General features: G+C 46.7%; 47 protein-coding genes, 2 tRNA genes and 1 pseudogene. 16 read left to right on the top strand and 34 right to left on the bottom strand.

Annotated features, from left to right (window positions below; all coding sequences use genetic code 11):
* Positions 1-85: 85 nt before the first annotated feature.
* Together AC3OH0_RS02560 and rtcA are read left to right on the top strand one after the other, a co-directional pair.
* Positions 86-607 (top strand): nicotinamide-nucleotide adenylyltransferase, encoded by a 522-nt coding sequence (locus AC3OH0_RS02560; RefSeq protein WP_498344659.1) that lies wholly within the window; start codon positions 86-88, stop codon positions 605-607.
* Positions 594-1,667: an RNA 3'-terminal phosphate cyclase gene (rtcA, locus tag AC3OH0_RS02555; protein ID WP_498344658.1), complete on the top strand. Its 1,074-nt coding sequence runs from the start codon at positions 594-596 to the stop codon at positions 1,665-1,667. The genes AC3OH0_RS02560 and rtcA overlap by 14 nt, the downstream gene beginning before the upstream one ends.
* On the opposite strand, the gene AC3OH0_RS02550 is transcribed toward rtcA, so the two are convergent.
* Entirely contained in the window at positions 1,642-2,649 is a 1,008-nt protein-coding gene (locus AC3OH0_RS02550) for an NOG1 family protein (protein ID WP_498344657.1), read from the bottom strand. The two genes, rtcA and AC3OH0_RS02550, sit on opposite strands and share 26 nt — an antisense overlap.
* 40 nt (positions 2,650-2,689) lie before the next feature.
* Positions 2,690-3,298 (bottom strand): TFIIB-type zinc ribbon-containing protein, encoded by a 609-nt coding sequence (locus tag AC3OH0_RS02545; protein WP_498344656.1) that lies wholly within the window; start codon positions 3,296-3,298, stop codon positions 2,690-2,692.
* 251 nt (positions 3,299-3,549) lie between these two features.
* Between AC3OH0_RS02545 and AC3OH0_RS02540 the strand changes: the two genes are divergently transcribed.
* Positions 3,550-3,924, top strand: coding sequence for a hypothetical protein (locus tag AC3OH0_RS02540; RefSeq protein ID WP_498344655.1), 375 nt, complete (start codon positions 3,550-3,552; stop codon positions 3,922-3,924).
* A gap of 125 nt (positions 3,925-4,049) precedes the next feature.
* Here AC3OH0_RS02540 and AC3OH0_RS02535 read toward each other — a convergent pair whose 3' ends face one another.
* Positions 4,050-4,907, bottom strand: a complete 858-nt coding sequence (locus AC3OH0_RS02535; RefSeq protein ID WP_498344654.1) for an SDH family Clp fold serine proteinase — start codon at positions 4,905-4,907, stop codon at positions 4,050-4,052.
* A 74-nt stretch (positions 4,908-4,981) separates the two neighbouring features.
* Between AC3OH0_RS02535 and AC3OH0_RS02530 the strand changes: the two genes are divergently transcribed.
* On the top strand, positions 4,982-6,322 hold the full coding sequence (locus AC3OH0_RS02530) for an OFA family MFS transporter (RefSeq protein WP_498344653.1): 1,341 nt from the start codon (positions 4,982-4,984) through the stop codon (positions 6,320-6,322).
* Between the two features lie 217 nt (positions 6,323-6,539).
* On the opposite strand, the gene AC3OH0_RS02525 is transcribed toward AC3OH0_RS02530, so the two are convergent.
* A tRNA-Arg gene (locus tag AC3OH0_RS02525) sits at positions 6,540-6,614 on the bottom strand.
* A 54-nt stretch (positions 6,615-6,668) separates the two neighbouring features.
* Positions 6,669-7,277: an archaeal proteasome endopeptidase complex subunit beta gene (gene psmB / locus AC3OH0_RS02520; protein ID WP_498344652.1), complete on the bottom strand. Its 609-nt coding sequence runs from the start codon at positions 7,275-7,277 to the stop codon at positions 6,669-6,671.
* A 136-nt stretch (positions 7,278-7,413) separates the two neighbouring features.
* Here psmB and AC3OH0_RS02515 point away from each other — a divergent pair, with 136 nt between their 5' ends.
* Entirely contained in the window at positions 7,414-8,019 is a 606-nt protein-coding gene (locus AC3OH0_RS02515; RefSeq protein WP_498344651.1) for a nitroreductase family protein, read from the top strand.
* Between the two features lie 103 nt (positions 8,020-8,122).
* A complete protein-coding gene (locus AC3OH0_RS02510) occupies positions 8,123-8,683 on the top strand; it encodes a rubrerythrin family protein (protein WP_498344650.1) in 561 nt (186 codons plus the stop codon).
* Positions 8,684-8,713: 30 nt separating this feature from the next.
* On the opposite strand, the gene gapN is transcribed toward AC3OH0_RS02510, so the two are convergent.
* Complete coding sequence (gapN, locus tag AC3OH0_RS02505; RefSeq protein ID WP_193436385.1) at positions 8,714-10,255, bottom strand: NADP-dependent glyceraldehyde-3-phosphate dehydrogenase; 1,542 nt, start codon at positions 10,253-10,255, stop codon at positions 8,714-8,716.
* Between the two features lie 211 nt (positions 10,256-10,466).
* Between gapN and AC3OH0_RS02500 the strand changes: the two genes are divergently transcribed.
* From AC3OH0_RS02500 to AC3OH0_RS02485, 4 genes are read left to right on the top strand one after another with little or no spacing between them, the layout of a single operon-like run.
* Positions 10,467-10,769, top strand: a complete 303-nt coding sequence (locus AC3OH0_RS02500; RefSeq protein WP_193436384.1) for a hypothetical protein — start codon at positions 10,467-10,469, stop codon at positions 10,767-10,769.
* Between the two features lie 17 nt (positions 10,770-10,786).
* The gene (locus AC3OH0_RS02495) at positions 10,787-12,697 is read left to right on the top strand and encodes a 2-oxoacid:ferredoxin oxidoreductase subunit alpha (RefSeq protein WP_498344649.1); all 1,911 of its coding nucleotides are present in this window, start codon (positions 10,787-10,789) and stop codon (positions 12,695-12,697) included.
* Positions 12,687-13,640 carry a 2-oxoacid:ferredoxin oxidoreductase subunit beta gene (locus tag AC3OH0_RS02490; protein WP_498344648.1) on the top strand — a complete coding sequence of 318 codons (954 nt, stop codon included), beginning with the start codon at positions 12,687-12,689 and terminating at the stop codon, positions 13,638-13,640. The genes AC3OH0_RS02495 and AC3OH0_RS02490 overlap by 11 nt, the downstream gene beginning before the upstream one ends.
* A gap of 18 nt (positions 13,641-13,658) precedes the next feature.
* A complete protein-coding gene (locus AC3OH0_RS02485; RefSeq protein WP_498344647.1) occupies positions 13,659-14,300 on the top strand; it encodes a DUF1122 family protein in 642 nt (213 codons plus the stop codon).
* 104 nt (positions 14,301-14,404) lie between these two features.
* Here the strand turns inward: AC3OH0_RS02485 and AC3OH0_RS02480 are convergent, their stop codons facing one another.
* The gene (locus tag AC3OH0_RS02480) at positions 14,405-15,511 is read right to left on the bottom strand and encodes a hypothetical protein (RefSeq protein ID WP_498344646.1); all 1,107 of its coding nucleotides are present in this window, start codon (positions 15,509-15,511) and stop codon (positions 14,405-14,407) included.
* A gap of 99 nt (positions 15,512-15,610) precedes the next feature.
* On the opposite strand from AC3OH0_RS02480, the gene AC3OH0_RS02475 reads away from it, so the two are divergent.
* The gene (locus AC3OH0_RS02475; RefSeq protein WP_498344645.1) at positions 15,611-16,243 is read left to right on the top strand and encodes an IS607 family transposase; all 633 of its coding nucleotides are present in this window, start codon (positions 15,611-15,613) and stop codon (positions 16,241-16,243) included.
* Entirely contained in the window at positions 16,218-17,510 is a 1,293-nt protein-coding gene (locus AC3OH0_RS02470) for an RNA-guided endonuclease InsQ/TnpB family protein (protein WP_498344644.1), read from the top strand. The genes AC3OH0_RS02475 and AC3OH0_RS02470 overlap by 26 nt, the downstream gene beginning before the upstream one ends.
* On the opposite strand, the gene AC3OH0_RS02465 is transcribed toward AC3OH0_RS02470, so the two are convergent.
* From AC3OH0_RS02465 to AC3OH0_RS02455, 3 genes and pseudogenes are all read right to left on the bottom strand, one after another.
* Positions 17,507-17,737: a hypothetical protein gene (locus AC3OH0_RS02465; protein WP_498344643.1), complete on the bottom strand. Its 231-nt coding sequence runs from the start codon at positions 17,735-17,737 to the stop codon at positions 17,507-17,509. The genes AC3OH0_RS02470 and AC3OH0_RS02465 overlap by 4 nt on opposite strands.
* 96 nt (positions 17,738-17,833) lie before the next feature.
* Positions 17,834-18,085 (bottom strand): annotated as a pseudogene (locus tag AC3OH0_RS02460) (dihydrodipicolinate synthase family protein); the annotation flags it as partial.
* A gap of 354 nt (positions 18,086-18,439) precedes the next feature.
* Positions 18,440-20,128 carry a tetratricopeptide repeat protein gene (locus AC3OH0_RS02455; RefSeq protein WP_498344642.1) on the bottom strand — a complete coding sequence of 563 codons (1,689 nt, stop codon included), beginning with the start codon at positions 20,126-20,128 and terminating at the stop codon, positions 18,440-18,442.
* A gap of 498 nt (positions 20,129-20,626) precedes the next feature.
* Between AC3OH0_RS02455 and AC3OH0_RS02450 the strand changes: the two genes are divergently transcribed.
* Positions 20,627-21,331 carry a DUF973 family protein gene (locus tag AC3OH0_RS02450; protein WP_498344641.1) on the top strand — a complete coding sequence of 235 codons (705 nt, stop codon included), beginning with the start codon at positions 20,627-20,629 and terminating at the stop codon, positions 21,329-21,331.
* Between the two features lie 214 nt (positions 21,332-21,545).
* Complete coding sequence (locus AC3OH0_RS02445; protein ID WP_498344640.1) at positions 21,546-21,803, top strand: hypothetical protein; 258 nt, start codon at positions 21,546-21,548, stop codon at positions 21,801-21,803.
* 329 nt (positions 21,804-22,132) lie between these two features.
* Here AC3OH0_RS02445 and wecB read toward each other — a convergent pair whose 3' ends face one another.
* From wecB to AC3OH0_RS02345, 20 genes are all read right to left on the bottom strand, one after another.
* Positions 22,133-23,227: a non-hydrolyzing UDP-N-acetylglucosamine 2-epimerase gene (gene wecB, locus AC3OH0_RS02440; RefSeq protein ID WP_498344639.1), complete on the bottom strand. Its 1,095-nt coding sequence runs from the start codon at positions 23,225-23,227 to the stop codon at positions 22,133-22,135.
* The gene (locus tag AC3OH0_RS02435; RefSeq protein WP_498344638.1) at positions 23,224-23,547 is read right to left on the bottom strand and encodes a TIGR04076 family protein; all 324 of its coding nucleotides are present in this window, start codon (positions 23,545-23,547) and stop codon (positions 23,224-23,226) included. The genes wecB and AC3OH0_RS02435 overlap by 4 nt, the downstream gene beginning before the upstream one ends.
* Positions 23,537-24,841, bottom strand: coding sequence for a nucleotide sugar dehydrogenase (locus AC3OH0_RS02430; protein WP_498344637.1), 1,305 nt, complete (start codon positions 24,839-24,841; stop codon positions 23,537-23,539). The genes AC3OH0_RS02435 and AC3OH0_RS02430 overlap by 11 nt, the downstream gene beginning before the upstream one ends.
* A 562-nt stretch (positions 24,842-25,403) precedes the next feature.
* Positions 25,404-26,978: a Gfo/Idh/MocA family oxidoreductase gene (locus tag AC3OH0_RS02425; protein WP_498344636.1), complete on the bottom strand. Its 1,575-nt coding sequence runs from the start codon at positions 26,976-26,978 to the stop codon at positions 25,404-25,406.
* 32 nt (positions 26,979-27,010) lie between these two features.
* Entirely contained in the window at positions 27,011-27,610 is a 600-nt protein-coding gene (locus tag AC3OH0_RS02420) for an alcohol dehydrogenase catalytic domain-containing protein (RefSeq protein WP_498344635.1), read from the bottom strand.
* A 34-nt stretch (positions 27,611-27,644) separates the two neighbouring features.
* Positions 27,645-28,859, bottom strand: coding sequence for a mandelate racemase/muconate lactonizing enzyme family protein (locus tag AC3OH0_RS02415; RefSeq protein ID WP_498344634.1), 1,215 nt, complete (start codon positions 28,857-28,859; stop codon positions 27,645-27,647).
* Positions 28,860-29,019: 160 nt separating this feature from the next.
* Positions 29,020-30,765: an asparagine synthase-related protein gene (locus tag AC3OH0_RS02410; protein ID WP_498344633.1), complete on the bottom strand. Its 1,746-nt coding sequence runs from the start codon at positions 30,763-30,765 to the stop codon at positions 29,020-29,022.
* Between the two features lie 126 nt (positions 30,766-30,891).
* The gene (locus AC3OH0_RS02405; RefSeq protein WP_498344632.1) at positions 30,892-32,175 is read right to left on the bottom strand and encodes a glycosyltransferase family 4 protein; all 1,284 of its coding nucleotides are present in this window, start codon (positions 32,173-32,175) and stop codon (positions 30,892-30,894) included.
* Between the two features lies 1 nt (position 32,176).
* The gene (locus tag AC3OH0_RS02400; protein ID WP_498344631.1) at positions 32,177-33,346 is read right to left on the bottom strand and encodes a glycosyltransferase family 4 protein; all 1,170 of its coding nucleotides are present in this window, start codon (positions 33,344-33,346) and stop codon (positions 32,177-32,179) included.
* Positions 33,343-34,029 carry a hypothetical protein gene (locus AC3OH0_RS02395; protein WP_498344630.1) on the bottom strand — a complete coding sequence of 229 codons (687 nt, stop codon included), beginning with the start codon at positions 34,027-34,029 and terminating at the stop codon, positions 33,343-33,345. Before AC3OH0_RS02395 ends, AC3OH0_RS02400 begins: the two co-directional genes overlap by 4 nt.
* Positions 34,030-34,038: 9 nt before the next feature.
* Positions 34,039-35,742 (bottom strand): hypothetical protein, encoded by a 1,704-nt coding sequence (locus AC3OH0_RS02390; RefSeq protein WP_498344629.1) that lies wholly within the window; start codon positions 35,740-35,742, stop codon positions 34,039-34,041.
* 353 nt (positions 35,743-36,095) lie between these two features.
* Positions 36,096-37,214: a glycosyltransferase gene (locus tag AC3OH0_RS02385; protein ID WP_498344660.1), complete on the bottom strand. Its 1,119-nt coding sequence runs from the start codon at positions 37,212-37,214 to the stop codon at positions 36,096-36,098.
* Positions 37,215-37,268: 54 nt separating this feature from the next.
* On the bottom strand, positions 37,269-38,474 hold the full coding sequence (locus AC3OH0_RS02380; protein ID WP_498344628.1) for a glycosyltransferase family 4 protein: 1,206 nt from the start codon (positions 38,472-38,474) through the stop codon (positions 37,269-37,271).
* An 11-nt stretch (positions 38,475-38,485) separates the two neighbouring features.
* Positions 38,486-39,160 (bottom strand): nucleoside/nucleotide kinase family protein, encoded by a 675-nt coding sequence (locus tag AC3OH0_RS02375; protein WP_498344627.1) that lies wholly within the window; start codon positions 39,158-39,160, stop codon positions 38,486-38,488.
* Positions 39,157-40,233: a hypothetical protein gene (locus tag AC3OH0_RS02370; protein ID WP_498344626.1), complete on the bottom strand. Its 1,077-nt coding sequence runs from the start codon at positions 40,231-40,233 to the stop codon at positions 39,157-39,159. Before AC3OH0_RS02370 ends, AC3OH0_RS02375 begins: the two co-directional genes overlap by 4 nt.
* Before the next feature lie 72 nt (positions 40,234-40,305).
* Positions 40,306-41,373, bottom strand: coding sequence for a glycosyltransferase (locus tag AC3OH0_RS02365; RefSeq protein ID WP_498344625.1), 1,068 nt, complete (start codon positions 41,371-41,373; stop codon positions 40,306-40,308).
* Positions 41,374-41,698: 325 nt separating this feature from the next.
* Entirely contained in the window at positions 41,699-42,811 is a 1,113-nt protein-coding gene (locus AC3OH0_RS02360; protein WP_498344624.1) for a glycosyltransferase, read from the bottom strand.
* Positions 42,812-42,978: 167 nt separating this feature from the next.
* Entirely contained in the window at positions 42,979-43,407 is a 429-nt protein-coding gene (locus AC3OH0_RS02355) for a hypothetical protein (RefSeq protein ID WP_498344623.1), read from the bottom strand.
* Between the two features lie 222 nt (positions 43,408-43,629).
* A tRNA-Arg gene (locus tag AC3OH0_RS02350) sits at positions 43,630-43,704 on the bottom strand.
* Between the two features lie 57 nt (positions 43,705-43,761).
* Entirely contained in the window at positions 43,762-44,814 is a 1,053-nt protein-coding gene (locus AC3OH0_RS02345; protein WP_193436364.1) for a pyridoxal-phosphate dependent enzyme, read from the bottom strand.
* Positions 44,815-44,957: 143 nt separating this feature from the next.
* On the opposite strand from AC3OH0_RS02345, the gene AC3OH0_RS02340 reads away from it, so the two are divergent.
* The gene (locus AC3OH0_RS02340) at positions 44,958-48,206 is read left to right on the top strand and encodes a hypothetical protein (protein ID WP_498344622.1); all 3,249 of its coding nucleotides are present in this window, start codon (positions 44,958-44,960) and stop codon (positions 48,204-48,206) included.
* Between the two features lie 23 nt (positions 48,207-48,229).
* Here the strand turns inward: AC3OH0_RS02340 and AC3OH0_RS02335 are convergent, their stop codons facing one another.
* A complete protein-coding gene (locus tag AC3OH0_RS02335) occupies positions 48,230-49,222 on the bottom strand; it encodes a hypothetical protein (protein ID WP_498344621.1) in 993 nt (330 codons plus the stop codon).
* A gap of 89 nt (positions 49,223-49,311) precedes the next feature.
* On the opposite strand from AC3OH0_RS02335, the gene AC3OH0_RS02330 reads away from it, so the two are divergent.
* Entirely contained in the window at positions 49,312-50,511 is a 1,200-nt protein-coding gene (locus AC3OH0_RS02330; protein ID WP_498344620.1) for a hypothetical protein, read from the top strand.
* On the opposite strand, the gene AC3OH0_RS02325 is transcribed toward AC3OH0_RS02330, so the two are convergent.
* The 3 genes from AC3OH0_RS02325 to AC3OH0_RS02315 all read right to left on the bottom strand — a co-directional run.
* The gene (locus AC3OH0_RS02325) at positions 50,485-51,051 is read right to left on the bottom strand and encodes a tRNA (cytidine(56)-2'-O)-methyltransferase (RefSeq protein WP_193436360.1); all 567 of its coding nucleotides are present in this window, start codon (positions 51,049-51,051) and stop codon (positions 50,485-50,487) included. The two genes, AC3OH0_RS02330 and AC3OH0_RS02325, sit on opposite strands and share 27 nt — an antisense overlap.
* Positions 51,048-52,115, bottom strand: coding sequence for a GTPase HflX (gene hflX, locus AC3OH0_RS02320; protein ID WP_498344619.1), 1,068 nt, complete (start codon positions 52,113-52,115; stop codon positions 51,048-51,050). The genes AC3OH0_RS02325 and hflX overlap by 4 nt, the downstream gene beginning before the upstream one ends.
* 3 nt (positions 52,116-52,118) lie before the next feature.
* A partial coding sequence (locus AC3OH0_RS02315) for a helix-turn-helix domain-containing protein (RefSeq protein ID WP_498344618.1) occupies positions 52,119-52,344 on the bottom strand: 226 nt, incomplete at its 5' end.

The following is a 52,344-nucleotide window of genomic DNA, read 5'->3' as shown; positions in this document are numbered from 1 at the left end:
GGACAGGCTACACGTCTCTCCCAGAAATCTACACCCCCTCCAACCTTGACACCATCCACCTCACATCTTAGTGGGGTGTTCCGCCGTGGTTAGAAGGGTTTTAATGCCCGGCAGGTTCCAGCCATTCCACAACGGGCACTACAGTGCTCTCAGAAGCCTTCTCGAAGAATATGATGAAGCAGTGTTAGCGGTTGGGAGCGCGCAGGAGGGTTTCACATGCCAGAACCCTTTCACAGCTGGCGAGAGGCTTGAAATGATAGACGCGCTCCTCAGGCGCGACGGGCTCAGGAACAGGGTTTGGCTCATACCGGTCCCGGATATAAGGATGCCCTTGGCGTGGACCACCCATGTCTTGGCGATGGCTCCAAGGGTTGAGGCGGTTGCCTCAGGCAACCCTCACGTCCTGTATATTTACAAGTGGGCTGGTTTGAAAACAATAGAGCTCAAGCTCCAGGAGCCATACAGGTATAACGGGTCGAGGATTAGGAGCATAATGCTCGAGGGCGGTGAGTGGAGGAGCCTTGTCCCAGACATCATAGCCGAGTATATCGACTCCGTCAACGGCGTGGAAAGGGTTCGAAAGGTGTGCTCCAGTGGAGTATATTGAGGTCGACGGCAGCCTGGGCGAGGGCGGGGGGCAGGTTTTAAGGTATTCACTAGCGCTGTCAGCGCTCACGTTGAAGCCTGTTAGAGTGTTCAACATAAGGGCTAAGAGGGATAATCCAGGGCTCAGGCCCCAGCATCTTGCAGCAGTGAAAGCTCTTGCAGAGGTTTCAGGAGCGGAGGTTAAGGGTGCCTCCCCAGGTAGCATGGAGGTCTGGTTCAAGCCGAGGAGGAGGGTTCACGGCTCCCTGAGCATTGACGTTGGGACAGCGGGGAGCGTGTCGCTCGTTATACAGGCAATACTCCCAGTCCTCCTTTACTCGCCCGGGGAGTCAGCGGTTACTGTTAAAGGAGGCACAGACGTGCCCTGGAGCCCCCCGGTTGACTACATGTCCCTGGTTTTCACTCACAACCTGAAGCCCATGGGGGTTGAAGCATCGGTGAGGCTTCTGAAGCGCGGCCACTACCCGAGGGGAGGGGGAGCCGTGGAGCTCCGTGTCAAGCCGGTTGCGAAGCCTTTGAAACCCTTAAGCCTTGTCAAGCGGGGGAGGCTTTTGAAAGCCGTCGTGGTCAGCCACTCCGTCAGGCTTCCAAGACATGTCGCGGAGAGGCAGGCCTCCACAGCGGCAAGCCTTATCGAGAGAGTGCTCGGGGTTAAGCCCGAGGTAGTGGTGGATGCCCCGCCGCCTGAGAGCGACACCCACCTGGGGCCGGGGAGCGGGGTGCTAGCCTATGTTGAAGCAGAGCCATGGGTCAGGCTTGGAGGGGATGCTCTCGGCGAGAAGGGTAAGCCGGCTGAGAAGGTGGGGGAGGAGGCTTTCAGGAAGCTGGCCGAGGATTATGAGACAGGTATGGCTTTCGACAGGCACATGGGGGATATGCTAATCCCCTACCTGTTCCTCGCTCAAGGGGTTAGCAGGACCGGGGTTGCGAGAATAACCTCACACCTCACCACTGCTCTCGAAATATCCAGGCTCTTCTTCCCCGGTGCTGAAGCAAGGGTTGAGGGAGTTGCAGACGGCCCAGGCGTTGTCGAGGTTAAGAGCCCTGGGTTCCAGCCTTAAGCAATCCTACAAGCCAGTTTTTCAAAGCATCCAGGTTTAAACCTGTTAAAGCGGATACGACCAGGGGCTGAGCCCCTGTCTCCCTCCGCACTCTTTCACGAGCCTCCTCCAGCTCGCCCGGGGGTGTTGCATCCACCTTGTTCAACACTATCATCAACGGCTTACCATGGAGCATGCCTTGAACAGTCCTGTAAACATTCAACTGCTCGTCTAGACTGTAGTATTTCCCAGGGGATGGGTCGATAAGGAAGAGGAGGGCATCAGCCAAGTGCTTCACGGCTAGGACCGCCCTGTGCTCCACAGGGTTTCTCTCACTCATAGGCCTGTCGAGAATCCCCGGCGTGTCAATCAACACGATCCTCCCGTAAGGCTCCACCGCCAAGTGCCCTGCGATAATGTTCTTGGTTGTGAAAGGGTAGAAGCCTATCTCAGGCTTCGCGTTAGTGAGCCTTGATATAAGGGTTGACTTACCAGCCTGGGGCATGCCGGCTATGATAACTCTTAAATCACCCTCCACATCCGGCATCCTTGAGAACTCTAGGGCTGTCTTCCTCACCGTTGACAGGATCCTCCTGTTCCTCCTGTAGATTGATAAAAGCCTTCCAACCCCGGATCTGAAAACCTCCCCCGCAGCCGGCTCCCCCTCAGCCGTCTTGATCCCGCTTCTCGAAGAAGCATATATGTCGGCAGCCGTCCTCCTCAAAGCCTTAACCCTCTTCAACACCTCCCCGGGTTCAACGCTTGCTTCAAGCTTGAAGAGCTCGGCGTAGAATCCTCCAAGCTCCACCACCTTCCTAAGGAATGCTTCAGCCTTGGAGAGCTCGCCGTCAACCAGCTGGTAGCATGTTGAAAGCTTTTCGAGAAGCCTTGCCCTGGCGCTAACCCTTCCCGAGGAGCCAGCGGATTTTAGCCTCCGCTCAAGGATTGCGAGGAACTCGCCCGGCTCGTGAATAATGCTCCTCCTAAAATCCTCCGATTTCAACCAAACCCTTAGTGTAGGAATGTTTAAGGCTTCTTAAAGGCTAATGGGTTAACGCCTGCTTATGGGCTTGGGGAGGCTGTATCCTGGGAGCGAGGTTTTTAACAATATTGTAGAGCCTCCGGTAGTTTGTCCCGCTGATGTTGAAGACTCTTGCAACATCCTCAGGCCCCGGGGTCTTCCCCGTCCTCACCCTGACGGATAGCATGTACGCTAGCGCGTACTTACCTCTCTCGCTCCTGGAGAGGAGCGCGGGGTTCAACTCCTCTATGAGTTTCAAGCCATTCCTCACATCATCCCAGTACCCGTTCGCCTCAATTTTCTCAACAGCCTCCATCGAGGCTTTAGACATGATGGTTTTCACAAATCTCTTCGAGGACAAGACGGCATCGTAGTCTACTGTGAGCCACGGCTTATTCCTCACCCTCTTCTCAGCCATCCTGTAAAGCCTCATGTTAACCGAGTAGTTCTCTGAAACAATCCTTTTCACAGGCCGCCTCCTCCTGGGCTGCGGCTCCTCTTCCTCGAAGCCTACGTGAGCCTCCTCGATAATGTTCTCGACCACGAGCCCGCAGCCGCTGCAGACTACGAAGCCATCCCTGTAATCCCATACCAGGGGGTTGCCGCAGACAGGGCAGGTTGAACGCGTCATGTATACGCAACTCCATTATTTCTCTTAGGTGAAACATCCAAATAGATAGGGAGAGTAGGGCGAAAGTATTCTATCCCAGGAGGAGACGCATGCTCCCAGCCAGGAGCCTCACGCGGGCTCGGAGCCAGCGTTGCACACTATCATGATGTGCAAGAAGCGTGCGCGCTGGCAGGGCTTACGCAGCAGCGGTAACATGGTTGAAAGGAGAAAAAGGCTTGACCCAGAATACATTATAATAGGGGGTGGTGCTCGTGGAGGAGTTGGTCTTTAAAGCAGTGATGGCGGTTATACAGGCTTTCGTAATAACACTGGTTTTCACTATAGAAAACATAAGGTTTGCTAAGCGGCTGAGCAGGAGGTTAACCCATGGTCCCATACTATACGTGCTAGATGAAGCCGGGAGATTAAAGGAGGCTCCCCTGAGCTCAATCCCTGAGGATCTGAAAAATAAGCTCCTGCAAATACTTAAGGAGAAGGCCAGTGAAGCAGATAAGAAATGGCTTAGGCAGCTGGTATCGTCCCCCACGCCGCTCAGCAGGAGGGCGATCATTACTCAAGCTATAATACTCTTCACAGTGCTCTCAATAGTATCATTCATCCTGTACGCCTACGTGTTCAAATGGTGAATCCCCCAGCACCCGTCCCCCATCCAAGCACCAGCTTGCGTGGAAGGTTAAAGCATAGTATGTTACAGTGTTTTTAGAAAAGAGGTGAGGAACCCGTGGAAAAGGCTTCTCCCGATGAAAAGTGGCTAGCCTCCTTCCCTCCGCTCCTTCTGATAGAATGGCACCGGCGGCCGCGGCAGGTATTCAACCCCGGGCCTCTGCTGAATAGCTTGCGGGTACAGGCTCATTAACGCGTAGACTTCCAGGGGGACTTTAACGCTTACGTTCAGCCCAAGACTTCTCGCCTCCTCCACGGTTATAGGGTAGTCGTGCGTGTACCTTCCCTCTGTTAAAGCCCTGGCTACTTCACGAGCCTTCTCAACCCCCAGCTTATCCTCCAGCAGTTTAACAATGAAGCCCTGTATCTCCTTGATAGCTTTCTCGGCGACATCAGCCAGCACTAGGATGTCATCCCTCGCATCCCTGCCTTTCAGCTTAGCTATCTTCACGAGGCTTGGGGCAGGGTAAACCATGTTGCCCACGGGTATCTGAGGGTCAAGCGGCCCCAGGACGGCGTCCGGGTCCATCACGATCTCGTCCGCGGCTAAAGCTATCAGCGTCCCCCCGCTCATGGCGTAGTGCGGCACGATCACTACTTTCCTCCCAGGATGCTTCTTAAGCGCCATCGCGATCTGCGAGGCCGCCAGGACCAGCCCTCCCGGCGTGTGAAGTATTAAAGCTATTGGCTGATCCGGAGGAGTGCTCCTGATCGCCCTGATCACGGCCTCCGAATCCTCTATGTCAATATACCTGTACACTGGGAAGCCCAGGAACCCTATTTTCTCCTGCCTGTGTATCATGGTGATGACTCTCCAGCCATACCTCTTCTCTATCTCCCTGATCAGCTTCAACCTGGCATTGGCTAGCGACCTCAGCTGGAGCTGCGGGTGAACAGCCATGTAAAGGAGCAGTAGGAAGAATAACAGGCTCACGGGGTCAAACATTCCAAGGCACCCTTATTTCACGTATATTACTAGTGGATGCCGGGATAATATGCTTGATCTCGTAGCGGGCTCGCGTGGAGGAGATTGATGAAAACCCTGGGGCCGTGGGCGGCCGACGGGTCAAGCTTATTATCGCCTTGCTTCATCAAATTTTCAACGGGTTTGGAAATTTGTTGATGGATGGGGCTAGTCTTAATAGGAGTGGTGGGTTAAAAGTTCTAGCCGCAAGCGTCGCGGTCACATCAGTCCTGGGCAACTCTTACGCCTACAGCGTGTACGTGACACCGCTTGCCAGCCTATGGGGGAGCACCTTCTGGGCTTCACTACCATTCTCAATCCTTATCGCAACCTTCGCCTTCTCAAGCATTATAGGCGGCAGGCTCTACGCTAGGAAAGGGAACATTAGGGTTCCAGCCCTGCTCAGCATGGTTTTAACCGGGGGCGGGCTCCTACTGTCATCGCTCGTGGAGGCGGTTTCAACCCCCTTATGGCTTGCAACAACCTACGGGGTGGTCGTGGGGCTTGGCAACGGCATGGGCTACGTGCCGATAGTGGCTCTAGCTAGGAAGTGGTATCCCGACAAGGCCGGCTTCGCCACGGGTGTTGTAATACTCGGCTACGGCGGCAGCGCCCTCGCGTTCGCGCCTCTCAAGGCCTTGCTGATAGAGCTCATGGGGGTTGGCCTAACATTTGCCGCGGTGGGCTTGATTTCCTTCACGATCGGGGTTCCAGCCGCCATGGTGGTGCGTGATCCCCCGCAAGAGCTTGTCAACTACTTCAGCAGGTTCGCGAAGAAGAGAGCGGTAATCCCTAAGAGAGACTATAAGCCCGGCGAGGCTCTTAAAACACCTGATTTCTGGCTGCTCTGGGCTAGCTTCATGCTTACAGCGGGCCCCGGGCTTATGTTGATAGGGCATATGGCGAATCTCGCCGCGTTAAACAACATACCCAGCCCTCCCCTCGCTGTCAGCATTTTCTCAGTGATGAACGCGCTGGGGAGGCCTCCCGCGGGCTGGGTCTCCGACAAGCTTGGAAGGTTTGGAAGACCCTTGACGATGACAGCGTTCTTCACAGCACAGGGCTTAGTGTTCTACGCGCTTTCAACCCCGTTGGCAAGCATTCCATGGCTCTTCTTCTTCATGGTTGCAGCACTAGGCTTCTTCTACGGCTCCGGCCTCGCCCTGTTCCCTGCTGCAACAGGCGACTTCTTCGGCTTAAAACACCTCTCGGAAAACTACTCCCTCATCTTCATCGGCTGGGGGCTGAGCGGCCTGCTCTTCCCGTCACTAGGCAGCTATATCGTGGATTCAACAGGAGGCTACGAGCTCGCCTTACTAATATCGAGCATTCTCAGCGTGGCGGGAGGACTGGTAAACCTTTACTTGAAGAAGCGTCTAGCACTCTACCTGCAGTGAAGCAGGCTAACCGTTTTTTTTTTAAAATGAAATCCTTAACAGTGAAGACTTCCCCGCATAGGAGTATTCCCTCGAAGCATCGTTTAGATTGCCTCGTTGATCCTCGCCATCATTGCCTAGCATTGTATTCGCAATTATGCTGGGCCTTAAAGCCTCACCTATTCCAAGCCATTGACCACTTAACTCAAACCTTCCCCATGCTGAGTACTTGGAGGAGCGGGCCCGCCGGGATTTGAACCCGGGTCCTCCGGCTCCGCAGGCCGGCGCCCTATCCAGGCTAGGCAACGGGCCCTTTTAACGTGTTTTAATGTTTTCCCCGGTGTTAAAAACTGTTTTACAAGGTGTTCTACTGTGTGAGCGTGTTTTTGAAGAGGATGGTTTTCTCCTCGGGTCCTTTAGCAGTTATCTTCAATATGTCCACGCCGTCTCCTGAGAGAACATCCCTCTCTATCACTGTTTTAACGGCTTCGACAACGAGCTTCTCAGCTTCCTCGAGGTTTATGTCAGGAGTGTACTTCGGCTCGATGTATCCGAGCGCTAGCTGGGCGCCGGAGCCCAGTGCTGCGTACTTCTCCTCGATCAAGCTGCCGACAGGGTCGAGGATGTAGAGCTGTGGGCCGCTGTCATCGTATCCTCCGACAACGATTTCCGTGAGCATTGGGGCGAGCTTGTAGCTGTAGAGTATTACGGATAGCATCTTAGCCAGTCCTTTAACCCTGATCTCCCTGCCGTGCTGGAGCTCGTAGTACTTAGCCTCCATCTCGAGCATTCTCTTCAAAATGTTCACATCACCCATCAACCCCGCGAACCCTACGCCTACGTGCGGGGTTATCGCGTAGACTTTTTTAACGCTCCTGCTCAGCACGAACCCGTCGTATGTAAGCCTTTTCTCACTGGCTAGGACAACGCCTTCCCTTGTCTTAACACCTATGGCTGTGCCAGGCAACATGCTCATGAACACGCACCTTCTTCTCAACCAATATATTTTTAACAAGGAATTTATACATATCCCAGACCAGTTCTAAGCCTTTAGCGGGTGGTCTGCGAGCACATATTACCTTGTTCAAACAATACTATCCCTGGTTGTAGCCATGTCTCAATGCCTAGATGTTATCAACACGCGTTGCAGCGTGAGATGGTTTAGGCCAGACCCTATCCCTGAGGAGACTGTGCGCAGGCTCCTGGAGGCAGCGGTGAGGGCTCCAACCGCCCAGGGTGCTGAGCAGTGGTTTTTCATGGCAGTGGTTTCGGAGGAGAAGAGGAGGGAGATTCACAGGCTTTTGAGAAAGGCGCACGAGCACTACGCTACCAGCGTGTTGCTGAAGCCGTACAGCCCCGGGGCTGTGGCTAAATGGATGAGCAGGATTGACCAGGGGATGTACGCTGCCCCCCTCTACGTAGCAGCCTACTTGGACCTCAGGGAGAGGATCTTCAGGGACGAGTACTTCGAGTATGAGAGGCTGATGGCTGTTCAATCCTTGTCAGCCGCCGTGGAAAACCTGATCATAGCTGCCTGGAGCATGGGGCTGGGAAGCGTGTGGATAGGTGTCCCAGTTTTCATGAGGGAGGAGTTTGACAAGGTGTTAACGCCTCCTGAGAAATGCGAGCTCTCAGCCATAATAGCGTTGGGGTACCCGGCTGAGAAAACCGCGCCGCGGCCGAGGAAGCCGGTTGAACAGGTTTCCAAGATTATTTAGTAGGAGGCAGTGTAGGCGGAGTTGCGGGTTGAAAATCCATTGGTTAACGCTCGCGCTAAGCTTAATAAGCTGTGGTAGCTCGAAATATAATCGTGGTGGGCGAATGGTAAAATCCATGACCAAGGACGCTCTCCTCTCAGCATTCGCCGGTGAGTCAATGGCTCACATGAGGTACCTGGTTTTCGCGGACATTGCTGAGAGGGAAGGGTTCAGCAACGTGGCAAGGCTCTTCAGGGCTATAGCGTACGCGGAGCAGGTTCACGCTGGAAACCACTACAATGCGCTGAGAGTTTTCAATGAGGAGGCCAAGGTTTCATCAGGTGCTCCAATAGGCCCCGGGGATACTAGTAAAAACCTCGACCTAGCCTACAGAGGGGAGGTTTACGAGGTGGAGGAGATGTACCCTGTCTACCTCGAGATAGCGAAGTACCAGGGTGAGAGGGAGGCTCAGCGAAGCTTCCACTTCGCCTTGTCAGCGGAGAAGATTCACGCAGAGCTCTACAAGACCGCTAAGGAGTACGTGGATAGGAAGCAGGACTTCCCCCTAGGCCCTGACGAGAAAGTCTGGATATGCCCTGTATGCGGCCACACCCACGTGGGCAGGGAGCCCCCTGAGAAGTGCCCTGTTTGCGGCGCCCCGAGAAGCATGTACAAGGGGTTCTAGCTTTCAAAAAACTTTTTTAAAATCAACCGGTTAGAGCGTGTACTTCCACACGCCCTTGCCCCTGTAATTGTATATTATGGTCTTATAGGAGGTTGTGTACTCTATCGAGTAGCCAACACCCTCCCTCCCAATCCCCGAGTCCTTCCTCCCCCCGTACGGGTAGTAGCCTACCCCGTGCCTCGGCATATCGTTAACGTACACTGCCCCGACCTCAAGAAATCTTACCAGCTTCCTTATCTCATCCATGTTCTGCCCGAAGACAGCAGCGTCCAGCCCATACCTTCTCTCATTCACTAGTGAAACAGCCTCGTCAACGCTGTTAAACCCTGTGATAAGGGCTACAGGGGCGAACACCTCCTTCCAGTAGAGGATGCTCTGCCTCAGCAACCCGTGATCCCTGAACTCGACCAGTGTTGGCTCCATGTAGGTTGGCCCCAGCCTCCTACCCCCGTGGAGCACTACTCCTCCCTTCTCAACAGCGTCTTCAACAGCTTTCAAAGCCTCGTCTACAGCGCCCGGCTCTATCAAGGGACCTATTGTCGTGGACGGGTCTCTAGGGTCTCCAACCCTGACCTTGGAGAGCTCCCTCAGCAGGGCTTTCTTAAAGGGTCCGTAAACCTCGTTCTTAACGAGGACCAGCTTTATAGCATCGCACCTCTGGCCGGAGTAGCTGTAAATACCCATTGCCACTCTTTCAGCTGAGAAGTCCACGTCGGCATCGCCCAGGACTATTGCCGGATCCCCTCCCCCTAGCTCCATAACGAGCTGTTTAATCCCTGCTTTCTGAACAACCTTCTTCCCCGTCTCACTGCTGCCTGTGAAGCTTACCACGCCAACCCTGTCATCCCTTATGATCCTGTCGCTCTCGCTACCGGGGACTGTTAGAACTGCTAGAGCATCACTGGGGAACCCGCTTGCCTCCAGGACTCTTGCAAGGAGGAGCACGGGTAGCGGGTCGGCTGAAGGGGGTTTAACAGCTACAGCGTTGCCTGCTATGAAGCTGTACGTTATCTTCGACACGGTGTCGAACAACGGGTAGTTGAAGGGGATGATTGCTAGCACTATTCCAACAGGCTCCCTCCTGACAACAGCCTCGGTTTCAATTGTTGTCTGATCCCAGTCCCCGGGCATGTACTCGCCGAAAATCTTCCTAGCGTCAAGATGGGCGGCTCTAAGCCTGTCAATGCTTGCCAAAACCTCGCCCTGTGCTTGGCTACGGGTTTTACCCGAGTTAATCATCAACGCGTTCACGAAGTCCTCCTTCAACTCCTCAAGCATTTCAGCAGCTTTCTCCAAAACCTCCACGCGCCTCCACCCGGGCAGGTCCCTGGCGCTCCACCTTCCCCTGGCGTGCAGCGTGGCCATGGCCTTGTCCGCCAGCTCCCAACCGGTTTTTGAAACCCGGGCTATCACGGACAGGTCTATCGGGGTTTTAACATCCATGTAGGAGCCTGTGTCAACCCATTCACCAGTGATGAACGTTTTAAAGTATGTGGAACCGTTTCTCACAGAGTATAGTTCCTCGAAGAGTTTAGAACCAGGCTTGAAGGAGTCCGTTTCAACCGCCTCCATGATGGATTAAGGGAATATATGATTTTATACCTTCATGTTTAATTGTTTAAACCATTCATTAGGTTTTAAAACAGCCCCGTCGTGGTTGAACAATAAGCGTTAAAATCCTTGTTAAACATTTTAAAAACACAGGTGGGATTATTAAACACGCTTCTCAAACCTGCTCGGAGAACTCGCTTGGCAAGGGTGGGTTCCCGGGAGGGCGGGATGAATGAGCTGCCTGAGATGCGTCTACTTCAAGCCTAACAGCATACTCCCCTACATAGGGTACTGTGAGGCGAGGAGGAGGGCTGAGTCAGCCATCGAGCATGGAGCACCCTGCGGGGATTTCAGGGAGGCAACTATTGACGAGTTGAAAGCCGTGCTGGAGAAGGAGGGGTGGCTGTACTGCTTAACGTGTGCTTCAACAATTACGAGCGAGGAGGAGCTGCTGGAGCATTACAGGAAACACGTGGTCATCCCAGGCGTCCTCGTCGACGAATCCGTTGCTGAGGAAGCGCCTAGCGGGGATTGAGCTGGATGGGTGGAAGCTTGAAAGAGGTAGGCATCCTGCTAGGGGGTCCGCAGGGCTCGGGTATTGAAACATCCATGTGGATCCTGAGCAGGGTTCTCGTCAGCAAGGGGTATGGGGTGATAGCGGATAGGGAGTACTTCTCAAACATAACCGGGAGGCACAGCTATATTCAAATGCTCGCATCCTCCGTCAAGCCTCCCAGGTCTCTCAAATACCCTGTTGAAATACTGGCTTCAATGGATGCTGAAACAGTCTTCACCCACTTCACCGACATATCGGAGGGCGGGATCCTAATATACGATGTGAACACCTCATCCAGGAGGATTGATGAAATACCGAGCATGGAGGATGCCACCAGGGAGAGGGTTGCCAGGATCCTGTCGGATAAGAATGTCGAGCCCTCCGTGGAATCCGTTGTCAAGTACTTGGAGAGGGATAAGAGGATCCTCCCCCTCGGGCTGGACTTCTCCGCGCTCCTGAAAACCCTGAGCGAGCAGTACAGGATTGACGCACGCACTCTCTCAAGATTCCTGAGCGGTATCATAGTGTCATCGGTCGCTGTTGTCCTAGGTCTGAGCGAGGAAGCTGTTGTGCAAGGCTTTGAGCAACAGTTCGGGGAGAGGAAGCACCTTGTCGAGCAGAACACCGCGCTCTACAGGCTGGTGAGGGATGCTCTAAGCAATCACTACGGGGCTGTGAGGCTGGATGAACCAGGGTTTTCTATGGAGAAGGCAATGGTTGTAACAGGCAATGACGTAGTGGCTATCGCCAAGATCGTGGCAGGGGTTAGGTATCAGAGCTACTACCCTATAACCCCTGCTGCAGACGAGAGCTTCCTTCTTGAGAGGTACGACAACATAGTGGATGAGACCGGGGAGGTGGTAGGCTCGGTAGTGGTTGTGCAGACTGAGGATGAGATAGCAGCGGTGAACTCGGCTATCGGCGCGGCTTTAACAGGGGCTAGGGCTTCCACAACCACCAGCGGCCCAGGCTTCGACCTAATGGTTGAAGGATTATCCTGGGCAGGCATGAACGAGGTCCCCCTGGTCATAACATACTACCAGAGGGGAGGCCCCAGCACCGGGCAGCCAACCCGTGGAAGCCAGAGCGACCTTTTCAACGCTGTTTTCGCAGGGCACGGGGAGTTCGCTAGAGTAGTCTTATCCTCCAGCGACCACCTTGACGCTTTCTACGACACTATCGAAGCCTTTAACATTGCTGAGAAATACCAGGTGCCCGTGATACACTTGCTCGACAAGTTCCTGGCTAACACTGTCGCCGTGATGCCCGTACCCGATCTAGGAGGGGTCAGGATTGAGAGAGGTGTTTTAGCTAAGGGAGGCCCCGGCTATAAAAGGTTCAGCCTGGAGTCTCTGATCTCCCCTAGAGCATTCATCGGGGCAAGGGACACCGTGATGTGGTACACGGGCGACGAGCACGACGAGCACGGGCATATCGCGGAGGACCCTGAGATCAGGGTTAAGATGTATTCGAAAAGGATTGAGAAGCTCAACCTTATTCAGAGAGAACTGCCGCTGGAGAGGAAGCTGAGGCTTCACGGCCCGGGCAGCCCCGACTACCTGGTGGTGGGTTGGGGCTCGGTTAAAGGGGCGGTGTTGGACGCGATCGAGTACTTCTCGGAGAAGGGGCTGAGGATGGCCTACCTCGATGTTAAACTCCTGTGGCCGTTCCCCTCCGAGGAATTCTTGAGAATAACCGGTGGAATACCGGACTCAAGGATCCTGGCTGTCGAGCACAGCTACGGCGTGAACATTGCCGAGCTAGTTTCAATGAGCACTGGGAAGAGGATTGTTAAACGTGTTTCAAAATACACTGGGAGGCCGATCATGCTTGACGAGCTGGTCAAGGGTTTGGAGGAGATTGTTTCAGGCAGGAGGGAAAGGGTGGTGTTGACTTATGGAGCCTAGGTGGAGCTACAAGTCCAGCGTCTGGCCTGACTGGTGCCCCGGCTGCGGGAACTTCGGAATACTGACAGCGCTGTTGAAAGCCCTGGAGGAGCTGAGCCTTGATCCTTCGCAAACAGTAATAGTCTCAGGCATCGGGTGCTCGGGTAAAACACCCCACTTCGTCAACGTCAACGGCGTCCACACTCTCCACGGGAGGGCAATACCTTTCGCAACAGGGATTAAGCTGGCCAACCCCGGGCTGAAGGTTATTGTCCACGGGGGTGATGGAGACCTGCTGGGCATAGGCGCAGGGCACTTCGTAGCCCTGGGGAGGAGGAATATCGACGTAACGGTAATACTACACGACAACGGGGTCTACGGTTTAACCAAGGGGCAGGCTTCGCCAACACTGCCTTTGAAAGCCAGGACGAAGTCGCTGGCTAAGCCTAATATTCAGCAACCGGTTAACCCGGTTCTCCTAGCCCTCTCATCAGGCTACACGTTCGTTGCAAGAGGCTATGCTTTCGACGGAGCGTACTTGAAGAACTTGATCAAGATGGCTGTTCAACACCGCGGGGCAGCGTTCATAGATGTCCTACAGCCCTGTGTAACATTCAACGACGTGTACACTGCTGACTTCTACAGGAAAGCAGTCTACAAGCTTGAAAACGATCCTGGATGGGACCCTGTTGTGAAAACATCCGAGGAAGCCAGTGTTAAGCTGATGCGGGCTGTTGAGAAAAGCCTTGAATGGGGTGATAGGATACCGGTAGGAGTGTTCTACGTCAACCCGCACGTGTCAACCTTTGAGGAGAGGCTTGGCGAGAGGCTGAGGAATTACCCGGTTCAAAACCCCTCTAACACGCCTATAGAGTCAGCCGGGAAGCCTGTGCTGAGCCAGGAGGCTTTCGAGAAAATGTTCAAGGAGTTCATAGTAAGGGTTTCGGGGACGCAGGGGAGGTAGAAAGTGGCTGGGGAAGGCTTGGATTGCTTAGAGGTTTTCAAAACCCTGAAACCATTCGAGACTAGGATAGTGGCTAGGAAGGGGAGGTTTCCCGAGGAGGTTAACCACGAGGTATACCTGGGGCTGGGGGAGACCTGGGTTAGGCTGCTGGCTGTGAAGAAGTTCAACGGTAGACCTCCCTTCTACCGGGGATGGGTTGAAATATTCCACATCCTCCCCGAGGTCTATGTTAAAAAGTTTAGATACGTCTACGTGAACTCGCCAGAGGAGGAGAGCCTGGTCAAGTGCTTAGCAAGCCAGCTCTCCCCAGGGGAGAAGATGTTTATCGAGTACGTTTATGATGATGAAACATACAAGGCTCTCGAAGCAGGCGTCCCCCCGCCCCTAACACGCCTAGGCTACATGCTCCTTGAAAACGGCTTCACATGGTTCAAGAACTGGTACTTCGCAGAAGGATTCATGGAGGGCAGCCCTAAGCTCCAGGGTGAGAAACCGCTGGATGAGAACCACAGGGCCCGCCAGCTACGTGAAATCTGCGGCGAGGCCGAGGAGTTCCTGGAAGCAGCCGGAAAGAGGTCCTATGAGCCGAGCAGGGAGGGCTTCCTGGCGAATGCTGTTGAAAGGGCTCGGAGAATAATCGAGAAATGCTCACCGGGCTAAGGCAAAACCCATCACGCCTTATTCTTTTTCACCCCCACCAGCTTCCCCAACGGAAGCCGGGGCTTCTTCAGCGCCTGGCTCAGCGAGGTAGTTTTCAGCCGGGTTTACAAAACCCCTATGAAAGAGTAGCTGTTGCTGTAGACGAGGCCCCTGATAGCTTGCATGCTGAAGCATGGCTTAACGTAGTGCAGAGGGCTTACTGGGAAGCCGTAGCGGAGCTCCTCCGTGCTGAACACTAGTAGCCTCCTGCCCAACCCCTCGTCCGCGAGGGCCGCTACCAGCCCGAGGTCTATGGAGGCGTGCTCCTCGCCCAGCATATACCAGTATTTAGCGCTCCCCAGGAGACGGCTGGAGGAGTGTGCTTCAACAAAGCTCTTCAGCTCTAAATCCATCACAGTGTACCTCCAGTAGAAGGTGTAGGGGTCTCCGCCGGTGGAGGCTCCGTACACGAGCATGGCTGAGGATGCGAGGAATGCTAAGGCTATTAACCCGGTTGCCAGAGGCTTAGCCTTCGCGGCTTTAGCAACCCCTAGTCCTACAGGGTAGACGAGGTAGTTTAGAAACCTGTGGGCAATGGATACTGCGGAGCCGGCGTAGGTTAAGAGGTAGAGCAGGCCGGTGGCTACTGGTAGAACAGCGGGCGCAGCGCTAAGGGTTGCCGGCTCTCCTTTCCAACCCCTCCGCGGCGAGGTTGCTAGGAAGAGTAGTGGGGTAGCGTAGAGCAGGATCAACGGGGACATGGCTACATTCCCCGGGATGCTGGAGTACAGGTATGGGCCGAGCCCGAACACCAGGATGCCTAGGGCGAGCGTTGCTATTAAACCCCCGAGCTTACTGCCGTTTAAGGCTAGGTAGGGGGCGTGGAGGATTAGCGCGTAGGCTGCAAGCACCGTTATGTCTGCCCGGGTAAGGGTTTCGGGCACACCGGCCCACAATGTGGATACCGCGTAGGCAGCACCCAGTACTATGATAGCTGGTGTAATGTCCAGGTAAGACCCGGGCTCCTCCCCCGCATTATTTCTCAAAGCGTCCACGATTCCAACGTACAATAGTGCTGAAAGATATGCTAGCGTGTACAGCGTGGTCAGCGGGTGGCTGAGAACGAGCCCTATTGATGCGGCAGCTACTCCAAGCCACCTAGCCCTCCTCCCCCTGCATGCTACCAGGAGTAGCAGGGTCAGAGCAACCGGGTAAGCGTAAACCTCTTTCAAGTAGGCACTGGTGAACAGGGTGAAAGAAGGGTAGTGAGCAGTTTGTGTTGTAAAGGTTTTTTAAGGTCTTTGTAGGTTTTTTGTACTCGGAGATTGTTGTTGGAGCGTCATTATAGTACTAGGGAGGTTTGCGAGGTTCTTGGGATTGCTAATCGGACTCTTCGTAGGTGGGTAAAAGAGGGGAGGATTAGAGCTGTTAATATTAATGGTAGGTGGCGAATACCCGAGAGCGAGGTTAAACGTATTCTCGGCGATTCCGTGGAGTCAATTGTTACTCCTAGAGTGGTTCGTGTTGTTATATATGCCCGTGTGAGCAGTGCTGATCAGAGGAAAGAGCTGGAAAACCAGGTAGAAGCGCTGAAGAAGTATGTTGAAGAAAATGGGTGGAAGCTGGTGGGAGTAGTTAAAGACGTTGCTAGTGGTCTCAAAGAAGATAGAAGAGGTTTATTGAAGCTTATTGAAATGGCTAGAAGACGTGAATTCGATGTATTGCTTGTAGCATATAGAGATAGACTGACGAGATTTGGCTTTAAATACCTTGAAGAATTATTCAAAGCCTATGGAGTAGAGATCAGAGTAGTTTTTCAAGAACCACTCAGAGACTTCTATCAAGAACTAGTAGAAGACCTAGTCGAGATAGTTACATCATTCGCCTCTAAAATCTATGGTAAGCGTAGTCACAAGTATAAGAGAGTGGTGGAAGCAGTTGAACAAGCAGTCAAAGATCCTTAGGAGAACAGTAGTCCTTGTTTCACCTCTACTAACCAAGACCAAGATTGAAACACTAAGCTATATCTACCATGTGTATGGGAGGATACTTAGTGAGACATTAGAGTACATGTGGAGAAACAGGCTTACATCGTGGACAAAGGCGAAGAAGACACTCTACAAGCTGTTTAGAGAGAAATACCCTGATATCCCATCACACTACATACACGAGGCTATACGTGATGCCTCTCAGAGATTAAAGAGTTTTGTGAAGCTCAAGAAGAAGGGAGTAGCCTACACGGATAAACCCGTAATTGAAAAATGGAGTGTTGGATGCGATAATCAACTGTGGAAGCTAACGCTTAGAGGGGTGGGGGTAGCTACTCACAGGGGCTGGGTGCACATACCACTTGGGTTTCACAAGCAGTTTTGGAGGTATTATAATGGCGAGTTGACTCTCAGGAGTTCTGCTAGGTGGAAGATTATAGATGGCAGATTATACCTCTACGTAGTCTTCGAGAAAAACGTGGTGTTAGCCGATAAGATCCCTTCTAAAATCTACGGCGTTGACATAAACGAGAACAACGTGACAATATACGAGTATCCATCGGGTAGATGTATAACCATAGTCACTGATTTCTCAAAGATTGTACTGGGTTATGCTTATAGAAGGTCTGCAATACAAGAGAAGTGGAGTAGTGTTCTCGGAGTTAAAGGTAATAGAAGACTTAAAGTAGCACTGGAGAAGCTTAGAGAGCGAAGCGTGAAAAAAGACATTAAATACAAGCTGGCAAAGAAAGTTGTTGGTATCGTAGAAGACGGCTTGGTTGTTCTCGAGAGGCTGCCCAAGAAATTCCAAGACAAGGTTATAGAGAGAAATAAGAAACTAAATGGTCTCGACGTGCATAGATTAAAACAGTCTAGTATCAGAGGCGTGCAGGCGTTAATAGTTGAGAAACTATTCGAGAACGGTGTACCACTCGTCTTCGTTAACCCCTCTCATACCTCTTCAACTTGCCCCGTTTGCGGCTCCAAGCTCGCCCCGATGACGGGCAGTGCCCAGAGGGCTGGGTGGAAACCAAGATATGTGAAGTGCCCTGGTTGCGGCTTCACACACGACCGAGACGTGGTAGGAGCAGTAAACCTAGTCAAAAAATACACCTTAGATGTAGGGGGTCATGCCGTTTGCCTCCTGAAAGGTGTCCATGACCTCCACGTAGAGTGGTCAGTGACCACAATGAAACACGGAGTCGAGACACAACCCATCCTAGCAAAACCCACCACGACCTAGGACGGGAAACGGTATTTAGCATGGTGCGTGGCAAGCTCGAGTATTCTAACCCCTGGCTCAGCCTCCAGCAGGGCGGCCAGCTTCAGCAAGGGCCATGTATCAGTTGAATAAGCAGTATTGTTTACAAACCAGGGTATGAGCCTGAGGCATGAGACAGCGACAAGGACAGCGATCAGCGGCTTGCTCAGCCTCAGAATGTACACCCCGGTGGAAGCACCGATATCCAAATCCTCTGCTTGCAGCCTATGTATGATTAGTTTGTTCTAGAATTTAAACAAAACCTTAAAACGGGTAGGAAAAAACCCCGGGGTGTTTTAGGAGTGCTAGCTTAACGGTGGAATGCCTAGTTCCTCCACAATCCTTTTAATGTTTTCCTCAACCACGGGTTTCTCAGGTGTTAGCGGGGGCCTTACATAGGGTTTTACAGGTGTTTTAAGCAGTTTGAGCAGTGTTTTAACCGCTGTCGGGTATGATGTCGAGTAGTCGTATACTTTAACAAGGCTTAGCAGCCTCCTCCAAGCCTCCAGGGCTCTCCCCAGGTCCCCGGAAACGTAGGCATCGTACACTGCCCTGTGTAGATGCGGGTAAGTCTTCGTCTAGTCCCATAGGGTAGACATGGCAGTTTAGAAACTTTGTAGTCTTAGGTAGGACGGCTGTCCTCAGTACTGCAACCCTGTAATCATCTGTGTCGCCAATTTAAATATTCTTCAAGCCCTCTGGAGTCGATAGCTCCTGCACTGGCTCTCCTAGATTATTGCATCTAATGTAATATCTTGATACTGCGAGGAAAAGCCTAACTAACGTTCTGGTAATCTATGGAGTAGGAAAGCCTTCTCCATTGCGGTTTTTAAGAGAGGGTTCATAGCGTGGTTACGGCCTCTGTTACATCTGTGTATCATCCATGGTGCATACTAATAATTCGGGGTTTCTTACTTATTAGCGTACTCTTCGTTCAAATGTTCTATGTGTTTTTTAAGTATCAATGCCTCCTCATAGTTTGGGTTTATTTCTAATGCCTTAAGTAGACATTTATTTGCTTCATCTATTCGTCCTAGGAAGTAATGTATCAGGGCTTTATTATACCAGGCTTTTTCTTCTCTAGGATTGAGAGCTACAGCTTTATTGAAATACTCTAAAGCTTCTTCATATCTTCCGGTGTTGGTAAGTGCTATTCCCTTATTTATTATAGCTGGAACATAATTATGATCAATTTCTAAGGCTTTGTCTAAGTATTTCATGGCTTCCTGGATTCTCCCCAAATTAATCAGTAGCTTTCCCAAATTATTGTAGGCCTCTTTTAGATCCGGTTTTAGCTCTATTGCCTTTCTGTAATAAAGCTCTGCTAGTCTATAAATGCCTCTATTGGCGAAGTCCACTCCTAAATTGACTAGAATTTCTGGTTGCGCGTTTTTAGGAAATGGAACAGCCTCCATCATCACGGTCCAACCAGGTGCAGTATAAGATGTTATGGTTTTGTTTTCAACAGATATGGCATAAGGAATTCCCAGCGGATCCATATAGAGTTTTGGTTGGGTTAATAGAACACCATCAACACCTTTATGCTCTTCAAGCCAACTCCTGACAAATTCCTCGAGTTTTCCAAACAGTAATTCCGGTCCTGTATTTAATCTAATAATCTCAGGTAATTGAAGTACAGGTTTTCCGGCTACCTCGGAAACATCCACGTAAATAACTTTATATCCGCTACCGGCCGTTTTAAGTTGCTCATGAGCATTCTCTAACACGTTGCGTAATTGTTTACTAACTTCAATATACTTGTTAGGATTCCTCAAAATAATCATTTTAGGTTCTTTAACCTGCAGACCATCAGTAAAGATTCCAGCGTATGATATGCCAAGGACGAATTCTACATCTTCGGGATTTTGGATAATTATTTGGAAAGGCCCTTCTACAAGTTCAGGGAGTTTTTGAAGAAAGACCCTTACTTCACCACTTTCTAATGGTTTTCTATCATTAGCCGCTTTCTTTATTAATTCTACGACTCTCTCAACATCATCGGTGCTACGAGGGGTTTTCTGCAAAGTAATGTCTAACAAGATGCTTAGTTTTTCTTGATGAAGCCAAGAGCCTACCTTTTTGGCGATATCTTCATACCGTGCATTTCTCCTAAGCTTTTTACACTCGGCATGAACTTCCACCCCACCTTTTTCGGCATGAATATCGGTTCTACCTCCGTAGAGTTCCGGGAATTTAACATTAAAGCCGCGGGAGGAGTAGTTGGAGGCTATTATGACTTCGTACATTAATGATTCAAACCTATCTCTATCTTTTAATGCCCCCATGATCTCCTTACTGTTTAGTGAAACCACGTGCTGTTGTAGCAATATGTTGAAGGAGATCGTAAACAGCAACAATTTCATGAACTCCTCTATATCGCTTGAGAAGTTGAGATCGAAAGAGTATTCACGTTCTTTGATAATTTTTAACAGCCTATACCACTCAGCGACTCTATGAATATTTGGCACAGTTAAATAGTGTAATTCCTCGGGCCTACTTTTCGGAGTATAGCTAATAAGCTTCGCATATTCCTTTTTAATAAAGTCTTCCTGGAAGACATTCATGAGAAAGTATTCTAGATGCCCTACTAGCGACTCCATTCCCTTAATGTAAGACTGTTCTACGGGGCCCGCTTCTCACCACCTCCTACACACTATGGGTCGTGAAGGTTTAAAATACGGCGGTGCGTACGTTGCTATGTCCGTTTAAACTGGAGTATCCGTTCACTCATCATTATCCTTTCTTTAATTCACTGGCCTAGTGCAAACATCTATTGAGAAATCCTCTTTGAACGGTGTTATAAGAGGGACTATAACTCCGTGAAACCTAGCGGGCGCAGCACTCATGCACAGCCCTATATACGTTAAGTAATGCCAAGTATATAGATTCCCTTGTGGAAACTCTATCTCACCGCGGCAGTGTATGCGGGAGAGCAGGTGGTTGCCTGGGAGGGTTTGGCTTCAACGTGTTTTTGGAAAGCATGGTATTGCCTGATCCCTGGTTGTAAAGCAAATATATTGTCGCGTGGAGTATATTGTGTTAGGGGTTCGACGTCGGAGGTTCTTCCTTCAAGTGGCGAGACCCACGAGTCGGACCAGATGAGTGATAGATTTACCGAGGGCTTGGAGAAGCTGAGGATTGGTGCTGTTTTAATGCTGGTGGTTAGGGCTGCGGGTGTTTTAATCCTTGCCGCGCTCGGTGGTTTATCGCTACTGGTTTTGACTCAGAACACGGTAGCTCCCGGTGGGATTCCTGTTCTAGCTACTCTTGGATTCATAATTGTGGTGGAGATTATTGTTGCAGTAGTCTATGTTTTAACAATATTCGGCTACTTAATACCGCCTTTCACACGCTTCAAGGAGTACAGTCTCGAGGATTTCTCCACGCCTACTACCCTGGTTCAGGTAGGGTATGGTGTTTTCTCAGCACTATTATTCATCAGCATCATGTTGCCTTTAATGAGTGGTTTGCTAACGGTTGCGGATATACTGAGGCTTATCGGGGAGATAGGTTTAGCATTAGGCTTGTTCAAGCTTGAAGAGTTCACAGGTGTGAGCGGTTTCAAAACCTCTGCTAAACTAATACTCGCGGGGACAGCACTAGGCATCATACTCCCCGTAGCAGCAGTAGTGAGCGTTATAGGGTGGATACTACTGTATAAAGCAACCAAGACAGCATTAACGAAAAAGCAAGCACAACCCTCCCTTGCCCAATCCCAACCCGTAAACCACACACCTTTTCAACACCCTTCCCGCAGAAGACAAAGCCCCCCTCATCCGGTTAAACACTACACCAACCATTAGAACACACAAGGCAACAGTCTTCGAGAACAACGCGTAAGCAAAAGGCTTCAGCAATAAAACAGTTATAAGCTTGACCCTAGAGCCCTCCAACCACGTAACAGCCAGCTCCCACCCCAAGATCTACAAGGAGTTGAGAAGACTCCGGGAAAGGCCCGGGATGTCGGAGGATTAGCTGGAGGCCAGACTTAGATAGTATGAATCCGTAGTGAAAAACGTGCCAAGAGGCTCCACGGTTAAGCAATCCTACAACAGAGCCCCAGTCACAACATACCCGGTAACAGTCAAGACCGAGCACGCAACCAACAACTCACTGAGCAAGGACAACCTAGTCTCAAACCTGATACGAGTCAGTGGCGAAACAGGAATACCACTACCAGTAGACTACGCAGACAACCTCTCACCCATTACAAAAGAGATCAAGCAAACAATATACCGGAAACTCCTTGCCGAACCAGCCAAAACACAGGAGTAGAAGCCAGAGATTCAATACTCCCACTCATAAACCCGGAGAAACTAAAACACATACTCGCCTAGAAAAACACACCCATAAACACCAGCATTCCCAAACCCTAGACCCATTTGCACAACCCCGGATGAGTTGTAATTCAACACTAATCAATACCCTGGGCCACAGCATACAACCCTGCTGAAAACGCCACCACTAAATTAAAACAAAAACGTATGAATCAGCGGTTTTCATTAACGCCTACAATTCATATGAAGCCTGTTCAACCCTAAAGTATGCGTCCCGCGGCCACGACGGCTGGATAATTCGTAATAGCGGGGTAGTGAATGGGTGGTTTAGGCGAGTTTATTTAGGATCACGTCTACGATTCTTTTAGTTGCTTGGCCGTTACCAAAGGGTGATTTGTCTGGTAGTTTCACTTCCTCGCTTAAAACTTTCTCTAACTCGGCTAGGACAACTACCGGGTTTACACTTACGACTCTGGCAAAGCCTGCTAGAACAGCTTCAGGCCTCTCTGTCGACTCTCTAAGTACTAGGACGAACTTCCTTATTCTTGGATGTGTGGCCTCTTCCTGTAGTCCCCCAGAATCAGTTAACACTACTCTACATCTCCTCATGAGTGCAAGGAATTCGAAGTAGCCTAGGGGTTGCATGAGCTTGATGTGCTTTAATTCCTCGACCGCACCCAGGAGTCCGTGCTCCTCTAGTCTTTTCCTGGTTCTGGGGTGTATGGGGAATACTATAGGTATGGGAGATCTCTGAAGGATCCTGACGAAGTTTCTTAACGTGTCTACATTGTCTACGTTTTCAGCCCGGTGGAAGGTTACTAGGGCATATTCGTCGAAGGGAACATTCTCCAATACTTTCTGCTCAGCATTCTCAACTCGATCGAAGTACATGTCGACAGCGTCGATAACAGTGTTTCCGGTTACATGTATTTCTCCCCAAACATTCTCCTGTATGAGATTTCTCCTAGCTATTTCCGTGGGTGCGAATAGGTAGTTGGATACGTGGTCTATCATCCTTCTATTATGCTCCTCCGGCATCCTCCAGTCGTAGCTTCTAAGGCCTGCTTCGACATGGCCTAGTTGAATACCCATTTTTAGAGCGGTTAAACCAGTAGCTAGCATGGAGTTGGTATCTCCCTGGATAAGAACGATCTTGGGGGGCCTCCCCCTGGATCTAATAGCGTTCTCGAGCTTAACCATCATTTCGCCTATTTGGGCTGCTGGATTAGAATTTCCCAACTCAAAACCTATATGGGGTTTTGGAAGCCCGAGCTCCTCTATGAATACTGTGCTCATTTCATAATCGTAGTGTTGACCCGTGTGTACAAACAGGTATTCTACTCCGCGTTTTTCCAGCTCCTTGATAACCGGGGCCATTTTTATGATTTCAGGCCTGGTTCCTACAACAACGGCTACGCTCATTCTACAACCTCCCTCTTAAGCTCGAAGATGACTGTGCCGCCCCTGGTATAGGGGGGTCCAGGATCCGGGCATTGAACATAGCCAATGTCATCTCTATCTCCGATTCCAAGTAATTTAGCCGAGTAACCCTTCATAAAAGCTGAGAGGAGTGTCGCCATAGATACTAGTGCGTGCATGCAGATGTTGCTGGATCTTGCAGTGTCTACGTAGAATTTTTCAACAACTATTCTATCTCCAACTTTATAGACTGGGCAGTAACCCCTGACCTCTTTGACCTCGATTACAACACGGTACCATTTACGTGTAGAGCTATCTTCCAACTCCTACACCGCAGTATAAGAACCCATGTTCTCTGGCCTTCCGATAGTCTATAATCCCTCTACCGTCAATTATTACGGGTTTGTCTTTCATAAGTCTTTTCACAGCGTCCAGGTCGAGATTTCTGAACACCGTGTGATCTGTAGCAATAACTACAGCATCAGCGTCTCTAAGAGCCTCCTCCAAGCTCTCAGCTCTCTCCGCGCCAAAGGTTTCGGGACAGTAGGGATCGTAAGCAACAACCTTTGCTCCAAGGGATAACAACTCTTTTATAATCGTCTTAGCAGGGCTCTCCCTTGGATCGTCTACGTCTGCCTTGTAAGCAGTTCCCAATATAGCTATCTTGTTGTTCTTAACGCTCTTGCCAATGCTTTCCAAGGTCTTTTCAACAAGTTCTACAACGTGTTTAGGCATGTAGTCGTTAATGCTCCTGGCCAGTTTAATCAGGTCTACCCCGAACACGTTCTCCCCGGTTTTAACGAGCATGTAGGGATCCTTAGTTAAGCAAGGACCTCCAACGCCTGCTCCAGGTAAATGTATTTTCACTCTTGGATGAGTGTTCGCGAGTCTCACAGCCTCGAAGACATCAACGCCTATTTTCTCAGCTATTAACGCGAGGAGATTAGCATAAGCAATGTTTAGATCTCTAAAGGTGTTCTCAATCACCTTGACGAACTCGGCTGTAGTAGCATCCGTAGCCAATAAATTAGAGTTAACCCTTCCATAGATCTCTAAAGCCTTCTCCGTGGATCTAGGGCCAACACCACCGACAACTCGTGAAGCCCTTGTAAGCTCCTCAATAGCCTTACCCGGGGCAATCCTCTCCGGTACGTGTGCCAGGTAGAAATCCTCCTCCACTCTATACCCAGACTCCTCGAGAAACGGCTTAACAATATTGACGGTAGTCCCAGGGGGAATAGTAGACTCTATAACGACAAGCAACCCTTCATGAATATTGTCTCTGACAACTTTTAGGGCAGACATAAGGTAGCTAAGATCAACATCGTCACCTTTCACAGGAGTTGGAACAGCAATTACAACAGCATCGCTCCCCCTGACAGCAGATGCTCCATCAGTAGTAGCACGGAGCAAACCCCTGGAAACAACATCCCTGAGTAGCTCTGGGAGTCCAGGCTCCCTAATGTAGCACTTACCCTCATTTACAGCTTTGACCTTGTCAACATCAACATCAACACCAACAACCCTCAATCCCCTAGAAGCAAAAACAATAGCAGTAGGAAGACCAACATATCCCAAACCAATGACTGTAATATTGTTGTAACTATCGTTGCTCATATACTACACCACACAATTCTACTATTACACTATATGATCAACGTAATATAGTAAAAATTTTTTGATTCTGTTTATAGATGGCTCTCCTGGTGGGATTACTTTGATATTTTATTACACTTCTGTTTAATCTTGCTTCAGCTAGAATTAAATACTGGACCATAACATTTATCACGATGTTGCTAGTAACATAGTTTTTATATAAACGCATTCACTTTTCAGGCCTCCCTTGTTCTTCCAGCAGGGATGAAAATATGTTAGGAATGTGGACCCTCATTATTTTGTTTATCGGAATAAACGTAAATCATAACGTCAATAATTCAGTATCTATTGATTTTAACTCTTTATTATGTACATAGCTTAACACTTACTAGAATTATATGATATATAAAATACAATATGCGACTTCTTGTATTTGTAATGCTTAACATAGATACCTTGCGAGTGTTTCAAGTTTGACTATTATCTTGTCCATTCAGGTAACTAGCTTATAGCTTTTCGAGCTTAAAGCTAATGTGGATTTCTTAGTCCAAATTTGCCTGTAATCAATCTTTGAGATGAGACATTATAGTTGCGTTCTTCTTAGTCGCTTTTCAATTTCGAACGTCAATTTCATGCTGTAGAGGTATTCTTCAAAGGGAGGAATATCAGATTTTTCGCCTTTGATCAATTTTGCGAACTCGATAAGGTGGTTTTTATGCCCTTTGTCTTGCTTTGGAAGTTTAATTGTCCGAACGTCGTTTTTCTCGAAAATACTCATTTTCGTGAAGTTTTCAATTATGATTGTTTTCCCTTCGGTATAAAGTTCTACGTATTCTTTAGGCAATAGGGGGGAGCCGATGCTTGCGTAATGTATAGTTGTTAATGAACCATTACGCCATTTAATGGTTGTAGAAATATTGTCCCTAGCGATCACTGCTCTGTTATCGACGGGGATGGCGCTAACGACGACTTCTTCAGCAGGTATCCTTAACAGAGCGTTGAAGAAGTCTACAAAGTGGCATACTTCCCCAACTATTCTCCCACCACCGATTTCAGGGTCTTGAATCCAATGATTTAGAGGTATGAACCCAGCATTTACCCTATATATTCCATAAATGGGTGTATCGCTTGTAATTGAGTCTTTTAACAAATACATAAAAGGTGAAAATCGCCTGTTAAAGTCAACTGTTATCGGTAAAGGATTATATTTATACACTTCAAATATCTCGTCTGGCTCTTTCTCATTTATTGCTATAGGCTTTTCCACGAAGACGGCTTTTCCAGCTTTTAATGCATCTATAACAATTCTTGCATGTGTATTGTGGGGAGTTGCTATTAGCACAGCATCTACATTTTTATCCTCCAAAATCTCTTTGTAGTTTGTTGTACAATACTTTGCTTCGGCCTTCGTAGCGATATCTTTGCATGTATTTGGATGTTTTGTTGAAATAGCTACTACTTCATATAGGCTTGATAGATCCTTTAGAAGAATAGGCAATATAACGTTGGTCACAAAATTGCCAGCCCCTATTATTCCAAGCCTTACCTTGCCACTTACTCTACGGGGGGTAGAGACGGCTTCTTCCGGAGTTCTTACTTGTGCTAGGTATATTTTGTTTCTTAGTTGTCCATTTAGATATTTCTGGTATTCGTAGGATATTACAATTCCCATATAGTTGGCTTTGCCCTTAACGATTTCTTCATAGACTTGTGGTGCTTCGTTGAGGCTGACCACTTTAGAGATTAAAGGCTTCATCTGAACTTTTCCATTTTTCAATAGTTCTAGGAAGAATTGCATGTTTCTGTTTAGTGTCCATCTGACGTAATCTATTGGGTAATCTATACCCTTAACTTCGTATACCGGATCATAGCGTCCCGGTCCGTAGCTTCTCGATACTATAATGGACGCTTCTTTTCTGTACATTAGATCTCGGTTGGCTTTCATTCCCACATCTCCGACAACGACAACTTTTCCTCTACTTCTCAAAATCTCAAGAGCCAGGTTTACTGGAACACTGCTCTTTGTTGCAGCCGTTACTATGGCTACATCTATTCCATTATTGTTCGTGAACTTTTGAACGCGATATGCTATTTCCGCTTTATTATCGGATTGTAACATTATAACTTTATCGGCGCCGAGTTTTTGGGCTAGTTCCAACTTCTTTTCATTTACATCAATAGCTATAACATTTAGATTGAAAACATTTTGGCAAGCTGGACAGCTATTAAACCAATCAATCCCACGCCGATTATAGCCACGTACTCTCCTGGTTGAGCGTTAGCTAGTCTCAAAGAGTGTAGCGCTATGCTTCCAACGGTGGTGAAAGACGCTTCCAGAAGATCTACACCTTCAGGAACTTTTGCCACTAAGTTCCTAGGCACCGCAACAAGTTCCGCGTGATTTGCATACCCAACACCGGCACAAGCAACAGCGTCTCCAACGTTCAAATCCACAACGTTGCTGCCTACTTGTATAACTATTCCGGCCGAGGAATATCCAAGGGGAATACTTGTAGTGGAAGAGGCGGTGATCTGATTCCATACTTGGTAGCTTTTGAATAAACCATGCGATTTAATATGTTGAAGAGCTTTACGTCGAAGCTCCTCATCTCTAAGAATCTCTAATATTCTTTGGATTTTTCCTTTCCTCGCCTCCAGTATTACTGCTCTCTCAGTTCCAACGCTAACAGCAGAGAAGGCATTTGCTACAAGAACCTCACTTAACCCTGCCACTGGTTCTGGAAACTCGTCGACAGTTACGCGTCCACCCTTAATTAAGAGTTGTTTCATTTATCAAATCCCACTTTCCAGAATAAGAAAAATTTTATTTAATAATGTTTGTGACGTATTTGAGTTCCGACAGCAACAACTGTAAAAGATAATGGTTCTTGCTTAATTGATGTCTTTTTATGTTATCAATATTAATTTGCAAACTTTGTGTATTGTATAATAGCTGTATCTTGCCGTTCTTTATAAGGTGCTTTTCTGAGTTACAAATAACAGAGTATCCGTACAGGTTTATTAACCCTATTTCTTCCAAGGGATGATCGAGACTAGGTAGTGAAGCGGCCAGGTTAAGGTAATGCGTTAACCCTATCTCGGTCATAAGTGCTGATCCTATTTGCACTTCGAAGCCTTGCTTCTTTGCTGCTAGCATAGTCTCACGTGTAATTGCAAGACAACCAAGTTTCGATGGATGGAAGTTGATAACATCAGCGGCTTCAAGACTTGAGAGAACTTCTATGTCGTCAGGTTTCTTCAAACTCTCATCAATCATAATTTTAACTGTGGGCGAGAATGCCTTTCTAAGCTTACTCATCTCTCTAAGGTTATATCTAGGCATTGGTTGCTCAACTATGCTTATATTATAATTTTCCATGAGCTTTAGTGCCCGATATGCTTTATCAAAATTCTTGAAGCATTCATTTGCATCAGCTCGTAGAACCACATCTACACCGATCCGCTGTATTACATCCTTAATGTTTCTGAGGACTACTTCCAACTCAGTTAGACTTGGTGGTATTTTGAACTTGACGTGCCTCACACCTTTTCTTATATAGTTTTCTATTTCCTCAGCCATTTTCGATGAATGCTTAAGGAAAACTGTTCCAGCGATAGGTATTTCCACTCTATAAACTCCACCAAGGAGATCAGCTATAGCCTTTCTAGAGATTTTAGAGGAGGCGTCCAGTAAAGCGCTTTCTAAGGCGAGGAAAGCCCCATAATTAACTCTGCCATTTCCCCTAAATTTTTCAGATTCATCAGTTTTCAGGAGGGTAAGTGCTTTATCTAAAGGTTGCTTATTTATCATCTTAGAAAGCCGAAGAGTCTCTCTATAGTCCTCGTACACACTACTCCAATAGGGAGTGCCTTCACCGATTCCTATAGTTCCATCCTCAGTTTTGACAAATACCAAGATATGCCAAGTTCTGTTAACCAGGTTCCAACCTGATATGTAGTGAGATACTGGAAAATGGAGAATCGTAGTATAGACATCTTCCACAACCATATCCAATACCAGGGCTTTTTCACTCAACATGTAGAGACACCCTAGAGATACTTCTGTTAGATAATGAAGGGCATCAATGAAAATAAACAAGTGCAAGTAGTTATGTTAAGGTAATCATTGGGTGCTCATGGCTATATTGTTCTATATGTAATTTATCAATTGAATCAACAAGGTGGAGACAATAGTTTTTCTACGAAGTCAATTCACATACGTTGTAAATGCTATGAATTTGAAGTGGGGTCAGCTTGTTGACATTAATGTATTCCGAAACCCAACAATTCTTTACACGCTCAATTATATGTTGTAGAATCCTAGAATCTTTGAGAGCTTGTTCTGTTAGACTGAACCCACTTTTTAGCTGAAGATATATGGCTGGAGGCACTCCAAAATATTTGAGAAGTAGTCTTGCTAAACTTCTAGACCCTATCGGGAAAAAGAAGTATTCAGCGGGGATCTTCATAATTATTTCCAATATCTTCCTCGTGGCGAAGGGTAGATACACAATAATCTCGTGATATTCGTCGGCTTTAACACGGGTGTGAACGAGGTGCGATGTCTTATACGTCGGTATTTTTGCCAAAATATGGTGGTAATATCTTTGTGGAGGTCCTTCATACAGCTCTCTACTCACTTCGGCAAGATATTGTGCGATTTTTTTACCCAATCTTTTACCTTTGGGCGTTAAGATTTTGCGTAAGTATAGCTTAAAATAAAAGTATCTCAATGGATGATAACGGAAAATAGCTTGACGAATTATTTTGCAAATAATCGAAGCTAGCTTTTCTCGATTATAGTTGTACTTCCTAAGTATTCTTAATAATTTTACGAGTTTTCCAATTTTCTCCTCCATTATCAGCTGAGCACCGAAATACTTGTAATAATCGTATCCCCCAAAGATGGAATCGGAGTCGTCTCCTCCCAAAGAAAAGCGAACACCTTTAATATGTTGTGCCAGGATCAAATATGGTAGTGAAGCATCACCCTCTCTGGGATATCCTATAATTCTCAACAACCTGCTGAGCATTTGGATATAAGTATTATTTAGTAATGTATTGGATAAGACAGAGTATGTGTAGGGTACTTTAAAGATAGTTGCGACGAGTCTGGAGAATAGTAGCTCTTGATAGACTCCTAGGTTTACATGTACAGCATGAATATGTGAGCACTTTTCAGCTTTTGTAGCGAGAAGTAATAAAAGAGTTGAATCTATTCCTCCTGAAATAGGTATCACGACCTCTGATCCATCGGTCTCTTCACAAAACTGTTTTAATTGTACGTTCATCGTCTTTACGAGAGAAATTATAGCACCCTTATCTTCTTTATACTCTGTAATTGTCGAGGAGACGTCCCAATAACGTTTTACCGCGAATTCTAAGGTGCTGTTTTCAGCGGGCTTCACAACAATGTATTCGCCGGGAAGCAACCTCTCAACTTTCTTGTACATAGTCCTCCTGGAAACTATACTTCCCAATAATATGATCTCATAAATGGCTAAAATATCTGCTTCAAGCTGAATATCTAAAATCTTTGCAATAGATTTTAGCAACTCCATGTCAGTGGATATTATGAACATCTTTGGAGTCGTTAAGTAGAAGATTGTTCTGGTAGACGCGGGATCTCCCACTACTTTGATAACTTCTTCTCTAGCATTAATAAGAGCAAGAACTCCTTGATGCTGATAATCTCTAACGAAATCCTCGAAGTTGTTAATAATTGAGCTAAATAAAGAGGTTGGCGTTTCACCAAGGAAGACGCCATTAAAGAAGATGGTATAGTCTTCATTGCTTCGCATACATTCCGCGTCTTGAAATCCTAGAAGTATTTTAATCGAAGGGTAGATCACCTCCTTAACTTTTAGGCTTGTAGACGAAGTGATCTGTTTAGCTATCTCTGAGAGCGTTTCATTACTGACTCCTACGATTACAAAATTGTTCAAACATAACATGGTTATCCTCTAATGTTCACTTTACATGGATGAGATCCTAAAACTATTCTGGTTCAATAAATATTTTAGCACTTTCTCTCTATTATGGGAGGACTGTCGAGAGGGCTGATCCCCTCGCTAACAAAATGTAGTAGTCTTGTGTATCTGCATGCTGGGATCTTCTTTTATTAGTTCGGTTTCTTTCTGACTTGCGTTTGCTATAACGCCTAAAGCTTGCAGTAATGGAAGTATCGCATTTTCGCAATTTAAATTCACGATCCGTCTAATTCCTTTCTCTACGAGTGCCTGTCTCAGTGCAGGCTCATTAAGGAGGTTTAATATGGCTTCAGCTACAGCCTTATAATCGCCGGGAGGAACTAAAATTGCCGCATCCTGAACAACTTCCCTGATTGATGGAAGGTCTGTTGCAATAACAGGGATGCCAAGTGCAAGGGCTTCAACAATCTTTAATGGGGCAGCCATCTCGGTTCTGGGATTCCGCCCTCTTAAAGCGATGAAGATTTTTAGCTTTTTCATAATCTTTATCGCTTCTTCATGACTTTTTTCACCTAAGAAAATAACGCGCTCTTCTAATCCTAATATCTTAACCATTTGTTTGTAGAGTTCTACAGCTCTCCCACCGCCTATAATTACTAGATAGGTGTTACTTCTACTTTGTTGAACTGTTTTAAAGGCTTTAAGAAGCGTTATAATATCTTCCTCCGGCTTTAAACTCCCCACAAAACCGATAAGATCGCCATCAAATTTTTCAGTTAGACCTAAATTCGTTTCTTTTTTGGTTAAATATGTTAGTTCTTCTAAATTTATGCAATTTCTAATAAGCACTAATTTTTCCGGATGTAACTTCAATGCTCCATTACGTAGTTCATTATAAAAGACTTCTGAGTTGACAACAATAAGAGTTGAAATATTCAATGTTAACCACTCTAATATTTTTAACAAGAAACGGAGAACCGCGTTTCGATATCCAGCATAAATATGATGATGAATTTCCGTTATTGATGGAATACCAAGCGGTTTTCCAGCAAGACTAGACGCGAACATTAAATAAAGAGGATGACGTGAATAAAGGACAAAGCGATATTTCGGTTTTTGGGAGCGCTTAGGTAAAAATTTATAAATGCTCACTAGTGTTTTTGCAAACATGTTGAAATCGAATTCTTCGACTCGCAATTTACTGATCTTCGTGGGTATGATATATACCTTAATGAGGTTTTTTCTCTCCAAGTCACTAAGCATTTTCATCAATGAGGCTAAAACCGTCAATCTTCTTGGAGGTAAAATTAAAAAGTTGATTCTATAATGCTTACTTAACGCTTTTATTAGATTTACAGTTCTAGTAATAGCACCGCCGATTGTTTCCCACGGGTAAAATATGAAGACTATCTCTAACTGCGGCATCCTAATATCCCCTACAACCTAATACCGTCTTATATAAGTCCACATACCGTTTAGAGATTTTGGCTGGGTGAAAGTTATGGAATATTCTGTTTAAACTTTTGTACGACAAGTACTTAGATAACTTCTCATCGCTCAAAACTTTTAATATGTTTTCTGCAAACTCTCTGGAATCTCCTACGCTACAGTACAATCCAGCATCACCTACAACTTCTGGAAGTGCAGAAGACTTAGGCACAATCACGGGTAAACCACATGCCATAGCCTCCGCTGTTGCTAGAGAGAAAGATTCTAGGGGAGAAGTTGTGAAATATAAGTCAGCTGCCCTATATAGAATGGGCAGTTTATGAAGGGGTATATTTCTGATCAATTTTAATCTATCTTTAAGAACCCCCTTTAGTTTTTCAAGCCTCTTTAGTATTTTCATAGTGTAATTCGGATCATAATAGTTTATCCGATATTTCAAAACGAATACTAATTCTTTATCCTCTTTAGCTATTAACTCTATAGTATCAATCATAGTGGTAGGATCTTTATCGGGATCAAGTCTTCCATTCCACAACACGATTTTTTTAATTTTGCTTATTCCCAGATAACTCCTAGCCCAACTCCTTTTTATAAATGGATTAAATATAGCTAAGTCGATACAGTGGGGTATAACTAGCGGTTTAAGCCCAACCTTCTCGTAAAAGAGGTTTTTGAGCCAAGTGCTTGGCACAACAACAGCGGTAGTTTTTCCTGCTACATGTTTAAGTTCTGTTATTTGTTTTTCATGATAATTAATTATATTGGAATCATGAAATGTGAGAATCTTAGGAGTTTTTGACGCGTCAGAAATGAGTACCTTAGTACTATTGATGAATGGTTCGTTAAGGTGTACCAGGTGGTATTTTGATGCTTCTATTTTTGCTATCATTTTTGCTAATAATTCAACTTTTTGTGATAGTAAAGCAGATCGTGCTAAAGATGTTAAGCTTGGAAGCTTGCCGTATCTCTTAAGAACAAGGTTAATCTCTTTTGGAATTTCCAATAAGGCAGGTGCAAACACTTCTATTTTGACTTCTTTATTTAAAGCTTCGATATACTTCGGAAGTATCACATAATAATGATGTAAAGAGTCAATACCCTGAAATAAAACCTTAATCTCAGCATGGCCATTGGTATATTGACTCATAAAGACATCCCTAAAGAAGTGAGCGCTTTAACTATTTCAAGATGGACATCCGTAATGGAGCGATTTGACGTATCAATTCTCAATATAAGTCCACTATCGACAATACTTAAAAGCTTTGACAACACCGCTCTCCTAAATTTAACGTAGTCTGGAACTTCAAAAGTTCCTCTAGCCTTTTGACGTTTCTCTAGCTCGTTATCCTTGGCATCCATAAATATAAGTAGTCGAATTGGAAATATTCTAAGCATTCTTATACTTAAAGAGATTGATATGCGAGTTATCATGCTCCTACTATAACACAACTTGTTAGAACGATATTTAGCACGATACCATTTTGAGGTAACATATAAATAGTCCATGATACTCGTTATAAAATAATCCTCAATTATCAAGGTGCATCTTAGAATCTTGTCCATTATAAAAAGTAATGGCAAGTTAAAGGCACTTATCCAAATTATGTCCGCCAGTAGCATCATCCTTACTTTAAACGCAACCCATGAACTATTTCGTTCAAGTTGTATCAACCACTTTTTACTTAAAAGTTGAATTATCTTGCTTAAACCTCCAAGAGCAGCTATATTTAGAGTTCTAAATCTCACACCTCTACTTTTAAAATACTGCCCCAAAAGCTTCTTGTGGGTAGATTTCCCAGCGGCCACGGTGCCTATGAAAACTATGATCATTGTCTTCACCTATCCTCGCATGAATATCCTAGAATGCGAAGACATGTACATAACGTTTAAGGATTCGTGTAGTCTAGCCCATTTTTCATTGCCTAATGGCGGGCTAGCGTAATCGGGAAAATCTTTAGAAAGATCGGATAAAACTATTATAATAGTTTGCTCGCCAGCATAAGAGTCGATGATCACGGAGTACTCCCAACATAATTTGATCCCATAAATTGATTTCAAATATCCGTAGCGCCAATTGGCTGATATAATTACATTGCTCGACCACTCTTGCATATTTCCAACATATATTGCTGTCTTAAATGATTCGTCGATGTAATAATGGTGATCAGATGCCGACTTTGGGGACGCTGGATACAGTAGCCCCGAGAAGAACCAAGATGAAATAGAATTTGTTATCATTAAAATAAGAAGTAAGAAGACAAAGACTCGGATAGGGGTAGATTTTAAATTAATTTTCTCTAATGTTCTTTTGATTAACTGTGCTCCATAATATAACCCCAACGGTATGGCTAATGATACTAAGACGTCGAGGCGAGCAGTATAATCTGATAGTATATGAAAGAACTTGGCGCTGAGAGCTCCAATGACACCAACAATGCCGAGTAATGTCAAGAACCTGAGGGAAGGTTTAGCTTTATAAGCATAGAGTAGTCCGGTTAAAACGAATATAAGAGTTAAAGGGTATGTGCGGGTCATCCATAATAATATCTGAAATACGGGGTCCAGGCGTTTAGCAGCGTTCTCAGACCAAATAATGAATGGCTCTGGTTTAAACGATTCTGTAAGAGCATTGATGTATGTTTTGAAGTCGTCGTAGAAGCTGAATCCTACGTAAATAAAGTAGGCAGAGGCTATTGTGAAAAGAGTTAAAGATATACGTTTGACATGATCTGGCACTTTACTTGCGGATATCCCTACGAGGAGTAGAATCGACATAAGAAATGAGAGCGGAAGATAGTACATTAACGCAGAGTAGCATAAAAGTATCAACGTTAAAAGCCTGCTCAAAATAAAAGTGTGATTCGTCGCTTTGTCGTACTCGGTTATTTTCACCAGAATAAAAACAATAAGAGAGAGTAGCGATATAGACGCTAGAGAATAATGGCCTATCAAGGCAGAATGGGGTATAAAGTACATTGCAATAATCATGGAGAGGGGAAAACGTCTCTCGTTTTTATTTTCTTCCTTTACAATAGTTTTTGTAATAGTTTCTAGCGAAAGTACGATTACAATTATGTACACAAAACCAAACATCATGACTGTTACAGAGTTTAAACCTAAGACGATAGAAAGAACACCGCCTATAATAGGAGAAGCTGGACTTGAAACATAGTTATCAAAGATTCTCGGCAAATCACCTATATTGCGGCTTACAACCACGGACTCAATTGATCTAACAGAGAAATACGAGTGCCAAATACGAATAGTATTACCAGCATAAATACCAAGTAATTCAGACGCGTGGAAGACAAGTCCAAACAAAACTACAAGAAACATTGTCTCCTTTCTATTATTAATTTTAGTTCCAAAAAATAGCGTCAAACAAGTAAGCAACCACATGAAAAGCACTACAACATTAAATGGAATAATATAGTCTCCACTTAAAGACAACAACCATTCACTTATTGGGCTTATTAAAAGTGTTAACAAAATCGTCAGCATAAATAAGAGGATCATAGTTATTTGTAAGGGCTTAACTCTCACTTTAATCCCCAAACCCGGCATCTAACTCTTGAAGTTTAATAAATTTACTTTTGGATATCAAGTGACAGGTTCTCCTCGCTTGGAGCAAGACTCCAAGTTATCTTTTACGTAAGTGCTCATTGAAAATTCTTCTGACATCTTACTTCATCATCCAAGATGCCGTACTATAACAAGAAGTTTATCCCAATAAAGTTTATTTTCTACCATATAAAGGTTATAAAGTAAAAGCATTCTCGATGCCATCTCATCAAAGACTTGCAAGGTAAGTAATTGAACTTTTAACTCTGCTAGGTAAATTGCTGGTCTTCATGAGAGCTTTTCTGACACCATCGATTCTATGATATACTTCATAGCTAGCCCGCGTTTCTAGCGGAAAAGAAGGAATCATAAGCCTCTTTTGCTCCTATGGCAAGTTCTTCGAGCAAAGCCTCGTTTTTAACCAATTCTCTTACAATATTTGGATACTCTGAGTAATTATCTGATATAAATATGTGACGTAAATGCTCCAATTTGTTATGCAGTAGTTTAGCGTAACTGTTTGTTAATATAGGTCTTTTATAGTAGAGAGCTTCGAGTAACCTATTGCTTAGAGATCTAAAGAATACTGGAATGATAACCATACTAGCATGCTCATACAATATTTTAAGAATATTATCTGAAGAGATTGAGCCAGTAAAAATTAGATTTTTAGGTATCCGAGAAAGACCGAACCTCTTTATTATTTTGGTAGCCGTACTACCAGCAATTATTACGTTAATTTCTGGACATTTTTTGGCTATTATGTAGAGTATTTTAAATAAATTCGATTCCTGTAACCTAAATGTAGATCCAGATCTCTGCATCATAACAATACTAAAAACGTATTCGTTTTCTTTGATTAGTTCTTTAATCTCGTATTCTTTCCACTCATAATTGTTCTCGTCATACAATGCTGCATACGTTGGATAGACAACGTGAGCTCTCTTAAATAGTAGTTTATTTAAAAAGCTTTTGGTAGAGTCATCCATAGCTATAACGGCTTGAGAGCTCCAAACTTGTGCGAAATTATGCATTGTACTGAGCCAAAAGTTTAACACCTCGGAATAGCTCTTTCCATAGATAATGAAATCAATAAGTTTGTTAGCCCTGATACCCCATATTCGGAGTATTAATGGTATGTTTTGTCTTCTAGCTATATAATATGCTAAATGGAACGGAATTTGAGGAGTGGTTATTACTACATCAAATTTTTCTTCGATAATATTACTCGGAATGAAGTTTTTGGATTTAGTCATACTTTCAACAAACGATGGAGAGACTACTTGAGCGAATTTTATTTTAACTACCTTCCCGTCTATGTAAACATTTCTTTCTCGCAAACAAAAGTTTTTATTTCCTAGATGCAAATAAGTTACATCAAAGCCACGTTCTTTTAACGAGGCGGCACAACCTAATTCATGCCTGATATGATCACCTATGTGAAGAATTCTCATCTTCACGTGTTTTCCCGTTTAATTCTCCTTGAATATCTCAAAAGACTGTTATCGTTAATATACTTTATTTAAAGTATCTATAAACATTGAAATCGTTTTGCTATTATCAAACTTTTGCAAAATATGTGCTCGATTTTTGAAGCCTAATTCGTTGATTTCTTCCAGTGTGAGGGAGTGAAAAGCTATTATTTCATCTACTATAGCATTATAGTCTTTTGGTTTCGTTAGTTTTATTCCTGAACTTGCCCCTGCCACAATTTCTGGTATTCCGCCAATATTTGACGCGATAATCAGTTTGCCATGCAACATAGACTCAATTAACGCGTATGGTAGTGGTTCCGGCCATATAGAGGGAATTATCGTACATGCAATCTTGTTCACGAACTCTTCGAGACTTTTAACCCTAGGCAGTAAATTAACTACTACACCATTTCTGAGTTTTATCGTGTAAGGTTTTTCTGAGATCTTCGTCATGAAAACTGTGATATTGGCATTATTGTTTTGGATGGATTTTAATGCTTTTATTAGAATGTGGAAGCCTTTAGCGAAGCTTTTTCCGCCGAAGTAGCCTATGCCTTTACTCTCTGCTTTGATATATGGTAAGTCTGGAATTGGATTGTAAATAACATAGCTTTTATCTCGTAGGTGTGGTGATTTTGAGACTACCAAATTTCTCTGTGCATGGCTAACAAAGATCAGCGCGTCTGCGAGAGCTCCTAGTCTACTGTAGTGTTTGCCTATAAGTTCGTTTACAAAGGCGGAGCCTACAACAGATCCCGCTTTCCGCCTTCTTTCTATCATTTCATGTATTATGAACGATTTGAGGGAGGAAGGCCCTATTTTCTGTTTTTCAAAGTCGTACATTAGCGATGTTGGACATGTTAATGAGTAGTTGTGTACGTGTAATATTACGGGTTTTCTGTTAATTTTGGCGATTGGTATTACACTGTACCAGCCACCCGGTATGTAGACTACATCGTTCTGCTTTATTAGCTTATTTATGAAACTACTTAGTAAGACCCCGAGATTGGCTAGTGTGTAATACCTGGTTCCGTACAGTACCATTTTCATGGGTATCCTGTATATCTCTACTCCATTGCTCAATAACTCGTGTGAAGATTCGCCCGGAAACTTGGTGGTGACAACCGTTACTTTGAAGCCTTCATTAGCTAGTAGCTTCGAATATAACCATGTAGCCAGCTCGGCCCCACTTCCATGAGGGTAAAACAACTCGGAAAATACAAGTATTCTAGAAGGCATTACTCCGTGACCTACCTTGGTTGTTCAGCTATACTGCAATGTTCAATTATATGTTGTAGCACTAAGTTCTTTACATCTTCGATCTTAGCATTACTTGTATCAATCGTTACCACTTTCAGTTTTACCTGCCTTATGATAATTTGATACGCTAATTTGTAGTATTCAACGAGTTTAGATGTTAAAGGCTCGTCTTTCTTTCTTTGAAGTATAGTCTCTGTATTTGCATTCATGTAGAAAAGAACCGCATGTTTCGGAATCATCAAAGTAAGCAGTCTTGCATACGTGCCCGTGATTAACTCTTGATCGTTTAAGAAATATGAGAGAGTTACTAATGTATCCAATAAGTATCTATCACAAATCACAATGTAACCTAGTAGCTGTGGCAGAAGCACGCGGTAGAATATTGCTGGAAGTAAACTTATCAATTCAAGCATTTTCCAAGGCGTTCTGATTTTTTGTTTAAGCTCATCATTAAAGCCATAATAGCTGAGAGGAAGTCCATCCGGGTTTTTACCGCTTAGTAGTTTTAAAAGCAAATATGCTAGGGTATGATGATGCTTGACACCTGTTCGCCACACTCTACACCCCTTCCTCCTCAAATAAGATGCTACGTGTTCAGCATGTGTAGTCTTACCTGTTCCATCAGGGCCAAAGAAGTATATCATTTTACAGTTTAGCTCACTCATTTGAAGCGCTCCCGGAGGTAATTTAAAAGTATACCTATGCCCTTTGATGAAGGTTGCTTAATTACCTGGCCTAAAACTTTTAAATTTCTATTCCGACTTATTTCCAACCACGTTTTCGACATGTAAGCCCAAGCTATTACGGAGACAGGATACGGATATGGCACTCTAAACTCTCTAGAAATCTCAGACTCGATAATCCTCAAAGGCATCGTAGATATAAATCGTTTGTTAAATTGAAGCTGTAAATCTACGTCGAAATTAAATAGTTTGTGTGTTAAGTTTTGAGCACTGTATAAGTAGATAACCAATGGCAAATAAAAGTTACTCCTCACAGCTATTTTTTCTATTTTTCTTATGTCTCTTTTCATCAAAGCATGGATTGCAAAATAAAGCCCAGGTATGGATAAATTAAAATCTTTAAGCAACGCATAAGCGGCTTCTCTAACAACTTCATAATCCTCGGAAAGCTTAAACGCAATCCACTTATTTTCAAGCTTGAACCTTTCATAGGCCTGCGTGCGCCATAAATCCTCAACCCTGAACACGTCCAGATATCCAATGGCTAAGCGGGTGTGAATGTCTAGGTCTACGTAAGCACCGCCTTTTCCGATCTTCCTTAGAACAACCTCAGGAGTACCTATTTTAAGTATGAAATATCCCTTTTCCCCAAGCTTGGTTATCAGAGGATAAAGGTCTTTTTCATGGCGTAAAAGTATATCGACATCGTCTGGAATGTATCGGAAAGGCTTAAACGTTTTGAAGATCATTATTTCAATACCAAGTTTTTCTGAAATGTCCAACAGTGAACCCATCTCTTCAATCTGCATTCTCCACCTTCTTTCATATTCATCCATTAGAAGATCCGCTTCCTTTGGAAGTCTTATGCCAAGCTTTAAACATCCTTCATAGAAGAGAGGGAAAACCTTGTTTTTCACGGCGAACTCTATCGAAGAACTCAAGAAATCTTTTGTTATACTTACATCAGAGAAGTCTTCGCGCAAAGTAAAGTACGGATTTGCAACTTTAGTCACAAATTCAGAAACACCTATCTCCAAAACATCTTTTTTGCTCAATTTACTCCACCGTAAAAGCAGTAGATGAAATTTCTATCTCCAGCAAATCTTTTACTGCGAATTCGGACATAATCATTGATCGTAGGTTGCAAGTTCAATTATGTTTGCCACGTTTTGCCTCCAAAGAGATTCCCAGCTATCGCAGGTAATAATGTAGGGTTTTCCACCCTGCGATATAGATAGGGCTTCCTCAATAGCCCTCCTATACTCGACTTGGTTTTTAACAATGAATACTTTCCTATTGCGCAAAGCTGAAAAGCCTATCCCTTGCAAGCTCTGGGGGGTAGCTATGATGTTTAGCCCGCTTGCTACATATGCGAGAGTTTTTAGAAATGTTCCTGCCGCATGGCTGAAGACAGGCGAAAGTCCGTAGTCTGCTTCAGCCAAGTATTTCTTTAGCTCTTCGTAGGGTACTCTGCCCAAGATGTTGATGCTAGGGTTTCGTACTTGTTTTTTCATATCATCCCAGGGTCCTGTTATGTAGAGTCTAAATTTATCGGGCGGCATGCCATTAAAGACTTCTATAGTCGTTTTAACAGCTTCCTCATTTGCCTTAGCCCTTCCACCCGCTAAGAGTATAAAGTGGGGTATGCCCGCTCTCCTTTTGGATCTTAGCTTTAGATATTCGTCGAGACTCTCAAAGCAGATAGGATAAGGGTTCGGCACTAAAATGGTCTTCTCGACTTTGAACATATGTCTTGCGTTGAGGAGGTCTATTTCTGAGGGGTATATCACACTCGTTGAACCATCCAACTGTAGCTTGTGCAACGCGAGGTAGAGTCCGTAACGTAAAAGCTCCTTGATATTAGTCCGTGAACGCAGATACAATGTTTGAGCGTAGTTTGCCAAGGGATCGTAAATCACTATTTTGCCCTTTAATCCAAGTAGGTGTGCGAAGAAGGAGAAGAGCGTCATGGAGCCAAAGACCAAATAGACATTTGATCTCCTGAGTAAGTTCATTACCTTTATAACCGCCATGAACTCGTCCACGTAGTGAGTTAGCTTAATTAATGGATTCAGATCTTCCTGGTTTTTCCATTTTAACAACCCGGCTATTGACTTATAGAACCACCTAGGCACATGAACATAGTAGACACCGTCTTTGAGTTTGTATGTGTAGTTGCATCGAGTTTGATCCAATGTGAACACTACTATCCCATCTAAATACTTACTCAATGTGGAACATATAGAATGTATTCTCACATCATCGCCCGATACAAGTTTCCATGGAGCACTATAATAGGTATAAATAAATAATGTACTCCAAGTAGTTTGTGCACTCGACTCTGCCATTTCAGACCGTTAAGCTGGTTTTATTTTCCATACCAAGGTAAGGTTCTTGTAATTTCTATAACTCTCCATAGTCGGATAAGAAGGTTTTAGTTTACTATTCGATTTCAAGCTAGAACCCTTTAACGTTAGCAATGTTTAAAGTTTCGTTAGAGGATGTGATTATCTTCTAATTCTATTTGCTCCACATAATCTCTTTTGTCCACAAGTTTCTTACAGCGGCTATAGTTAGGTAAACCTGTTGCAAAATCCATACCCTACTTGTTTTTAACAGTAGAAGTAGTGAACCTATTCCCAGAAATAGCAGAGTTGTAAGTGATCCGTGAAGCATATTTACTGTGAGAAGGATTACGGAAAAGATTAGAAGCCAAGGATTAACTAGATGCAACCACCATTCAATTTTCCATACGTTTTCGAATGGTTCAGTGTACTTGTAAACTCCAAGTCTCTTAGCATAATGTTTTGTCTTGAGTAAGTTTAACAATAAATGCTGAGCTCTTCTTATTTTCCTACGGAGTTGACTTCCTCTCACAGGTTCTTCGACTAAAACGTCGTCGACTTGAATTGCCCTAAAGCCTATAAATGCTAAATAAGATCCGAAACTACTATCATCACTACCTGGAAATATTGGGAGGCCATACTTACGGATTAGATCGGCTCTTATAGCTAGAAACGGCCCGTTATGAACGGGGGTAGCAAAGACTTTCGACTCTGCAATCCTGATTATGTTGTAATAGTTACGGTAAACATTTTCGAAAGCTCCTTTATCAGAATAGAGGATGCTTGCCGTAACTGCCCCTACGGATGGATCTGTGAAATACTTTACGGCTTTTTTAAGAGCATCGCGCTCCCAAAAAGCATCAGCATCGGTGAACACTATAACACTGCTCTCGGGGGAAACATGCTTTAGAGACTCTAGTACAGCATGGAGCTTGCCCTTCCGCACAGGCTCTACAATCAATTTTAAATCAAGATCTCTGTGCTCAGAAATCCATTGCTTAACAAGATCTACCGTCCCATCATCACTTGCACTATCAACAACAATAACCTCCATAAGACTTCTCGGGTAGCTTTGAAAATAGATGTTATCGAGCTTATCCCGAATGTACTCAGCCTCCCTGTATGTAGGTATTATTATAGTTACCTTAGGCTTATAGTTCTCGTCAACCCGGATATTCCATGGTTTTTTCAGGTACTTTCTCTTCATGTAGAAGTAGTATGCTAATGGTACTCCAAAGTGCATGAGTCCAAGCATTAACGCTACAATGTCTAATAGTATTGTGTTCATTGCTTCTCTAAGCCGAGGGGTTTCTTAGGGTTTTTCACGTTGATTGTTGATGTGATTGCTGATGGTAATACGCGCTCATGTTTCTGTGGTTATCTTGATGTTAAATCTGGTTCTAGCGGCTAGGCGGTTAATAGGGTAGCGGGCTAGGAGGTCAGGCATACTGTAATCTATCCTAGCATTCTCCACATTGACGGGAGGTTTAGGTAGCTTACTCCTAGTGTTATCAGTCTTTTCAAGTTGTTGAGTGCTTGGGTTAAGCCTTGCCTGAGGGCTAGGAGTGCGCCGTAGAATACTGCGCGGCCTTTTAGGGTGGAGAGCTCTATCTCCAGCAGGATCCTCCTTAAAACATCCCGGAGAACGGGGGATTTTACCCTGCGGAGGTGTTTCGCCGCCGCCCAGAGGAGGAGGCGGGACTCCCTTGGGAGCCTGCGCCAAGCACCGTTTCTCAAAGCCTTCCTCATGTAGCGCTCAAGAACGTCTTTGTCAATGCTTGCTGGGACAAGGTGCTTAGCGACCAGGCTCCTCGCCATCTCCAGGGAGTCCCGGGGGTGGCTGTTCTCAAGTAAATCCATCCAGGCAGCGGCTATAAGTGTCAATCCATCTCACTCAGCAGTGCAGTATAAATCAACACCACTATATGGTGGGAGCGAGTTAAAAATTTTCTCAAAACCCGTGGAAGGATTCCCCTATACAGCAGGATGTAATACCAGACCATTCCCTCTAGCGTGTGCACTCGCTCTTTAAACAGGGTGTGGGCTTGTTCCTGAATCACTCTGTTGGAACCTTACTGTGAACTAGTTAGTGAGTGCTTTGTTTGACGGGCCCGCCGGGATTTGAACCCGGGTCCTCCGGCTCCGGAGGCCGGCGCCCTGTCCAGGCTAGGCTACGGGCCCTTTTCAAATAGTTATTTAGATTGGATGCTTTAATAGTGTGTTCTCCGGGATGAATGGTTAGATCATTTTCAGCCCTGAGCCTGTTAAAACGGTTGCCACACTCATACCCTTAAGCCTGTCGAGCAGCTTCAGGAAGGCTGCGTAAACTATTGCCGAGGTGGGCTCTATTGTGAAGCCTCTCTCCCAGAGCTCCGTGTAAGCCTTCTCGATCTCGCTGTTCCCAACCAGTACGACATCCCCCTTGCTCTCCCTCACCGCTGAAACAATCTGCTCAAGCCTCGGCGGGTTGGGCACAGCAACCCCGTCCGCCAGGGTGGAAGCCTCCCCCTGCTCCTCACACCCCTTGAAGGCTTTGTAAACAGGTTGCACGCTGTATCCTTGAACAGCGTAGATCACGGGTGTTTTAGAGACTAGTCCGAGGTTTGCAAGGTTTTTGAAACCCTTATACACGCCTAGGAGGAGGGAGCCCGAGCCGACAGGGATGATCAAGGCATCGGGGACCCCGGCTTCCTCGTAAATCTCGTAAGCAATTGTAGCGAAGCCCTCGAGGAACAAGGGGCTCCTGGTGTGGGAGACGTAGAATGATTCCCCAGCACGCTCCAGCACCCTCCTCGACGCTTCAGCCCTGTCCACCGTTTCAACCACCACTCCGCCAAGCCTTCTCACAAGCTTCTTCTTACCCTCCGGAGCACTCCTCGGCATGTAGATGAAAGGCTTCAGCCCGTAGAGCCTTGAGTAGAGCGATACGGATATCCCCGTGTTCCCGCTCGTATCCTCGACAGCGGTGTCAAACCCCATCCTGTAAGCATAGTAGAGTGAGAGAGCTGACCCCCTGTCCTTGAAGCTCCCGCTAGGGTTCAAATAGTCCAGCTTAAACCATACTTCAACACCGTTCAACACCTCCCTAACCAGCGGGGTCCCGCCCTCACCCCTCCCACGCTCAGGAGTGAAGGGCAGCATGGACGAGTACCGGGCTAGACCCCGCCCCCTAGGCTCGAAAACCAGCGGGTGAGAGATCTCCAGGGGGAACCTGCACACGGGGCATTCGTAGAAGTACCTGCTCCACAAGCCTGCTTTAAACCCGCACCGAGGGCAGTACCACTCAGCCAATCCACGGGCACCCTTAATAATTACTACATGTTAAATATTTGAAGCATTGCTTTTCAACGATTAACCAGGGGTTTTTCAGTGGGAATAGCAATTAGTTTATAACCTTTCGGAAATAGTATATATCTGGGATCAGGTGAGCCTGATTGAAGAAGATCTTGTCAATACTAATCATACTGGCATTACTTACCCCCTACCTAACACTAGTTAAGCCTGTTCAAGCACAGCCTGTGCAACTCGTCTCGATAACTCCTGACAGGGACTACCTCTACCCTGGTGAGGATGTAAACATAACCATTCAAACATCCGTTCCATACGCAAGGGTAACATTCCTGCTGAGGCACACATACAACCCCGAGGTGGTCTACTACGCTAATACAACGATTTTCCCAGACCCGGGAACATACAGTGTTATACTCCATGTCCCATACGAGCTGTTCAACATCGGCGACACAGCATACAATGTGCTATGGATCCAGATAATATTCGGCACGGAGTCTATAAGCGTGTACAGGAGCGTTTACCCGCTCATAATGGTTTCACCATCGGTTACAACAATCCTTGACGAGAACGGGCTGCCGAAGAAGATCCATGTCTCAGGCTTCGGCTTCGAAGAGGGTGCAGGCGTCTACGGCTTCTACCTTGGAGAATACTACTACGAGCTCGAGGAGCCTGTATACGCCAACACCAGCGGCATGTTCGAGTACGAGTTCTACCTGGTCGACATAACCGGCTCCAGCATACCAGGCGGGGAGCACGAGGTGTGGGCTGACAGCGACGCCGAGTTCAACGACTACCAGCAACCGGGGATTCTCACCATTAACCCGATAGCCTTCATAAACCCGACGGAGGGGCGGGGAACAGTTGAAGACCTCATGGAGGTCGAGGTATGGGGTCTCGGCTTCCCCGCGGAGGCCGAGGTTGAAAGCATAAAGCTGTGCAGCGTCTCAAACCCGGCGCTGTGCTACGTGTTCCCGCTCGAAAACTTCTTCACCGACTCCGACGGCTTCCTCTACATCTACGATCTAAGCCAATACAATAGCACACCTCTCGCAGGAGGAGTCTACTACCTCGTCGTGGAGACTGCTGAGGAAACATACGTCTTCCCCAGCGCGCTCTACACCGTGCTCCCCTACATCGAGCTGCTGGGCCCGGACGTGTACCAGCCTAGCACGCTCATATGGTTCAGGGCCGCGGGCTTCCAGCCCGGGACGCTGATATACGTCTACGTTAACGGCGTGCTAATGGTTCAGGAAGCCACTGATGAAAACGGCTACGCGGAGTTCGCCCTGCCGGTGCCGGAGCTGGTTGAGGAGGGCAACGTGCTCATACTCGTGACCGACGGGGTTTACGAAGCCTACTTCTACCTTTCAACACCGTTCGCCATAATACAGCCCAGCAGCATCCCAGGTAAGGACAGCAGCGTCCACGGCTTAACAGTCTACGGCTACGGCTTCATCGAGGGCACAGGGGTCTCCGAGATCTGGCTCTGCGCCACCAACTGCTACGTGTTCCCGGTTGGAGACGTTTACGCTGACAACACAGGGTTCTTCCACATACCAGAGCTTGGAAACTACTTCGCAACAAACATGTCTTATGGAACCTACCAGCTGCTCGTGAAGCTTGACAGCGGAGGCGTGCTGGCAACCTCATCCTATGTTTCAGTCACGGCTTTAATGGAGCTGTTAACCGGCCCGAGCGTTAAGATAGGCGGCACAATATCGATAGCGCTCTACGGCTTCGCATCCGGTGAAACAGTCAACGTCTACCTGGCTAACAGGCTGATATACACGGACAGTGTTGACGTAGACGGTAACGCAACCTTCGTGATCAGGATACCGCTCGATGTTCCGGGAGGAGTCCAGGAGCTCAGGGTTGAGGGTGTGGAGTCTGGAGTAATCCTCAACACCACCCTGGTGATCCAGCCCAGCGCCTTCTGGCTCGTACTGGACTACGAGCACCAGCCCAGGGACGTCCCCAGGGCTTCAGCATCCTACAATGGAACCCAGATAATAGTCTACTACCCGACAGGTGAGGTGGCTTACCTAGGAGACTATATTCAAGTCCTCGGCTACGGCTTCGGCGTTAACGAAACAGTCAACATATATGTTGGAGGAGTCCTCGCCGGCACGGCAAGAGCCGACTACTCGGGCAGAGTGGTGTTCACAGGCCTAGCCCCCTCTGTGCCGGGAGGCAGCTACAGCATAGTGCTCGAGGGCGAGGAGACAGGCACTGTTGAGGCGGTATGGCTTCTCGACGAAACTGTCACGGAGCTCGAGATAGAGGGGAGGATAATAGCTACGGCCCTGGGCAAGGATGAGCTCGTGCTGGAAGGCTCCGGAATCATAAGGATCTACGGCTCAGGCTTGAAACCAGGCACATTGTTCAAAGCAGTCCTCGTCAACGGCACAGACGCCTTAATGTTCTACGCCTTCTACGTCCAGACAGGCTGGTACGTCAACTACAATGGACTGCTCGTAAGCAACTACGGGTACCCATCCCTTACAATACCTTTCTCGCAGCCAGCGCTCTACATGGTTACACTGTACTATGAAGACCCCGGCGGCAACGAGTACTCGGCTGAGCTTCCAGTTCTGGTTATAATACCTTTAGAGATAACTCAGAGGCTTGACGAGATAGAGGCCAGGCTCTCCATGCTGGAGCAGCAGCTAGCAGGAGTCGAGTCCACGATAGAGGAGCTGTCGCAGGAGATAGCCCTCCTCCAGGACATGATCAGCGATCTCACCGGGCAGCTGAACCTGGTCAACGCTACCTTGAGCGGTGAGATAAGCCTCTTGAGGCAGAGAATCATGGAGCTTGAGCAGCTAATCGCAAACCTGACCCTGCAGCTCGAGGAAGTTAACAGTGCTTTAACCAGTCTTCAAGGCATGATCGACGACCTATCCGGGCAGCTAAACCTGGTTAACACTACTTTAAGCGGCGAGTTAAGCCTGCTCAGCCAGAGGGTCCTAGTGCTTGAACAACTCCTTGCAAACCTGAGCCAGCAGCTTGAAATGGTTAACACGTCCTTAACCGACAGTATAGAGGACTTGAGAACCGGGCTTGGAAACGCTTTAACAACTATCCAAGAGTTGTCGTCAAGGATTAATGAGCTGGAGGAGAGCCTCACCGGGCTGAGCAACCTCGTCAACAATATTTCCAGCGATCTCGAAAGCCTAGGAGAGGATGTTGGAGACTTGAACAGCAGGGTTAGCGATCTAGAAGGCCGGGTGAGCACTCTCCACAGCAGTCTCAACCAGCTGTCAAGCAGGCTTGACGATGTTTCATCACAGGCGTCGATGAGCTACTCGATAGGGATAATAGCCTTAGTGATAGGCCTTGTTGGCGCGGCCCTAGGCCTGCTAGCCTACATGAGGCCTAGGAGACCCGTGTAATGAAAAATCTTTTTTACCCAAACTCAAACATTCCTTGCAGTCTTAGCCCTTGCCCAGATTCTCGGCTGGAGAAGGTTGAACACTGTTAGCACTAGTGTGAAGACCACTGGTAGAGCGAAGCCCGTGATGCTTGGATTATTCTTGCCGTTGTAAAAGCTGAGCACGTAGTAGCCTATTGCCGAGGAGCTCAACTGCTTCTCGGAGAAGACAAGTATTTTCAACACGCCCGTAGCGCCTTCTCCACCGCCGGAGACGTAGAAGGCTGTGAAAACCTCGTTATTATTCGAGACCAGCAGTCTCGTAGCATTCCCCGTTCCCTCCTCTTCAACGTAGATGAGGGTTGGGAGCAGGACAGTGTCGTTGCCTGGTGTAAACCATATTCTGACAAGGCTTCCGCCAGGGACATTGGTGACGGTTATGTTATAGGCAAACCTGTAGAAGCCTAGCTGCAGGCTAGTGTTGGATGAGAGCTGGTTGTAAGGGAGGTCCTTGAAGAAGTACTCTTTAACCGGGTACTCGTGAACACTGTAGCCGAGCGTGTAGCCCTCGCTGATGTACGGGGCCAGGGAGAGGAGTGTTGCCGATGCAAGCAGTGCTAGGAAGACCATGTCCAGCGGGAAGCCGCTGTAACGCACCCCTCTAAGCCTCCTAGCCGCTGCTAAGAAAATGTTAACCAGCACTGCGGCGGTGATGAGCACCACGTAAGGGTTGAAGCCTTTCGCAACAATTATCGCGTAGCCCGTGTCAACCCTGTCCACGAACACCTGGGTGAACAACCCGTCAACTATCACAGTGTTGGAGTAGTTGGCGCGCTCAAACCCTAGGTCGTAAACCCCTATGGCAATGCCTGTCTTCCAGTGGCCTGTTATCGATTGAGCACTGTTCAGCGGAAGTATCCACGTGTAGGATGCACCGTAATCTATTGTAAGAATCCATGCTGAAAGAGCGATCACGACCGCTATGGAGGCTAGAACAGCCAGCTTGTCAACGCTAATGGTTATAGTGATACTGCCCATACGCATCAATAAATCATAAGGTGGCCTGGGATATAATAGTTTCACGAAACACACTCTTTGAAGAAGACTCTACTGTGAAAGGGGTCTGGTTGAAATCTGTCAGCACAATCGTGGGAGGCTACCTGGTCCTCGTTATAACTGTTATGATGGTTTCACAGCTCGCATACTCTTACACGCAGAGTATTGAGTCGTGGAGGAGTGTTCAGAAAAGCACTGTGGAGTCTTTAACGAGCATTACAAACCCGCCCCTGCTCAGCCTCAGAGTCCTCAACGGCGAGCTCTACCTCGTGGTTAAAACAGTCCAGCCGGTTCTCATTGAGGCAGTGTTTAAAGAGTACGAGGGCTATAGGTCGTTGGCGAAGGTTTCGGAAACCGTGAGCGGTGAACGTCTCTTCCCGCTGAACTACACTGGTATCCCGTTTAAAACCGGCGTGGTCTTATCCGGGGGAGTACTCCTCTACTACTCACCTTGGAGAGACCCTTGGCTGCAGACCGCGCCCCCTGAGATCGTGGGGAGGACGGTTATAGATGAGGAGCTGGTCAGCTATTTAAACAGCGCATCGAGGACCCAGCTTGTTTTAAACCTGGACTGGGCTGGGTACAAGGTTGGGCTTGGAATAGTCAACTACACTAACACAGGGCCAGATTTCAAAACATTGATTGAGAAGGGGCCTGTTCAATGCTACCAGACCATTCCAACCCCGTACCTCTGCACTGTGAGCATGATTCAGAACTACGGCTGGCTAACCTACGGGGAGTTGCCGAGCAAGCCTTACTACTCCTTCATAACTTACAACGGGGTTTTAACAGATCCAGCGCGCGGCCTTATCTATGAAAACGGCGTCCTCAAGCTGAACCTGTCCTCCCTTTCACCGTACCTTGGGCTTCAAGGCGGCCACACCTACGTGCAGGTGTTCAGGGCTGCGCTGGTCTACGACGACCTCGAGGCTTCTTTCACAGTTAATGCTTCAATAATCAACGCTACCAAGAGCTCCAGGATTTTTGTAACAGCCTATGTTTACGACCCACGCGTCAACATCATGCAACCGGTCCTCATAGATTCTTCAAGCATAGGGTCCACGGGGCCCCACCCATGGATTGGCAGAATGGTGGTCGAAGCTCCCCCGCAGGGTGTTCTACAGGTTCAGGGAGTTTTCAACCTGACAGTAAGCCTTTCAGGGCTTGGATTGAAGGAAGCGCTCGTTGTCTACGGGGTTGAATTAGTCTCGACAGTTGTGGCGAGCACTATGGTTCAGGTGGAGTTAACGGGTCTCCGCGTCCAGGGGTGAGAAGGAATGCTTGGGAACAACCTTCTTCCCCCGTTCATGGGGAATAATCCTCAACCTCCCTCCCTCATGCTCGAAGTACAGCTCCCTCCCCTGGTAGTACCTGTCGAGGAATATGGCGAGCGCAGCTATCTCGGAGTGGGGCTGGTTGCCCACCGCTACATTGTAGTCCGCTACCTCGTAGAAGAATCTTGGAACCTTGGAAGCACCTATCACAATAAGCATGTCGCTACCCCTCCCCCTTATCTCGTCGATAACGCTGTCAACCGGTAAACCATACATTGTCAAGTGAACAATGAAGCCGTGCCTCCTCCACTCCTGCGCGTACTTGAAGGAGTCAACCCCCATTTCAAAGTGGAGGCGCCCTCCCCAGATCTTAACGGTCTTCTCGAACGCCTCCTTAATCTTCTCGTCCACGACATCCCCGAGTATGAAGCCGTTCGCTCCGAAAGCTCTTGCAACCAGCAGGGCGTGGGTTGTAACCCTTTTATCCCTTTGAGGCCTGTGCCCGTATCTTAAAACATAGATTTTCGCAGGGCTCACTTCCTCAACACCTTCCTCAGCGTTGCCTCAACAAGCATTATCAGCTTATCAATGTTGATGTCCTTCTCCGCTGAAATAGGCAGTAAGCTATCCTGGTCATTGTTTAAAACCCTCGTCAAACCCTCCATGATCCCGTTCAACCTTTCACTGCTGACCAGGTCTATCTTGTTTAAAACATGGATTAAAGGCTTACCCTTACACCCTATTTTGCTGAGAATGCTCATGGAGGTTTCAACCTCCCCCATAATCCTCTCCAACGGCTTCGAGGAGTCTAGGACGTTGAGGATTAGGTCGGACTCGGCAACCTCTTCGAGAGTAGCGTAGAATGCTTCAACAACCTCCGGCGGCAGATCCCTTATGAAGCCAACAGTATCTGTCACCACGGCTTCAAGGCTGTTAAACCTCACCTTGTACGACTTCGGGGTGAGGGTTGTGAAGGGCTCGGGGCCCACGGGCTTGCTGAGCCTTGTCAGCCTGTTGAAAAGGGTTGTCTTCCCCGCGCACGTATAGCCTATGATTGCTACGTGAGGGTATCCCAGCCTCTCCCTCCTCTCCCTTCTCAGCGACCTCGTCCTCCTAACCCGTTCAATCTCCCTTCTAACCTTGTTCTCCCTCCTCTTCAGCATGAAGTAGTATTTTTCAAACCCGTACTCTCCAGCCCCGAGGAAACCGTGCATCTCCCCTATCTTAGCATACCTTATAGCCTCCTTGATCAGCGGGAGGTTGTGCCTCAGCTGTGCCAGCTCTATCTGGAGCTTAGCCTCGAGGCTTCCAGCATGGTTTGCAAAGATCTCGAGGATGAGCATTGACCGGTCTACAACATCCTTCCTCAGCTCCCTGACAAGGTTTATTATCTGCGTCGGCTTCAGCGAGTCCATTACAACAAGCTTGTCAAACCTCTTCTTCCTCAACTCGTCGAGCACTGGCGCTGAGACGAATGTTTTCCTGCTCGGCTTCTTAACAACGAAAACATCCTCGATCACAGGGTAAACAGTTCTCACGAGGCTGAGCTCTTCATCAAGGTATTCAACATACTTCTTCGGAACCGCTACCTCAACAATCAACCCTTAGGAACCACCCTTATCCTCCTTGTTAAGCTTGACGAGGTCTCCAATGGTTATGTAGTCCTCGCCCCTGCCTGACGCCGGCGCAGACTCGTCTACAATAGGCTCCAGGAGCTTTATCCCGAGAACCTTCTCAAGCCTCCTAGCCAGGTCTATCCCGGGCTTCAGCCTCCCAGCCTCAATCCTCTTGATAATGTTCTCGCTCTCCTTAACCTTCTGAGCCAGTACC

Source organism: Thermosphaera sp. (assembly GCF_059755995.1).
The sequence above is the reverse complement of the archived record's forward strand: the minus strand, read 5'-3'. Positions and strand labels throughout refer to the sequence as shown.

Excerpts from the sequence above, each read along its gene's own strand:
- AC3OH0_RS02535 (WP_498344654.1), bottom strand. The coding sequence starts at position 4,907 with ATGTTTGACCCCGTGAGCCTGTTATTCTTCCTACTGCTCCTTTACATG.
- psmB (WP_498344652.1), bottom strand. The coding sequence starts at position 7,277 with ATGAGCATGTTGCCTGGCACAGCCATAGGTGTTAAGACAAGGGAAGGC.
- AC3OH0_RS02490 (WP_498344648.1), top strand. The coding sequence starts at position 12,687 with ATGGAGCCTAGGTGGAGCTACAAGTCCAGCGTCTGGCCTGACTGGTGC.
- AC3OH0_RS02385 (WP_498344660.1), bottom strand. The coding sequence starts at position 37,214 with ATGAGAATTCTTCACATAGGTGATCATATCAGGCATGAATTAGGTTGT.
- AC3OH0_RS02380 (WP_498344628.1), bottom strand. The coding sequence starts at position 38,474 with ATGCCTTCTAGAATACTTGTATTTTCCGAGTTGTTTTACCCTCATGGA.
- AC3OH0_RS02430 (WP_498344637.1), bottom strand. The coding sequence starts at position 24,841 with ATGAGCAACGATAGTTACAACAATATTACAGTCATTGGTTTGGGATAT.
- AC3OH0_RS02395 (WP_498344630.1), bottom strand. The coding sequence starts at position 34,029 with ATGATCATAGTTTTCATAGGCACCGTGGCCGCTGGGAAATCTACCCAC.
- AC3OH0_RS02420 (WP_498344635.1), bottom strand. The coding sequence starts at position 27,610 with ATGAAACAACTCTTAATTAAGGGTGGACGCGTAACTGTCGACGAGTTT.
- AC3OH0_RS02515 (WP_498344651.1), top strand. The coding sequence starts at position 7,414 with ATGTCTCAATGCCTAGATGTTATCAACACGCGTTGCAGCGTGAGATGG.
- AC3OH0_RS02545 (WP_498344656.1), bottom strand. The coding sequence starts at position 3,298 with ATGACGCGTTCAACCTGCCCTGTCTGCGGCAACCCCCTGGTATGGGAT.
- AC3OH0_RS02400 (WP_498344631.1), bottom strand. The coding sequence starts at position 33,346 with ATGAGTCAATATACCAATGGCCATGCTGAGATTAAGGTTTTATTTCAG.
- gapN (WP_193436385.1), bottom strand. The coding sequence starts at position 10,255 with ATGGAGGCGGTTGAAACGGACTCCTTCAAGCCTGGTTCTAAACTCTTC.
- AC3OH0_RS02450 (WP_498344641.1), top strand. The coding sequence starts at position 20,627 with ATGAGTGATAGATTTACCGAGGGCTTGGAGAAGCTGAGGATTGGTGCT.
- AC3OH0_RS02455 (WP_498344642.1), bottom strand. The coding sequence starts at position 20,128 with ATGGAGTCGCTAGTAGGGCATCTAGAATACTTTCTCATGAATGTCTTC.
- AC3OH0_RS02360 (WP_498344624.1), bottom strand. The coding sequence starts at position 42,811 with ATGAACACAATACTATTAGACATTGTAGCGTTAATGCTTGGACTCATG.
- wecB (WP_498344639.1), bottom strand. The coding sequence starts at position 23,227 with ATGAGCGTAGCCGTTGTTGTAGGAACCAGGCCTGAAATCATAAAAATG.
- AC3OH0_RS02335 (WP_498344621.1), bottom strand. The coding sequence starts at position 49,222 with ATGGGCAGTATCACTATAACCATTAGCGTTGACAAGCTGGCTGTTCTA.
- AC3OH0_RS02405 (WP_498344632.1), bottom strand. The coding sequence starts at position 32,175 with ATGCCGCAGTTAGAGATAGTCTTCATATTTTACCCGTGGGAAACAATC.
- AC3OH0_RS02375 (WP_498344627.1), bottom strand. The coding sequence starts at position 39,160 with ATGAGTGAGCTAAACTGTAAAATGATATACTTCTTTGGCCCTGATGGA.
- AC3OH0_RS02415 (WP_498344634.1), bottom strand. The coding sequence starts at position 28,859 with ATGTTGAGTGAAAAAGCCCTGGTATTGGATATGGTTGTGGAAGATGTC.
- AC3OH0_RS02500 (WP_193436384.1), top strand. The coding sequence starts at position 10,467 with ATGAGCTGCCTGAGATGCGTCTACTTCAAGCCTAACAGCATACTCCCC.
- AC3OH0_RS02510 (WP_498344650.1), top strand. The coding sequence starts at position 8,123 with ATGGTAAAATCCATGACCAAGGACGCTCTCCTCTCAGCATTCGCCGGT.